General features: G+C 67.3%; 46 protein-coding genes. 39 read left to right on the forward strand and 7 right to left on the reverse strand.

All coding sequences use genetic code 11. The annotated features are described in order from the left end of the window. Window positions 1-93 precede the first annotated feature (93 nt). The 7 genes from AC1PPL_RS18605 to AC1PPL_RS18635 all read left to right on the forward strand — a co-directional run bounded on the left by AC1PPL_RS18605 (window position 94) and on the right by AC1PPL_RS18635 (window position 7,547). Window positions 94-504, forward strand: coding sequence for a MerR family transcriptional regulator (locus AC1PPL_RS18605; RefSeq protein ID WP_011806870.1), 411 nt, complete (start codon window positions 94-96; stop codon window positions 502-504). Between the two features lie 129 nt (window positions 505-633). Further along, window positions 634-1,824 carry an isovaleryl-CoA dehydrogenase gene (locus AC1PPL_RS18610; RefSeq protein WP_011806869.1) on the forward strand — a complete coding sequence of 397 codons (1,191 nt, stop codon included), beginning with the start codon at window positions 634-636 and terminating at the stop codon, window positions 1,822-1,824. 55 nt (window positions 1,825-1,879) lie between these two features. After that, window positions 1,880-2,542, forward strand: a complete 663-nt coding sequence (gene can, locus AC1PPL_RS18615) for a carbonate dehydratase (RefSeq protein ID WP_015914330.1) — start codon at window positions 1,880-1,882, stop codon at window positions 2,540-2,542. Window positions 2,543-2,579: 37 nt separating this feature from the next. After that, window positions 2,580-4,409, forward strand: a complete 1,830-nt coding sequence (gene aceK / locus AC1PPL_RS18620) for a bifunctional isocitrate dehydrogenase kinase/phosphatase (protein ID WP_479973906.1) — start codon at window positions 2,580-2,582, stop codon at window positions 4,407-4,409. Next, window positions 4,406-5,596, forward strand: a complete 1,191-nt coding sequence (locus tag AC1PPL_RS18625) for an acetyl-CoA C-acyltransferase (protein ID WP_103738677.1) — start codon at window positions 4,406-4,408, stop codon at window positions 5,594-5,596. Before aceK ends, AC1PPL_RS18625 begins: the two co-directional genes overlap by 4 nt. Window positions 5,597-5,698: 102 nt before the next feature. Further along, window positions 5,699-6,367 carry an SDR family oxidoreductase gene (locus tag AC1PPL_RS18630; protein ID WP_479973907.1) on the forward strand — a complete coding sequence of 223 codons (669 nt, stop codon included), beginning with the start codon at window positions 5,699-5,701 and terminating at the stop codon, window positions 6,365-6,367. 49 nt (window positions 6,368-6,416) lie between these two features. Next, window positions 6,417-7,547: an acyl-CoA dehydrogenase family protein gene (locus AC1PPL_RS18635; protein WP_011806864.1), complete on the forward strand. Its 1,131-nt coding sequence runs from the start codon at window positions 6,417-6,419 to the stop codon at window positions 7,545-7,547. A 70-nt stretch (window positions 7,548-7,617) separates the two neighbouring features. Here the strand turns inward: AC1PPL_RS18635 and AC1PPL_RS18640 are convergent, their stop codons facing one another. Next, window positions 7,618-8,085 (reverse strand): DUF421 domain-containing protein, encoded by a 468-nt coding sequence (locus AC1PPL_RS18640; protein WP_015914325.1) that lies wholly within the window; start codon window positions 8,083-8,085, stop codon window positions 7,618-7,620. Between the two features lie 55 nt (window positions 8,086-8,140). Here AC1PPL_RS18640 and AC1PPL_RS18645 point away from each other — a divergent pair, with 55 nt between their 5' ends. Beyond that, window positions 8,141-8,539: a YchJ family protein gene (locus tag AC1PPL_RS18645; RefSeq protein WP_479973908.1), complete on the forward strand. Its 399-nt coding sequence runs from the start codon at window positions 8,141-8,143 to the stop codon at window positions 8,537-8,539. Window positions 8,540-8,624: 85 nt separating this feature from the next. On the opposite strand, the gene AC1PPL_RS18650 is transcribed toward AC1PPL_RS18645, so the two are convergent. Continuing rightward, the gene (locus tag AC1PPL_RS18650) at window positions 8,625-10,136 is read right to left on the reverse strand and encodes an ABC transporter substrate-binding protein (RefSeq protein WP_479973909.1); all 1,512 of its coding nucleotides are present in this window, start codon (window positions 10,134-10,136) and stop codon (window positions 8,625-8,627) included. A 124-nt stretch (window positions 10,137-10,260) separates the two neighbouring features. Here AC1PPL_RS18650 and AC1PPL_RS18655 point away from each other — a divergent pair, with 124 nt between their 5' ends. Together AC1PPL_RS18655 and AC1PPL_RS18660 are read left to right on the forward strand one after the other, a co-directional pair. Beyond that, window positions 10,261-12,312, forward strand: coding sequence for a diguanylate cyclase domain-containing protein (locus tag AC1PPL_RS18655; RefSeq protein ID WP_479973910.1), 2,052 nt, complete (start codon window positions 10,261-10,263; stop codon window positions 12,310-12,312). Then, entirely contained in the window at window positions 12,302-12,982 is a 681-nt protein-coding gene (locus tag AC1PPL_RS18660) for an HAD family hydrolase (RefSeq protein ID WP_479973911.1), read from the forward strand. Before AC1PPL_RS18655 ends, AC1PPL_RS18660 begins: the two co-directional genes overlap by 11 nt. A gap of 59 nt (window positions 12,983-13,041) precedes the next feature. On the opposite strand, the gene AC1PPL_RS18665 is transcribed toward AC1PPL_RS18660, so the two are convergent. Further along, the gene (locus tag AC1PPL_RS18665) at window positions 13,042-14,112 is read right to left on the reverse strand and encodes an AraC family transcriptional regulator (protein ID WP_312792657.1); all 1,071 of its coding nucleotides are present in this window, start codon (window positions 14,110-14,112) and stop codon (window positions 13,042-13,044) included. Between the two features lie 145 nt (window positions 14,113-14,257). On the opposite strand from AC1PPL_RS18665, the gene AC1PPL_RS18670 reads away from it, so the two are divergent. From AC1PPL_RS18670 to AC1PPL_RS18705, 8 genes are read left to right on the forward strand one after another with little or no spacing between them, the layout of a single operon-like run. Continuing rightward, a complete protein-coding gene (locus AC1PPL_RS18670; RefSeq protein WP_479973912.1) occupies window positions 14,258-15,994 on the forward strand; it encodes an AMP-binding protein in 1,737 nt (578 codons plus the stop codon). A gap of 14 nt (window positions 15,995-16,008) precedes the next feature. Continuing rightward, complete coding sequence (locus tag AC1PPL_RS18675; RefSeq protein ID WP_479973913.1) at window positions 16,009-17,613, forward strand: carboxyl transferase domain-containing protein; 1,605 nt, start codon at window positions 16,009-16,011, stop codon at window positions 17,611-17,613. Between the two features lie 9 nt (window positions 17,614-17,622). Next, the gene (locus tag AC1PPL_RS18680) at window positions 17,623-18,132 is read left to right on the forward strand and encodes a DinB family protein (protein ID WP_088888300.1); all 510 of its coding nucleotides are present in this window, start codon (window positions 17,623-17,625) and stop codon (window positions 18,130-18,132) included. After that, window positions 18,129-18,911 (forward strand): enoyl-CoA hydratase/isomerase family protein, encoded by a 783-nt coding sequence (locus tag AC1PPL_RS18685; RefSeq protein WP_103738668.1) that lies wholly within the window; start codon window positions 18,129-18,131, stop codon window positions 18,909-18,911. The genes AC1PPL_RS18680 and AC1PPL_RS18685 overlap by 4 nt, the downstream gene beginning before the upstream one ends. Before the next feature lie 6 nt (window positions 18,912-18,917). After that, window positions 18,918-19,637: a DUF4126 domain-containing protein gene (locus tag AC1PPL_RS18690; RefSeq protein WP_287965888.1), complete on the forward strand. Its 720-nt coding sequence runs from the start codon at window positions 18,918-18,920 to the stop codon at window positions 19,635-19,637. After that, on the forward strand, window positions 19,638-21,656 hold the full coding sequence (locus AC1PPL_RS18695; RefSeq protein ID WP_479973914.1) for an acetyl/propionyl/methylcrotonyl-CoA carboxylase subunit alpha: 2,019 nt from the start codon (window positions 19,638-19,640) through the stop codon (window positions 21,654-21,656). A 38-nt stretch (window positions 21,657-21,694) separates the two neighbouring features. Next, window positions 21,695-22,615 (forward strand): 2-hydroxyacid dehydrogenase, encoded by a 921-nt coding sequence (locus AC1PPL_RS18700; protein WP_015914313.1) that lies wholly within the window; start codon window positions 21,695-21,697, stop codon window positions 22,613-22,615. A gap of 28 nt (window positions 22,616-22,643) precedes the next feature. After that, window positions 22,644-23,558 carry a hydroxymethylglutaryl-CoA lyase gene (locus AC1PPL_RS18705; protein ID WP_287803308.1) on the forward strand — a complete coding sequence of 305 codons (915 nt, stop codon included), beginning with the start codon at window positions 22,644-22,646 and terminating at the stop codon, window positions 23,556-23,558. Window positions 23,559-23,572: 14 nt separating this feature from the next. Here the strand turns inward: AC1PPL_RS18705 and AC1PPL_RS18710 are convergent, their stop codons facing one another. Next, complete coding sequence (locus AC1PPL_RS18710) at window positions 23,573-25,306, reverse strand: diguanylate cyclase (protein ID WP_479973915.1); 1,734 nt, start codon at window positions 25,304-25,306, stop codon at window positions 23,573-23,575. Between the two features lie 113 nt (window positions 25,307-25,419). Here AC1PPL_RS18710 and AC1PPL_RS18715 point away from each other — a divergent pair, with 113 nt between their 5' ends. The 6 genes from AC1PPL_RS18715 (at window position 25,420) to AC1PPL_RS18740 (ending at window position 30,538) form a co-directional block, all read left to right on the forward strand. Then, the gene (locus tag AC1PPL_RS18715) at window positions 25,420-25,908 is read left to right on the forward strand and encodes a YbaK/EbsC family protein (RefSeq protein WP_015914310.1); all 489 of its coding nucleotides are present in this window, start codon (window positions 25,420-25,422) and stop codon (window positions 25,906-25,908) included. Next, the gene (locus AC1PPL_RS18720; RefSeq protein ID WP_287923183.1) at window positions 25,905-26,189 is read left to right on the forward strand and encodes a DUF1289 domain-containing protein; all 285 of its coding nucleotides are present in this window, start codon (window positions 25,905-25,907) and stop codon (window positions 26,187-26,189) included. The genes AC1PPL_RS18715 and AC1PPL_RS18720 overlap by 4 nt, the downstream gene beginning before the upstream one ends. Next, window positions 26,186-26,839 carry a 2-hydroxychromene-2-carboxylate isomerase gene (locus AC1PPL_RS18725; protein WP_015914308.1) on the forward strand — a complete coding sequence of 218 codons (654 nt, stop codon included), beginning with the start codon at window positions 26,186-26,188 and terminating at the stop codon, window positions 26,837-26,839. Before AC1PPL_RS18720 ends, AC1PPL_RS18725 begins: the two co-directional genes overlap by 4 nt. Before the next feature lie 445 nt (window positions 26,840-27,284). Then, window positions 27,285-28,979 (forward strand): MFS transporter, encoded by a 1,695-nt coding sequence (locus AC1PPL_RS18730; RefSeq protein WP_015914307.1) that lies wholly within the window; start codon window positions 27,285-27,287, stop codon window positions 28,977-28,979. A gap of 238 nt (window positions 28,980-29,217) precedes the next feature. Continuing rightward, complete coding sequence (locus AC1PPL_RS18735; protein ID WP_196994932.1) at window positions 29,218-30,228, forward strand: porin; 1,011 nt, start codon at window positions 29,218-29,220, stop codon at window positions 30,226-30,228. Between the two features lie 142 nt (window positions 30,229-30,370). Next, window positions 30,371-30,538 carry a hypothetical protein gene (locus AC1PPL_RS18740; RefSeq protein WP_172734575.1) on the forward strand — a complete coding sequence of 56 codons (168 nt, stop codon included), beginning with the start codon at window positions 30,371-30,373 and terminating at the stop codon, window positions 30,536-30,538. An 86-nt stretch (window positions 30,539-30,624) separates the two neighbouring features. Here the strand turns inward: AC1PPL_RS18740 and AC1PPL_RS18745 are convergent, their stop codons facing one another. Together AC1PPL_RS18745 and AC1PPL_RS18750 are read right to left on the reverse strand one after the other, a co-directional pair. Beyond that, complete coding sequence (locus AC1PPL_RS18745; RefSeq protein ID WP_479973916.1) at window positions 30,625-31,749, reverse strand: ABC transporter substrate-binding protein; 1,125 nt, start codon at window positions 31,747-31,749, stop codon at window positions 30,625-30,627. A 134-nt stretch (window positions 31,750-31,883) separates the two neighbouring features. Continuing rightward, window positions 31,884-32,996 (reverse strand): ABC transporter substrate-binding protein, encoded by a 1,113-nt coding sequence (locus AC1PPL_RS18750; RefSeq protein WP_047350705.1) that lies wholly within the window; start codon window positions 32,994-32,996, stop codon window positions 31,884-31,886. Between the two features lie 158 nt (window positions 32,997-33,154). Between AC1PPL_RS18750 and uvrA the strand changes: the two genes are divergently transcribed. The 7 genes from uvrA (at window position 33,155) to AC1PPL_RS18785 (ending at window position 43,932) form a co-directional block, all read left to right on the forward strand. Next, complete coding sequence (gene uvrA / locus AC1PPL_RS18755) at window positions 33,155-38,980, forward strand: excinuclease ABC subunit UvrA (RefSeq protein WP_479973917.1); 5,826 nt, start codon at window positions 33,155-33,157, stop codon at window positions 38,978-38,980. A gap of 137 nt (window positions 38,981-39,117) precedes the next feature. Next, entirely contained in the window at window positions 39,118-39,627 is a 510-nt protein-coding gene (locus AC1PPL_RS18760) for a hypothetical protein (protein WP_088888312.1), read from the forward strand. Window positions 39,628-39,765: 138 nt separating this feature from the next. Then, on the forward strand, window positions 39,766-40,809 hold the full coding sequence (pyrC, locus tag AC1PPL_RS18765; RefSeq protein WP_479973918.1) for a dihydroorotase: 1,044 nt from the start codon (window positions 39,766-39,768) through the stop codon (window positions 40,807-40,809). A 33-nt stretch (window positions 40,810-40,842) separates the two neighbouring features. Further along, the gene (locus AC1PPL_RS18770; protein WP_479973919.1) at window positions 40,843-41,700 is read left to right on the forward strand and encodes an NYN domain-containing protein; all 858 of its coding nucleotides are present in this window, start codon (window positions 40,843-40,845) and stop codon (window positions 41,698-41,700) included. Further along, entirely contained in the window at window positions 41,697-42,470 is a 774-nt protein-coding gene (locus tag AC1PPL_RS18775) for a DUF3025 domain-containing protein (protein ID WP_479973920.1), read from the forward strand. The genes AC1PPL_RS18770 and AC1PPL_RS18775 overlap by 4 nt, the downstream gene beginning before the upstream one ends. 127 nt (window positions 42,471-42,597) lie before the next feature. After that, on the forward strand, window positions 42,598-43,476 hold the full coding sequence (gene htpX, locus AC1PPL_RS18780) for a protease HtpX (protein WP_015914297.1): 879 nt from the start codon (window positions 42,598-42,600) through the stop codon (window positions 43,474-43,476). Between the two features lie 93 nt (window positions 43,477-43,569). Continuing rightward, the gene (locus AC1PPL_RS18785) at window positions 43,570-43,932 is read left to right on the forward strand and encodes a YXWGXW repeat-containing protein (RefSeq protein WP_011806832.1); all 363 of its coding nucleotides are present in this window, start codon (window positions 43,570-43,572) and stop codon (window positions 43,930-43,932) included. Between the two features lie 13 nt (window positions 43,933-43,945). On the opposite strand, the gene AC1PPL_RS18790 is transcribed toward AC1PPL_RS18785, so the two are convergent. Next, a complete protein-coding gene (locus AC1PPL_RS18790) occupies window positions 43,946-44,884 on the reverse strand; it encodes a LysR family transcriptional regulator (protein ID WP_287966200.1) in 939 nt (312 codons plus the stop codon). Between the two features lie 132 nt (window positions 44,885-45,016). Here AC1PPL_RS18790 and AC1PPL_RS18795 point away from each other — a divergent pair, with 132 nt between their 5' ends. From AC1PPL_RS18795 to AC1PPL_RS18830, 8 genes are all read left to right on the forward strand, one after another. After that, window positions 45,017-47,134: a 3-hydroxyacyl-CoA dehydrogenase NAD-binding domain-containing protein gene (locus AC1PPL_RS18795; protein ID WP_479973921.1), complete on the forward strand. Its 2,118-nt coding sequence runs from the start codon at window positions 45,017-45,019 to the stop codon at window positions 47,132-47,134. 142 nt (window positions 47,135-47,276) lie between these two features. Continuing rightward, entirely contained in the window at window positions 47,277-48,476 is a 1,200-nt protein-coding gene (locus tag AC1PPL_RS18800) for an acetyl-CoA C-acyltransferase (RefSeq protein ID WP_011806829.1), read from the forward strand. A gap of 10 nt (window positions 48,477-48,486) precedes the next feature. Continuing rightward, on the forward strand, window positions 48,487-49,686 hold the full coding sequence (locus tag AC1PPL_RS18805) for an acyl-CoA dehydrogenase family protein (RefSeq protein WP_479973922.1): 1,200 nt from the start codon (window positions 48,487-48,489) through the stop codon (window positions 49,684-49,686). A 25-nt stretch (window positions 49,687-49,711) separates the two neighbouring features. Continuing rightward, window positions 49,712-50,842 (forward strand): acyl-CoA dehydrogenase family protein, encoded by a 1,131-nt coding sequence (locus AC1PPL_RS18810; RefSeq protein ID WP_270174320.1) that lies wholly within the window; start codon window positions 49,712-49,714, stop codon window positions 50,840-50,842. A 109-nt stretch (window positions 50,843-50,951) separates the two neighbouring features. Then, window positions 50,952-51,782 (forward strand): oxepin-CoA hydrolase, alternative type, encoded by an 831-nt coding sequence (locus AC1PPL_RS18815; RefSeq protein ID WP_287985615.1) that lies wholly within the window; start codon window positions 50,952-50,954, stop codon window positions 51,780-51,782. 35 nt (window positions 51,783-51,817) lie between these two features. Beyond that, entirely contained in the window at window positions 51,818-53,053 is a 1,236-nt protein-coding gene (locus tag AC1PPL_RS18820; RefSeq protein WP_047350714.1) for a CaiB/BaiF CoA transferase family protein, read from the forward strand. 70 nt (window positions 53,054-53,123) lie between these two features. Further along, complete coding sequence (locus tag AC1PPL_RS18825) at window positions 53,124-54,119, forward strand: Bug family tripartite tricarboxylate transporter substrate binding protein (RefSeq protein WP_011806824.1); 996 nt, start codon at window positions 53,124-53,126, stop codon at window positions 54,117-54,119. 11 nt (window positions 54,120-54,130) lie between these two features. Further along, complete coding sequence (locus AC1PPL_RS18830) at window positions 54,131-55,105, forward strand: NAD(P)H-dependent flavin oxidoreductase (RefSeq protein WP_479973923.1); 975 nt, start codon at window positions 54,131-54,133, stop codon at window positions 55,103-55,105. The last annotated feature ends 33 nt before the right edge of the window (window positions 55,106-55,138 follow it).

A 55,138-nucleotide genomic window follows, 5' to 3' on the forward strand; every position in this document is an offset into this window, starting at 1 on the left:
GCTTGGTGTGTTGACGGGGATGTATCTGCTGTAGCATTGACGTTCACGTCAACTAATACGCTACATTGGAGCAGATCTCCCGGTCTGCAATGCATGGCTACCTACACCATCAGTGACCTTGCCAAAGAATTCGATCTCACGACTCGCGCCATGCGGTTCTACGAGGACATGGGCTTGCTGCGTCCGGAACGGGCAGGTCCCGGGGGACGGAATCGGATTTACAGCGCACGCGATCGCACACGGCTCAAATTGACACTGCGGGCAAAGCGCCTGGGTCTATCGCTCACCGAAGCCAAAGAAATCATCGACCTCTACGACAGCCCTCGTGACACGGGGGTGCAACTGCGCAAGTTCCTAGAGGTTCTCGCGGTTCATCGCAGGCAGTTGGAGTCCCAGATGACGGATCTGCAAGCCAATCTGGACGAGGTGCGGGAGCATGAGCGCGAGGCTCAGGAACTGCTTCAAAAAATTGAAGCCCCAACACCTAAAGTCGTGGATAATTGACGTTTACGTAAACGTCATATTTGCGCGTCCTGGCTTTGTCCGGCCTGTAGCGTCGTCGTCTTGGGCGTATCGCAGTGGGGACACATCGAGCCAACGACCCGTGAGAGATCATCTTCCGAGGAGACACCCATGAGCACCGCTACCCAGTTGCCAGGCCTGAACTTTCAGTTGGGCGAAGACATTGACGCCCTGCGCGACGCGGTGCGCGAATTCGCGCAAGCCGAGATTGCGCCTCGCGCTGCCGAGATCGACCGCAACGACCAGTTCCCCATGGACCTGTGGCGCAAGTTCGGTGATCTGGGCGTGTTGGGTATCACCGTGCCGGAGCAATACGGTGGTGCCGACATGGGCTACCTCGCGCACATGGTGGCCATGGAGGAGATTTCTCGCGCCAGCGCATCGGTGGGTTTGAGCTACGGCGCGCACAGCAACCTGTGCGTGAACCAGATCAACCGCAATGGCAACGAAGCACAGCGTAAGAAATACCTGCCCAAGCTGATCAGCGGGGAACACGTTGGCGCCCTTGCCATGAGCGAGCCCGGTGCCGGCTCCGACGTGATCAGCATGAAGCTGCGTGCGGAGGACAAGGGCGGCTACTACTTGCTCAACGGTTCCAAGATGTGGATCACCAATGGTCCGGATGCCGACACGCTGGTGGTGTACGCCAAGACCGAGCCTGAACTGGGTGCGCGTGGCGTGACCGCCTTCCTTATCGAAAAAGGCATGCAAGGCTTCAGCATTGCGCAGAAGCTCGACAAACTCGGCATGCGCGGCAGTCATACCGGGGAACTGGTGTTCCAGAACGTCGAGGTACCGGCTGAGAACGTGCTGGGCGGCGTGAACAATGGCGCCAAAGTGCTGATGAGCGGCCTGGACTACGAGCGCGCCGTACTGACGGGTGGGCCGCTGGGCATCATGCAGAGCGTGATGGACAACGTGGTGCCCTATATCCACGACCGCAAGCAGTTCGGCCAGAGCATTGGCGAGTTCCAGCTCATCCAGGGCAAGGTGGCCGACATGTACACCGTGCTGCAGGCGGGCCGCTCGTTCGCCTACACCGTGGCCAAGAACCTGGACATGCTGGGTTCCGACCACGTGCGCCAGGTGCGCAAGGATTGCGCCAGCGTCATCCTCTGGTGCGCCGAGAAAGCCACTTGGATGGCCGGCGAAGGTGTGCAGATCTACGGTGGCAACGGCTATATCAACGAATATCCGCTCGGTCGCCTGTGGCGGGATGCGAAACTCTACGAAATCGGCGCCGGTACCAGCGAGATCCGCCGCATGCTGATCGGCCGGGAGCTGTTTGCCGAAACCTGCTGATGGCCCGCGCCGACGCCGCTCATTCATTCACAGCAAGAAGAAAAGGATTGCCTTTATGACCACCGCCTCCATCGACGAGCTGTTTGCCCACAACCGCGAGTGGGCGGAACGGATGGAGCGTGACCGGCCAGGGTTCTTCACCGGCTTGTTGGCGCAGCAGAAACCGCGCTACATGTGGATCGGTTGCTCCGACAGCCGCGTACCGGCCAACCAGATCACGGGGCTGGAGCCGGGCGAGGTGTTCGTCCACCGCAACATCGCCAACGTGGTCGTGCCCACCGACCTCAACTGCCTGTCGACCATCCAGTACGCGGTCGACCAGCTCAAGGTCGAGCACCTGATGGTCGTGGGCCACTACGGCTGCGGTGGTGTATTGGCGGCGCTGCAGGACGCACGCATTGGTTTGGCGGACAACTGGATCCGCCATGTGAAGGACGTGCGCGACAAGCACGCTGCCCTGCTTGAAGGCATGGACGTGCAATGGCGCCACGACGCGCTGTGCGAACTCAACGCGATCGAGCAGGTGATGAACATCGCCCACTCCACGGTGATGCAGGATGCCTGGGCGCGTGGTCAGAAGGTGCAGCTGCACGGATGGTGCTACAGCCTGAACAACGGCTTGATCACCAATCTGCAGATGTCCGTACCTGACGTGGCGGGGCTCGGCGAGGCGCACCGCCAGGCGGTGGCCCTGGTGGCCAGCCGCGTGCGCCAATAGGGCGCACCGCACTGCGCGCGGTTCTGCAGGCACGGTCATGTTTCCCGAGCGACTCGATGCCCCGCAGGCCTACGACATCGCCAAGGCGATGATGGATGGCTTCAACCGCCACTACCGCCTGTTTCGCGCCGAGTCTGCGCGCGCCAAGCACCGCTTCGAGACCGCCGACTGGCATGGCCAGCAACGCGCCCAGCGCGAGCGCATCGAGTTCTACGACCTGCGCGTCAAGGAGTGCGTGCGCCGCCTCGACAAGGAGTTCCACGCGGGCGACCAGTCCATGGAGGTGTGGCACCAGATCAAGCTGCACTACATCGGGCTCATGGTGAACCACCTGCAGCCCGAGCTGGCCGAGACCTTCTTCAATTCGGTCACCACCAAGATCCTGCACCGCACGCACTTCCATAACGACTTCATCTTCGTGCGACCCGCGGTGAGCACGGAGTACATCGAAAGCGACGACCCCGGGGCGCGGCCCACCTATCGCGCCTACTACCCGTCGCGCGACAACCTGCACGAGACCGTCGTGCGGATCGTCGAGCACTGCGCGCTGCAGCGGGACTTCGAGGACCTGCCGCGCGATGCGGGCTACGTGGTGCAGGCCCTGCAGCAGCGCCTCGGCGCGGTCAAGCTGCGCACCAACTTTCAGGTCCAGGTGCTGTCCAGCCTGTTCTTTCGCAACAAGGGTGCGTACCTGGTCGGCAAGGTCATAAACGGCTATAACGAACTGCCGTTTGCGTTGCCCATCCTGCATGGCGAGGGTGGTCGCCTGCTGATCGACGCCGTGCTATTCGGCGAGAACGATCTGCAGATGCTGTTCTCCTTTGCGCGGGCCTACTTCATGGTGGACATGGAGATCCCCAGTGCCTACGTGCAGTTCTTGCGCAGCCTCATGCCGCGCAAGCCCCGTGCCGAGCTCTACACCGCGCTGGGCTTGGCCAAGCAGGGCAAAACGCTGTTCTACCGCGATTTCCTGCACCACCTGCGTTATTCCACCGACAAATTCCGCATCGCCCCCGGCATCAAGGGCATGGTGATGCTGGTGTTCGACCTGCCGAGCTTTCCCTACGTCTTCAAGCTCATCAAGGATCAGTTCCCAGCACCGAAGGACACCACGCGTGAACAGGTGCAGGGCAAGTACCTGCTGGTCAAGCAGCACGACCGCGTGGGACGGATGGCCGACACGCTGGAATACAGCCTGGTTGCCTTTCCCCGCGAGCGTTTTTCCGACGAACTCATCGAGGAGATCCGCAGGCATGCGCCGAGCCAGATGGAGATCAGCGACCGCGACGGCGATGGCCGCCAGGAGGTCATCATTGCGCACCTGTACATCGAGCGGCGCATGATCCCGCTGAACATCCACCTGCAGGAATGTTTCGATACCGGGCTCGACAAGCCCGAGGCACGCAGCGCGCTGGAGCATGCCGTCACCGAATACGGCAACGCCATCAAGGACATGGTCGCGGCCAACATCTTCCCCGGGGACATGCTCTGGAAGAACTTCGGCATCACCCGCAATGGCAAGGTCGTGTTCTACGACTACGACGAGATTGAATACCTCACCGACTGCAACTTCCGCCGCGTGCCGCCGCCGCGTTGTGAGGAGGACGAAGTGTCTGGCGAGGTCTGGTGGCCCGTGGGGCCGCACGATGTGTTCCCCGAGACCTTCGGCCCGTTCCTGCTGGGTAACGACGCCGTGCGCGAGGCGTTCATGCGCCACCACGCCGACCTGCTGGACGTGGAGTTCTGGCAGTCGCACAAGGAACGCATCCAGGCCGGCCACGTGTACGACGTGTTTCCCTATGACAGCGCGCGGCGCTTTCGCTGCGCAAGCCCTTCTTCATTTCAAACCCAAGGAGATTCCACATGAGCCAACACCACGACCCCGTCGTCATCGTCAGCGCCGCGCGCACGCCCATGGGCGCTTTCATGAGCGACTTTGCCGACCTCGCGGCGCATGACCTGGGCGGCGCTGCTATCAAGGCCGCCGTCGAGCGTGCCGGCATTGCCCCCGAGAAGGTGGACGAGGTACTGTTCGGCAACTGCCTGATGGCCGGCCAGGGCCAGGCGCCTGCGCGCCAGGCGGGCTTCAAGGGTGGGTTGCCGCAGAGCACCGGCGCGGTGACGTTGTCCAAGATGTGCGGCGCGGGCATGGAGGCCACCATCCTGGCCCACGACCAGCTGATCGCCGGCAGCCGCGACGTGATGGTCTCCGGCGGCATGGAGAGCATGACCAACGCCCCCTACCTGCTCAAGAAGGGGCGCGGCGGCTACCGCATGGGCCATGACAAGGTGTACGACCACATGATGCTCGACGGCCTGGAAGACGCCTACGAGGCTGGCCGCTCCATGGGCACCTTTGGTGAGGACTGCGCCGCCAAGTACAGCTTCACGCGCGAGCAGCAGGACGCCTTTGCCATCGAAAGCGTCAAGCGCGCGCAGCAGGCGACGCAAAGCGGCGCCTTCGCAACCGAGATCACACCCGTCACGGTCAAGACCCGCAAGGGCGATGTGACGGTGAGCATCGACGAAGGCCCGGCCAAGGCCAAGCTGGACAAGATCGCCGGCCTCAAGCCCGCGTTCAAGAAGGACGGCACCATCACCGCCGCCTCCAGCTCCAGCATCAACGACGGCGCCGCCGCCCTGGTGCTGATGCGCCAGTCCACCGCCCAGCAACTGGGCTGCAAGCCCCTGGCCAAGATCGTGGCGCACGCTACGCATTCGCAAGCGCCCGAGTGGTTCACCACCGCCCCCGTGGGTGCAACCCAGAAGGCACTGAAGAAGGCCGGCTGGACGGTGCAGGACGTGGACCTGTGGGAGGTGAACGAGGCCTTCGCCGTCGTCCCCATGGCGCTGATGGCCGAGCTGAACGTGCCGCACGACAAGGTCAACGTGCATGGCGGCGCCTGCGCTCTGGGCCACCCCATCGGCGCCAGCGGCGCGCGCATCATCGTCACATTGATCCACGCGCTGCAGCGCCATGGCAAGAAGAAGGGCCTGGCCACGCTGTGCATCGGCGGCGGCGAAGGCACGGCCATGGCCATCGAACTGGTCTGACCCGCCAGCCATGGGCGCCCCTGCACACGCAGTGGCGCTCTTTTTTTAATAGCTGCTAGCGCTTGATGAATAAGCGCTTGCGGCCTATTTGGCTTATCACTTATGTCCACAGTCCTGGTGATTGGAGCGTCGCGCGGCATCGGTCTGGAGCTGGTGCGCCAGTACGCGGCCGACGGCTGGCGCGTGCTGGCCACGGTGCGTGACGAAGCCGGCCGCGCGCGGGTGCAGGCGCTGGGCGCGCAGGCCCTCACCGTGGACGTGGCCCAGCCCGCCAGCGTAAGCGGACTGGCCTGGATGCTGGACGGCGAAAAGCCCGACCTGGCGTTGTATGTTGCAGGCGTGATGCGCCGCCCCGGTGCGCGCACCCCGCCCACGCGCGAGGACTTCGACGCCGTCATGCACACCAACGTGCTGGGCGCCATGCAGGTCATTCCGCAGGTGGCGCCGCTGGTGGAGGCCGCGGTCGGCGTGTTTGCCTTCGTGTCCTCGTCCATGTCGCTGATCGGCGGCGTGCCGGACAGCAACGCCTGGCTGTACCGCACCAGCAAGGCGGCGCTGAACATGGCCGTGGCAGCGGCGCAGCACGATTACCCGGCCGCGACGCTCGTCACCATCGACCCCGGCTGGGTGCAGACCGACATGGGCGGCGAGGCCGCTCCGCTCACCGTGGCCGACAGCGTGCGCGGCATGCGCGCGGTGCTGGCGCAGGTCACACCCGCGGACCGCGCACGCCTGCTGCACCACGACGGCCGGCGCGCCACGCACTGGTAAGCCCGCGCAACGCGCCACTTCAAGAACCACTGAACCCTACGGAGACACGATGCTGCTGACCCAAGACCAGGAAATGATCCGCGACGCCGTGCGCGACTTCGCCCAGCAGGAGCTGTGGCCGAATGCCGCGCGCTGGGACAAGGAACACCACTTTCCACGCGAGGCGCACCAGGGCCTGGCCGCCTTGGGTGCCTACGGCATCTGCGTGCCCGAGGAGCTGGGCGGTGCGGGCCTGGACTACCTGACGCTGGCCCTGGTGCTGGAGGAAATCGCCGCCGGCGACGGTGGCACGAGCACCGCGATCAGCGTGACCAACTGCCCGGTCAACGCCATCCTCATGCGCTACGGCAACGCGCAGCAGCAGCGCGACTGGCTCACGCCCCTGGCGCGCGGCGAGATGCTGGGCGCGTTCTGCCTGACCGAGCCGCATGTGGGCTCCGACGCTTCGGCCTTGCGCACGACGGCCGTCAAAGAAGGCAACGAGTACGTCATCAACGGCGTCAAGCAGTTCATCACCAGTGGCAAGAACGGGCATGTGGCCATCGTGATTGCCGTGACCGACAAGGGCGCGGGCAAGAAAGGCATGAGCGCGTTCCTGGTGCCCACGAATACGCCCGGCTACGTGGTCGCGCGCCTGGAGGACAAGCTGGGCCAGCACAGCAGCGACACGGCGCAGATCAACTTCGACCACTGCCGCATCCCGGCCGAGAACCTCATTGGCGCGGAGGGCGAGGGCTACAAGATCGCGCTGGGCGCGCTCGAAGGTGGCCGCATCGGTATCGCCGCGCAAAGCGTGGGCATGGCACGCAGCGCGTTTGATGCGGCGCTGGCGTACTCGAAAGAGCGCGAGAGCTTCGGCCAGCCCATCTTCAACCACCAGGCCGTGGGATTTCGCCTGGCCGACTGCGCCACGCAGATCGAGGCCGCGCGCCAGCTCATCTGGCACGCCGCCGCGCTGCGCGATGCGGGGCGCCCCTGCCTGAAGGAAGCTGCCATGGCCAAGCTCTTCGCCAGCGAGATGGCCGAGCGCGTGTGCAGCGCCGCCATTCAGACATTGGGCGGCTATGGTGTGGTGAACGACTTCCCGGTGGAGCGCATCTACCGCGACGTGCGCGTGTGCCAGATCTACGAAGGCACGAGCGACGTGCAGAAGATCATCATCCAGCGTGCGCTGGCGTGATGGTGCTATTGATTGAATAGCTACTCGCGCCCGCCAGACGGGCGCGATAGGCCATTTTGATGTAAAATCGTCAGCGCTTCTTGAGCACCACGGTGATGGTGCCGTTGGTCTCCAGCGTGGCGCGCTCCACCTCGTGGGTGTGCAGGCAGCCGCCCATGCGCAGCGCGGCAGCCAGGTCGCTGGGAGAGATCAGCTCGCGCCGCAACAGCGCCTCGTCCACCTGTCCGTCCTGCACGACCACCTGCGCGTGGCCGTCGATCAGGCGTTCCAGCCACCGCATGCGGAACGTGAGCTGCGCCAGCGCCACATGGCACAGGATCAATGTGGAGGCCGAGATCAGCCCGCCGATGAGCGAGTTGTCACCCGCGTTCATTGAGTTCTGCACCGCGTTCGAGAGGATCAGGAGCAACACCAGATCGAACGGTGCGTACTGCCCCGTCTGGCGCTTGCCCGTCAGGCGCAGAAACACCAGCAAAAAGACATACACCACCACGCCGCGCAGCACGAATTCCCACCACGGAACACCCATAGACCACATGCAAGGCTCCCCATCTGCAACGTGAGGGGGGCAGTCTACGTTCAATAATCGCCGCATGACCTTGCAGCCCTGCCCCTGCGGCGCCACCCACCGGCGCCGGCCCCTGGCCTATGCCGACTGCTGCGGCCGCTACGTGGAGCAGTTCGACGCCGAGCCCGCGCCCAGCGCCGAGGCGCTCATGCGCTCGCGCTACAGCGCCTTCGTGCGCGAGAACGCCGCCTATTTGTTGGCCACCTGGCACGCCAGCACCCGCCCGGCGCAACTCGACTTCGAACCCGGTGCCAAGTGGCTGGGCCTGGAGGTGCGCGCCGGCGCGCAGACCGGCGAGCACAGCGCCGAGGTCGAGTTCGTCGCCCGCTACCGCGTGGGCGGACGTGGCGTTCGCCTGCATGAACGCAGCCGCTTCGTGCGCGAGCAGGGGCGCTGGTATTACGTGGACGGCGACCTGAAGTGACACCAGGCTGCGGTCCTGGTGTTATCGCGCCAGAGGCCTTTGCTGGTGAGCGCGAGAAGCTATTAAATTTGTAGTAATTCAGCCGTCATTCCCACCACATGCCGGCGACGTTGTGCGCAAAGATGGGGTAGTTCATCCACGTGCCGCGCAACCCCTTGCGCACCACGGTGCCGATTTGCGGCGCGAAGATCCAGGCGTTGACGGCGTCCTGCGCCAGATGCCGCTGCATCTGGGAGAACAGCATCTGGCGCTCGCGCGCGTTGGTGGCGCTGGCGTGGCGCTCCACCAGGGCGCGAAAGGCCGGGCTGTCGTAGCCGAAGTAGTAGCCCGGGTCGGTGTAGATGCGGTAGTCCAGTGGCTCCACATGATTGATGAGGGTCATGTCGAACTGGCCCTTGAACGGGCCCTGCAGCCACTGTTGCCAGCTCAGCTGCTGGATGTTGGCCTCGATGCCCACCTGGGCCAGGTCGCGGGCGATCAATGGCCCACCCACGTGTGCGTACGGTGCGGGCGGCAGGGCCAGTTCCAGCCGCAGCGGCGTCTGCACCCCGGCCTGTTTCAGCAGGGCGCGTGCGCGGGCGGGGTCGTAGGGGTGTAGGCTGGCCAGGTGCACGTAACCCGCGTCCGTGGGACTGAAGTGGCTGCCGATCACCACGCCGCGCCCATCCAGCGCGGTGCGGATAAAGCCCTCGCGGTCGATGGCGTGGGTGATGGCGCGGCGCACGCGCACGTCGTCCAGGGGTTTGCTGCGGTGGTTCAACGCCAGCATCCCCTTGCCGCCGGAGGCCCCGATCAACACCTGGTAATGGCTGTTGTCCTGAAAGCGCCGCACCGTCTGCGTGGCGAAGTTGAACAGCACGTCGATCTCGCCCGCGCGCAGGGCGTTGTCCTGCGCCTCCAGGTCGTGCAGAAAGCGGTACACGGCACGCTCCATGCGCACCTGGGCTGCGTGGCGGTGGGACTCGGCCTTGACCAGCGTGATGCGTTGGCCGCGCTCCCAGCGCTGTACGCGGTAGGGGCCCGTGCCCACCGGGGCGCTGGCCGCCCGTGCGGCCGTGTCCGGGTGCAGGATCACGGCCGGCCCCTCGCCCAGGCGGAAGAGCAGGTGCGGATCGGGGTGGTGCAGCGTGAGCGTGACGGTGTGCGCATCGGGCGTGACCACCGTGGCGATGTTGTCGAAGAGCGCCTTGCGGGACTTGTTGGTGGAGCCGGGCGCGACGGCACGCTCGAAGCTGAAACGCACGGCCGCCGCGTTGAGCGCGCTGCCGTCGTGAAAGCGCACCCCCTGGCGCAGCCGGAAGGTGCACGCGAGGCCGTTCGGGTCGGTGTTCCAGGACTCGGCCAGCAGTGGCTGTACCGCGCCGTTTTCCGTGATCTGCGTCAGCCCCTCCAGCACGTTGTAGTGCGTCACCTCGCCCACGGCGGCGGCAGCGGCCATGGTGGGGTCCAGGCTGTCGGGCTCCAGGGAGAGGTTGATCACCACGGAGCGTTCCGCGGCACGCGGTGAGACCTGCGCGGCGGCCGGCGCAGCGCACAGCGCGAGGGCCTGGGCCAGGCAGGCACGGCGGGTGAGGGAAGTGGGAGGCTGCGCAGGCATGGGCTACACCATCAGGGATGGGGCCTGTGGCCCCGGTGCTCAAATGCTACAGACTGTGACATAGTAGGGGCACATTGGCTATTCCTATCGTCCCCTGCGGGTTCAACCCGCGCCGTTTTCACCCATGACTTCGCCTGTGGCCTCGCTCCGCCTACCGGCGCCTGCCCGCGCGTGGTGGGCGCTCGGGTTGCTTGTCGCCCTGCTGTTTGCGGCGATTGGCTGGGGGGTGCATGCCATCTACCAGGCGCGTGAGCAACGCTACCGCCATCAGATCGAAGGCGGCCTGCAGGCCGTGAACCACATGCAGGTGCGGGGGGTGACGGACTGGCGGCGCCGGCGCTTGCGGGAGGCGGCGGCACTCACCGACGACCGCCTTCTGGCACAGGCCGTGGCCCGCTGGCGCGCAACGGCGGCGCCTGACGCCGAACAGGCGGTGCGTGAGCGGTTGCGCATCCTGGTCGAGCATGTGCGCTATACCGCTGCCTATTTCGTCGATCCGCAGGGCCGGCTGATCCTGGATGCCGGCGGGCCGGCCACGGGCACGCTGCAGCCACCCGAGATGCGCGCGCTGGAGGGCGCGCTGGCGCGGGCCGAGCCCGGCATTGTCGAGCTGCGCCGCGACCCGGCCTTCGCCTTTCCGTTCTTCGGATTGCTGGCGCCGCTGTACGACGGAACCGCGTCGCTGGGGGCCATCTGGCTGGTGATGGATGCGCGCACCACGCTCTACCCATTGCTGGAGACCTGGCCCACCAGCAGCCGCACCGCCGAATCGGTGCTGGTGGAGCGGCAGGACGACACGGCCTTGTTCCTCAGCCCCTTGCGCCATCGCAGCGATGAACCACTGGCGCTGCGCCTTCCGGCGGAGCCGGGCAGCCGCGATCCCATGGTGCTGGCCGTCGCGGGCGTGCGGGGCGCCTTCTACGGCAGCGACTATCGCAACCAGCCGGTGCTGGCGGTGGCCAGCGCGGTGCCGGACTCGCCCTGGCTGCTGGTGTCCAAGGTGGACGTGGCCGACGCCTTCACCGCTGCCCAGCGGCGCGAATGGCTGGCCCTGAGCCTGTTCGTCAGCCTGGGGCTGCTGTCGCTGGGCTGCGTCGTGGTGCTGTGGCAGGGGCGGGCCTGGCGGCGCGAACGGGCGTTGAAGGCGGAGCTGGAGCGCAACCTGCGCTGGCTGGACAACGCGCAGAAGGCGGCCTCGGTGGGCTACTTCGTCTACGAGGGTCAGAGCGAGGCATTCATCATGTCGCGCATGGCCAGCGCCATCTTCGGCCTGCCGTCCGACGGGCGCATGACGCTGCGCCAGTGGGTGGGGATGCTGCACCCCGACGAGCGCGCGCAGACCCTGGAGATCCACGGCCGTGCCATGAGCGAGCGCATTCCGCTGCGCACCCAGTACCGCATCCAACGCAACGGCGACGGCCAGGTGCGCTGGATCGAGGTGTGGGGCGAGTACGGCGACTCCGCCGGCAACGGCGAGCCGCTGCTGATGACCGGCACCGTGCAGGACATCACCGACCGCAAGCACACCGAGGACGAACTCGCGCGTTACCGCAACGCGCTGGAGTCGCAGGTGCGCATGGACCCGCTCACCCAGGTGGCCAACCGCCTGGCGCTGGACGAGGCCGTGGCGCGCGCCTGGAGCCAGGCGCTGCGCGAGGGTTCGTCGCTGGCGCTGCTGATGATCGACGTGGACCATTTCAAGGCCTACAACGACTATTACGGCCACGTGGCGGGCGACCTCTGCCTGCAGCGCGTAGCGTCGGCGCTGGCGTCGGCCTTGGGGCGGCCGGGTGACCTGCTGGCGCGCTATGGGGGCGAGGAATTCGCCGTGCTGCTGCCGGGCGCGGACGCCGATGCCGCCCTGGCCGTGGCGCACCGCCTGCAGGAGGTGCTGCGCGCCCTGTCGCTGGAGCACCGCGCCAACCCGGGCGGATTCACCGTCACCGCAAGCATGGGCCTGGCCCACCTGCGTCCGGCCGACGTCGTGTCCGCAGGCACCGAAACGCGCGCCGGCGTGGACGCGGCCCAGCCCCTGTTCCAGCAGGCAGACGCCGCGCTGTACCGCGCCAAACAGCTGGGCCGCGACCGCGTGGTGAGCTACGACGCGCAGTGCGCGGCCACCCTGTACGAGGCCGGGCAGCCCGCGCCTGCGATCATGCTGACCTATGACATTTGAAGCGATATTGTTCGATTGCGACGGCGTGCTGGTGGACAGCGAGCCCATTACCAACGGCGTGCTGTGCGAGATGCTCAATGAAGCCGGCTGGCTGCTGGCGCCCGAGGAGTGCATGCGCCTGTTCATCGGCAAGACCGTGCGCAGCGAGGCTGCGCGCATCGAGGCCGAGACCGGCCGCCCGCTCACCGACGTGTGGATGGCCGAGTTCTACGCGCGCCGCAACGCACGCCTGCAGGCCGAGCTGGTGGCCATCCCCAACGCGCCCCAAGCCGTGCGCGCCGTGCACGGGCTGCTGCACGGGCGCATCGCCTGTGCCTCCGGCGCCGACCGGCAGAAGGTGGAGATGCAACTGGCGCAGGTGGGCCTGGCGCCGCTGTTCGCGGGACGCGTTTTCAGCGGCCACGAGATGCCCGCCACCAAGCCTGCACCCGACGTGTACCTGGCAGCGGCGGCAGCCGTGGGCGTGCCGCCCCTGCGCTGCCTGGTGGTGGAAGACACGGTGACGGGCGTCACGGCCGGCGTGGCCGCGGGCGCCACGGTGCTGGGCTACAGCCCGTCGCCCGTGGGCCATGGCTCTGCCGAGGCGCTGCGCGCCGCTGGCGCCGTGCAGGTCATGGCCGATATGGCAGAACTGCCCGCGCTGCTGCAGGCCATGCGGGTTGCGGTTTAAGCCAAATTGGGCTCTAGCGCTTGCTGGGTAAGCGCTAGCAGCTACTAATAAATGAGCGTCTATACCGCTACGGAGCGCGCGCCGCGGCGGAACTCCGCGGGCGACTGGCCTGTCCAGCCGCGAAACGCGCGGATGAAGCTCTTCTCGCTGGCAAAGCCCGTGGCCTGCGCCACCTGCTTGATGGGGCGGTCGCTGCGGTGCAGCAGCTCGATCGCGCGGCTGCGGCGCACCTCGTCTTTCAGCGACTGCAGCGACGCGCCTTCCTCCTTGAGCTGGCGGTGCAGCGTGCGCGCCGAGACGTGCAGCTGCTCGGCCAGCGTGTGTGCGCTGTGGGTCGCGTCGGGCAGGGCGGCCAGCACCTGGCGCACGCGCTGCACCAGCAGCCGGTCGCGGCGGTACTGGCGCACGGTGAGGGGCAGTGCGTGCTGCAGCATCTGGCGCATGGCCGCCTCGTCGCGCGTGATCGGCAGCGCGAGGTAGCGCGCATCGAAATGCACCGCCGCGCGCGGTGCCTGAAAGCGCGTCGGGCCGCTGAAGAGCACGCCATAGGCCTGCGCATGGGGCGGTGGCGCGAAGGGGAACTCGGCCGCCAGCACCGGCAGGCGCGAGTCGATGAACCAGCTGGCCAGCCCGAGCGCGTTGCGCAGCGTGGAAACCAGGCAGAACTCGCGCAGCGTGCCCAGGTCGCGCTGCTCGGCGATGGTGAGCGTGGCCTGCTCGCCCTCGGCGTGCAGGTGCAGCGTGATGTCGTCCGTCAGCAGGGCGTGGTGGCGGCACCAGCGCGCCAGCGCCAGGCCCAGTGTGGGCGCACTCAGCGAGGCGCGCGCCAGCAGGCCGTAGCTGCCCCAGGGCAGGCGGCGGGAGAACCAGCCCAGGGCTTCGTCGTCCAGCTCGCGCATCGCACCGGCGGACAGCACCTCCATCTGCTGCGCCGTGATGCGGCCCGCAGAGTTGCCAACCTGCTCTGGCGGGATTTGTGCCAGCGCCAGCACCTGCGCCGCGTCCATTCCGCGCGCTGCGTAGGCCTGCACGATGGCCTGCACAAACGCCATGGGCGTGGCGGCCGTGGGCGTGGCGAGGAGTGCGGTGGGTGCGGGCGGGGGCGGCGCAGGGTCAGGGTGGTCGGGCATGCGTGGAGTCTGCAACTCCGTGGCGCAATTTGCAACCTTTCTGACCCATCTCGGTCACCGCGCGTGCGGGGGTGCGGCGTATGCTGTGCAGCCTGTTGCCGGGCCCCGCGCGGGCGCTGGCCCACCCCGACCAGGAGACAAGCCCATGGAACCCGCATCCACCCTATCGGCCGCGTTGAGCCATGCGCGTGGCAGTGCCGCCACCCCCCTCATCGAGCAGACGCTGGGCGACTTCTTCGCCGGCATGGCGCAGCGCCAGCCCACGCACGAGGCACTGGTCAGTCGCCACCAGGGCCTGCGCTACACCTACGCCGAGCTGCACCAGGCGGCCCGCCAACTGGCCAGCGCGCTGCTGGGCCTGGGGCTCGCCAAGGGCGACCGCATCGGCATCTGGTCGCACAACAACGCCGAATGGGTGCTGATGCAACTGGCCACGGCGCAGGTGGGCCTCATCCTGGTGAACATCAACCCGGCTTACCGCACGGCCGAGGTGGAGTACGCGCTGAACAAGGTCGGCTGCAAGGCACTGGTGGCCATGCCGCAGTTCAAGACCAGCGACTATCTGGGCATGCTGCGCGAGCTGGCACCCGAGTTGGCCGCGTCCCAGCCCGGCGCACTGCAGGCCGCGCGCCTGCCCACGCTGCGCACGGTGGTGTGGATCGACGCGGCCGGCTCAGGCGTGGCGGGCCAAGGCGACGAACAGCCGGGCATGCTGCGGTTTTCCACGCTGATGGCGCGGGGCGACGCGCAGGACGCGCGCATCGACGCCATTGCCGCCCAGCTGCACAACACCGACCCCATCAACATCCAGTTCACCAGCGGCACCACCGGGTTCCCGAAGGGCGCCACGCTCACGCACCGCAACATCCTGAACAACGGTTTCTTCATCGGCGAGTGCATGCGCCTCACGCCCGAGGACCGGCTGTGCATTCCCGTGCCGCTGTACCACTGCTTCGGCATGGTGCTGGGTAACCTGGCCTGCCTCACGCACGGCAGCACCATCGTGTACCCCAACGACGGGTTCGACGCCCTGACCGTGCTGGAGACCGTGCAGGCCGAGCGTTGCACCGGCCTGCACGGCGTGCCCACCATGTTCATCGCCGAGCTGGACCACCCGCGCTTTGCCGAGTTCGACCTGCGCACCCTGCGTACCGGCATCATGGCCGGCAGCCCGTGCCCGATCGAGGTGATGAAGCGCGTGGTGGGCGACATGCACCTGTCGGAGATCACCATCGCCTATGGCATGACCGAGACCAGCCCCGTGAGCTGCCAGAGCGACGCCGAAACGCCGCTGGCCAAGCGCGTGTCCACCGTGGGCCGCGTGCAGCCGCACCTGGAGGTGAAGATCATCGACCCCGAGACTGGCGCCGTGGTGCCGCGCGGCGAGCGCGGCGAACTGTGCACCCAGGGCTACTCCGTCATGCACGGCTACTGGGGCGATGAGGCCAAGACCCGCGAGGCGATCGACGAAGGCGGCTGGATGCACACGGGCGACCTGGCCACCATGGACGACGAGGGCTACGTGAATATCGTCGGCCGCATCAAGGACATGGTGATCCGCGGCGGAGAGAACGTGTACCCGCGCGAGATCGAGGAATTCCTCTACCGCCATCCCATGGTGCAGGACGTGCAGGTGGTGGGCGTGCCCGATCAGCGCTTCGGCGAGGAGCTGTGCGCCTGGATCATCGCCAAGCCCGGAACGCGCCCCAGCGAGGACGACATCCGTGCCTTCTGCAAGGGCCAGATCGCGCACTACAAGGTGCCGCGCTACATCCGCTTCGTTACCAGCTTCCCGATGACGGTGACGGGCAAGATCCAGAAGTTCAAGATCCGCGACGTCATGAAAGACGAGCTGGGCCTTGCCGAAGACAAAACCGCTTGAAACGAGCCACCGCCATGATTCTTGAATCCCAACTCAACCCGCGCTCGGCCGACTTTCAGGCCAACGCCGCCGCCATGCGCGCCGTGGTGGAGGACCTGCGCGCCCAGATCGAGCGCGTGTCCCAGGGCGGCGGCGAGGCCGCCCGCGCCAAGCACGTGGCGCGCGGCAAGCTGCTGCCGCGCGAGCGCGTGGAGATGCTGCTGGACCCCGGCACGCCGTTCCTGGAGATCGCCCCGCTGGCGGCCCTCAACATGTACGGCAACGACGCGCCCGGCGCGGGCCTGATCGCGGGCATCGGCAGCGTGGCCGGCATCGCCTGCATGATTGTGTGCAACGACGCCACGGTGAAGGGCGGCACCTATTACCCCATGACGGTGAAGAAGCACCTGCGCGCGCAAGAGATCGCGCAGCAGAACTGCCTGCCGTGCATCTACCTGGTGGACTCGGGCGGCGCCAACCTGCCCAACCAGGACGAGGTCTTCCCCGACCGCGACCACTTCGGCCGCATCTTCTACAACCAGGCCAACATGAGCGCGCAGGGCCTGGCGCAGATCGCCGTGGTCATGGGTTCGTGCACGGCCGGCGGCGCCTACGTGCCGGCCATGAGCGACGAGACCATCATCGTCAAGAACCAGGGCACCATCTTCCTGGGTGGCCCGCCGCTGGTGAAGGCCGCCACGGGCGAGGTCGTCAGCAGCGAAGACCTGGGCGGCGGCGACGTGCACACGCGCCTGTCCGGCGTGGCCGACCACCTGGCACAGAATGACCTGCATGCGCTCTCGCTGGCGCGCGGGGCTGTTAAAAATTTGAATAGAAATCAGCCTGTAGCACCCACGGATCAAGCGCCAGTAGCTCCTAAATATGCAGCAGAAGAGCTGTATGGCGTCATCCCCGTGGACACGCGCAAGCCCTTCGACGTGCGCGAGATCATCGCCCGCATCGTGGACGGCAGTGCGTTCGACGAGTTCAAGGCGCGCTACGGCAACACCCTGGTGTGCGGCTTCGCGCGCATCGAGGGCATGGCCGTGGGCATCGTGGCCAACAACGGCATCCTGTTCAGCGAGAGCGCGCAGAAGGGCGCGCACTTCATCGAGCTGTGCTGCCAGCGCAAGATTCCGCTCGTCTTCCTGCAGAACATCACCGGCTTCATGGTCGGGCGCAAGTACGAGAACGAGGGCATCGCCCGCCACGGCGCCAAGATGGTCACGGCGGTGGCCACGGCCAACGTGCCCAAGTTCACGGTGATCATCGGCGGCAGCTTCGGCGCGGGCAACTACGGCATGTGCGGCCGCGCGTACTCGCCGCGCTTTCTGTGGATGTGGCCCAACGCGCGCATCAGCGTGATGGGCGGCGAGCAGGCCGCCAGCGTGCTGGCCACCGTCAAGCGCGACGGTATCGAGGGCAAGGGCGGCAGCTGGAGCATGGAGGAAGAAGAGGCCTTCAAGACGCCCATCCGCCGCCAGTACGAGGAACAGGGCCACCCCTACTACGCCACCGCCCGCCTGTGGGACGACGGCATCATCGACCCCGCCGACACGCGCCGCGTGCTGGCGCTGGCGCTGGCGGCTTCGCGCCATGCGCCGATCGGAGACATGAAGTTCGGCGTGTTCCGCATGTAAGGCGCGTCCATGGATGCCGTTACCCATTTCAGCCTGCTCGCGCGCTACAACGTGTGGGCCACGGCGCGCCTGCTGGCAGCCGTGCAGGTGCTGCCCGAGGCGGACTACCGGCGCGACATGGGCCTGTTCTTTCGCAGCATCCATGGCACGCTCAACCATCTGCTGGTGGGCGAGCACCTGCTGTGGTTCGCGCGCTTTGCCGAAGGCGCGTCGCCCCGCATGGCGCTGGATGCCGAGGTGGAGAGCGATCGCGCGCGCCTGGCCGAGCGGCTGCGGGAAGGCGCCGCGCGCTGGGAGCCGCTGATCGCCGGCTTTGCGCCAGCGCGCTGGGAGGGTGCGCTGTCTTACACCACCATGCGCGGTACGCCCGCCGTGCTGCCGTTTGCCGCCACGCTGGCGCATGTGTTCAACCACGGTACGCACCACCGCGGACAGATCACGGCGGCACTCACCGCGCTGGGCCAGCCGTGCCCGACGCTCGACCTTGTCTACTTCCTGCAGAACCCGGATACGCCATGAGCCAGAACCTTTCCATCACCCAGTTGGGCGCGGTGGCGCGCATCACGCTGACGCAGCCCGAAATCCGCAATGCTTTCAGCGACGAAGTGATCGCAGAGATCACCGCGGCCTTCACGGAAGTCGGGGGCCGCGCGGACGTGCGCGCCGTGGTGCTGGCCGCTGAGGGGCCGGCCTTCTGCGCGGGTGCCAATCTGAACTGGATGCGCCGCATGGCCGACTACACGCGGCAAGAGAACCTTGCCGACGCCGCCAAGCTGGCCGAGATGCTGCGCGTGATCTACGAATGCCCCAAGCCCACCGTGGCGCGCGTGCAGGGTGACGTGTACGCCGGCGGCATGGGGCTGGTCGCGGCCTGCGACATGGCGGTGGCGGTCGATACCGCGGGCTTTTGCCTGTCCGAGGTGAAGATCGGCCTGATCCCCGCCACCATCAGCCCCTACGTGATCCGCGCCATGGGCGCGCGCGCCGCGCACCGCTACTTCCTCACCGCGGAACGCTTCAGCGCGGCCGAGGCCTTGCGCATCGGCTTCGTGCACCAAGTGGTCGGCGCAGAGCAGCTCGACGCCCAGGTGGACGAGCTGCTCAAGGCACTGACGGCCGCGAGCCCTAACGCCGTGCGCGCCTGCAAGACGCTGGTGCGCGACGTGGCCGGGCGCGAGATCGACGCCGCACTCATCGCCGCCACGGTGGAGGGCATTGCCGACATCCGCGCGAGCAGCGAGGGCCGCGAGGGCGTGCAGTCGTTCCTGCAAAAGCGCAAGCCCTCCTGGCTGGGCTGATCCGCCATGGACGCGCTCTGGCTCCAGATCGTGCAGTGGCTCCACAGCGTGGGGCTGCATGTCGATGCGGGTACCGCCCAGGCGGTAGCCGAAGGGGCTGCGCGCGCCACGCAGCAGCTGGACATGCCCGCACTGCTGGCGCTGGCCGCCGCACTGGGCTGGGCCAGCGGCTTTCGCCTGTACGCCGTGGTGTTCCTGGTGGGCATGATGGGCGTGGCCGGCTGGCTGGCGCTGCCGCCGGGGCTGGCGCTGCTGCAGCACCCGCTGGTGCTGATGGCCAGCGGCTTCATGCTGCTGGTGGAGTTCTTCGCCGACAAGGTGCCCTGGTTCGACAGCGCCTGGGATGCCATCCACGCCTTCATCCGCGTGCCCGCCGGTGCGCTGCTGGCAGCTGGCGTGTTCGGTGCCGACAACGCCACCATGGCGCTGGCCGCGGGGCTGCTGGGTGGCTCGCTCTCGGCCACGGCGCTGGCCACCAAGATGACCACGCGGGCGGCGGCCAACACCTCGCCCGAGCCGTTTTCCAACTGGGGCCTGTCGTTCTTTGAGGACGGCCTGGTCGTCGGCGTGGTCTGGCTGGCTACGCAGTATCCGCTGGCCTTCGGCATTGCGCTGGTGGTGATGCTGGCGCTGTCGGCGCTGCTGCTGGTGGTGCTGTTCAAGTTCCTGCGCGCCGTGCTGCGGCGCATTTCCTCTTTCTTTTCCGATTCCGCCAAGGTGGCCTGAATGTTCCAAAAAATCCTGATTGCCAATCGTGGGGAGATCGCCTGCCGCGTGGCCGCAACCGCCCGCCGCATGGGCGTGAAGACCGTGGCCGTGTACTCCGACGCCGATGCCCAGGCCAAGCACGTGGCCGCCTGCGACGAGGCCGTGCATATCGGCGGCAGCGCCCCCAAGGACAGCTACCTGCGCTGGGAGCGCATCATCGAGGCCGCCCAGGCCACGGGTGCGCAAGCCATCCACCCAGGCTACGGCTTCCTGAGCGAGAACGAAGACTTCGCCCAGGCCTGTGCCAATGCGGGGCTGGTGTTCATCGGCCCGCCGCCTTCGGCCATCAAGGACATGGGTTTGAAGGCCGAGTCCAAGCAGCTGATGGAGAAGGCGGGCGTGCCGCTGGTGCCTGGCTACCACGGCAAGGACCAGGACCCGCAACTGCTGCAGCGCGAGGCCGACCGTATCGGCTACCCCGTGCTCATCAAGGCCAGCGCCGGTGGCGGCGGCAAGGGCATGCGCCTGGTGGAAAAGAGCGAGGACTTTGCCGCGGCGCTGGCCAGCTGCCAGCGCGAGGCCATCAACAGCTTTGGCGATGATGCCGTGCTGGTGGAGAAGTACGTGCTGCGCCCGCGCCACATCGAGATCCAGGTGTTCGGCGACACGCAGGGCAACTGCGTCTATCTGTTCGAGCGCGATTGCTCCGTGCAGCGCCGCCACCAGAAGGTGCTGGAAGAAGCCCCCGCCCCCGGCATGACCGAGGCCCTGCGTCGCCAGATGGGCGAGGCTGCCGTGGCAGCCGCCATGGCCGTGGGCTACGTGGGCGCGGGTACAGTGGAGTTCATCGTGGAACAGCCCGGCGGCTACGACGCGTCCGAGCAGATGAAGTTCTACTTCATGGAGATGAACACCCGCCTGCAGGTGGAGCACCCCGTGACCGAGGCCATCACCGGCGAAGACCTGGTGGAGTGGCAGCTGTGCGTGGCCAGCGGGCAGCCTTTGCCCAAGCGCCAGGACGAGCTGAAGATCATCGGCCACGCCATCGAGGCGCGCATCTGCGCCGAGAACCCTGACAACAACTTCTTGCCCGCCACCGGCCAGCTGCACGTGTACCGCAAGCCGGCATGCACCAGCTTCGAACGGGGCAGTGTGCGCGTGGATGACGGCGTGCGCGAGGGCGACGCCATCAGCCCCTTCTACGACAGCATGATCGCCAAGCTCATCGTGCACGGCGACACGCGCGCGCAGGCCCTGGCGCGGCTGGACGATGCGCTGGCGCAGACCCACATCGTGGGCCTGGCAACCAACGTGCAGTTCCTGCGCCATGTGGTGAAGAGCGATTCGTTCGCCCAGGCGCGGCTGGACACCGCGCTGATCCCGCGCGAAGAGGCCGTGTTGTTCGGCCAAGAGCCCGTGGGCCTGCCTTTGGCCGCGGCAGCCGCCGTGGCCAGCCAGTTGCAGCGTGAGCAGGCGCAGGAAGGCGCCAATCCGTTCAGCCGCCGCGACGGCTGGCGTTCGCTCGTAGCGTGCCGCCGGCGTTTCGAGTTCGACTTCAATGGCACACATGCCAAGGCCTGGCTGACCTATGAACGCGATGGCGGCTACCAACTGACCGTGGGAGAAGGCGAGGGAGCCGCGCGGGGTCCGCTGGCTTTCACGCCCTGGGCGGGCGGCCTGGACCTGCAATACGCCGGCCAGCGCACCCGCGCAACGGTCTATGCCCAGGGCGAGACCGACCACATCTTCACCCCCCGTGGCGCCACGCGCATCGAGGCATTGGACCTGCTGGCCCATGCGGGCGAAGCCGCCAGCGAGGGCGGGCGTCTCACCGCGCCCATGCCGGGCAAGGTGGTGTCGTTTGCCGTGCAGGCCGGCGACAAGGTGACCAAGGGCCAGCCCCTGGCGGTGATGGAGGCCATGAAGATGGAGCACACCATCGCCGCCCCCGCCGATGGCGTGGTGCAGGAGCTGCTCTACGCGCCAGGCGACCAGGTGGCCGAAGGCGCAGAACTGCTGCGGCTTTCCGCCGAGTGACGGCGGGGGCTTGCCCAGCCGCGGTACGCTCGTTGGCCATGAAGATTACCTTTTGCTGTACCGATACCAAGGCCGAACCCTGGCTGCAGGGGCTGGCCGCCGCCCTGCCGGGAGCCGACATTACCGTCTGGCAGCCCGGAGCCCCGCAGGCCGACTACGCCGTGGTCTGGGCACCGCCCCAGCAGTTCATCGACGAACAGCCCGCTTTGCGGGCGCTGTTCAACATCGGTGCGGGGGTGGATGCGCTGCTCAAGCTGCGCCTGCCGCCGTCCGTGCGCGTCGTGCGTCTGGATGACGCCGGCATGGCCGTGCAGATGGCCGAATACGTGTGCCACGCGCTGATCCGGCATTTCCGCGAGTTTGACCAGTACGAGGCCGCCATGCAGGCGGGCCAGTGGAGCTACCGCAAGCCGCGCCTGCGCCAGGACTTTCCTGTGGGCGTGATGGGCCTGGGCGTACTGGGCGAGCGCGTGGCGCGCGCGGTGGCGCAGTTCGACTTTCCCGTGCTCGGCTGGAGCCGCAGTCCGAAGCAGATGGCGGGCGTGCGCTGTTTCAGTGGGCAGGAGGGCTTCAACGAGTTCCTGGCCGCTACCCGCGTGTTGGTCAATCTGCTCCCGCTCACGCCCGAGACGCAGGGCATCATGAACCGCGACACGCTGGCCCGCCTCCTGCCCGGCGCCTACGTGATCAATGTGGCGCGTGGCGCGCACCTGGTCGAGGAGGACCTGCTCGCGCTGATCGACGCAGGCCATGTGGCGGGCGCCACGCTGGACGTGTTCCGCACCGAGCCGTTGCCTGCCGGGCATCCCTTCTGGGGACATCCCAAGATCACCCTCACACCCCACACTTCGGCACGCACGCTGCGCGACGAGAGCATCGCCCAGATCGCCGGCAAGATCGCGGCGCTCGCGCGCGGCGAGGCCGTGGCCGGCGTGGTGGATGCCGGACGCGGCTACTGACGAATCCCTCACCCAAGGACACCCACCGATGAACCCGAACATCCCCTCCCGCGTCAAGCTTGTGGACGTGGGCCCGCGCGACGGGCTGCAAAATGAGAAGCAGCCGGTGCCGGCGGCCGTCAAGATCGAATTGGTGCACCGCCTGCAGCAGGCGGGCCTCAAGGAAATCGAGGTCACCAGCTACGTTTCTCCGAAGTGGGTGCCGCAGATGGCCGACAACCATGAGGTCATGCAAGGCATTACACGCGTGCCCGGCGTGCGTTATTCGGTACTGACGCCCAACCTGAAAGGCTGGGAGGCGGCCGTGCTCGACAAGCCTGACGAGATCGTGGTCTTCGGCGCCGCCAGCGAGGCCTTCAGCCAGAAGAACATCAACTGCAGCATTGCCGAGAGCATCGAGCGCTTCGCTCCCGTGGTCGAAGCCGCGCGCGCCGCTGGCGTGTATGTGCGTGGCGCCATGAGCTGCACCGTGGGCTGCCCCTACGAGGGCGAGATTGCACCCGAGCGCGTGGAATACCTGGCCGGGCTCATGAAGGGCATCGGCGTGCAGCACATTGGGGTGGCCGACACCATTGGCGTGGGTACGCCGCGCAAGGTGCAACGCGCCATCGAGGCAACGCTCAAGCACTACGACCTGAACGACGTGTCCGGCCACTTTCACGACACCTACGGCCAGGCGCTGGCCAACACGCTGGCGGCGCTGGAGCTGGGCGTGTGGCAGTTCGACACGTCTGTGGCCGGCCTGGGCGGCTGTCCCTATGCCAAGGGCGCCACGGGTAACGTGGCCACCGAGGACGTGGTCTACATGCTGCACGGCATGGGCATCGAGACCGGTATCGATCTGGACCAGCTGATCGACGCCGGCGCCTACATCAGCGACTTCCTGGGCCGCAAGCCGCAGTCGCGCGTGGCCGTGGCGGTGCTCACCAAGCGCAAGGGCTGAGCGGCCACCCGGCGTCAGGCCAACGGCAGAGCCGGCGCTGCCGGGTGCTGCGCCGCGTCCTTGTGCGCCTGCTTGGCCTGGTACATGCGCTGGTCGGCGCAGCGCATCAGCTCCGTCAGCGTGGGGCCGTCCTGCGGGCTGTGCGCAACGCCCGTGCTGACGCCCACGCACAGTTCCTGGTGCTGGAAGTACACCGGCTGGCAGATAGCCAACTCCAGATGCTTGACCAGCGCCGTCAGGTCGTCGCCCGCGGGCGCGTGGGCCAGCATGACCACGAACTCGTCACCGCCCAGCCGGGCCACGATGTCGCCGGACCGCGTGTGCGTCTGCAGCCGTGTGGCAACGGCGCGCAGCACCTCGTCGCCGGCGTCATGGCCATAGGTGTCGTTGATGGGTTTGAAGCGGTCCAGGTCGAGCAGCAGCAGGGCGTGCGTGCCCCCTTCCGACAGCAGTTGCGTTGCGCCCTGGGTCAGCCCCATGCGGTTGGTCAGGCCCGTGAGAGGGTCGGTGGTCGCGGCCTTGGCCAGATGGTCCGCGCGCAGCCGCAGGGCGATCTGGGAGGCGTTCAGGCTGTCGATGCGGGTGCTCAACGCAACGGCGAACGCCACCATCTCGGCCGCCACGCCGATCTGCAGGCCGTTGGCCAGCATGAAAGGCGCGTCGATCACCTTCCAGTTGCTCAGCACCACGCCGGCCACCGTGACGAACAGCAGCGCCTGCGCGCCCAGGTACCAGCGCGCGGGCGTGAAGCCTCGGCGCAGCACCAGAATGGCCGCGAGCGACGCGGCCGCGATGCCGGCGCTGGCCAGCAGTTCGTTCTGCGTCTGGGCGATGGCAAATTGCCCGAGCCCGCCGAGCACGGCGGTGAGCGCCGCCAGCAGGCCGATTGCCACCAGCACTCCGTCCATCAAGGGCGTCTGCCGGGTGTCCAGGAAACTGCGCGTGAACAGCGCGCCGAAGAACAGCCACAGGCTGGGCAATACGAAATAGCTGCGCTCCTGCCACCACGGCGCGTCGCCCCACAGGTAATGGGCCGTGTGGCCGTTGAAGGTGGCCAGCGTCAACAGCGCGAAGATGCACTGGCCGACGTAGAAGGTGTACGTGGTGTCCCGGAAGATGCCCACGAGCGTGAGGTTGTAGACCAGCAGTGCGATCAGGATGCCGTAGCAGATGCCGTCGAACAGCCGCTTGTGCTGGCGCCATTGCAGGTATTCGGCCGTGTCCCAGACGGACAGGTCGAAGGACGGCGCCGTCTCGCTGTACAGCCGGGCGTAGACCGTGTAGGTGCCCGAGCCCGGGGGCTGCAGGCGCGTGAGGTAGCGCTCGCTGCCCAGGGGCCGCGTGGCGAAGGGCTGCGCCAGGCCCGTATGCACTGGCGGCGCAAGCGCCGTACCCGACGCATCGAACGGGCCGTAGAACCGCACGTCCTGCAAAGACGTGGTCTGGGTGGCCAGCACCCAGTCGCCGCTGGCCGCGCGCTGCTCCAGGACCACTTTGAACCAGTGGTAGGCCGGTGTGGCCCCGCGCAGCGGCATGCGGGGGGGCGGGCCGAAGCGCGCATCGGTAGCCGCTGCGCGCACATCGTCGATGGTGAGGGTGCCCAGGTCGTCCACGAGCCACAAAAGCTGGCCGGTGCTTCCCAGCGATAGGCCCTTGCGGTGATCGTCCAGCACCGCAGGGGCGCCACCGGCCCAGGCCAGTTTGCCGACGAGAAGCCACAAGAGCAGGCAGGCGCGAAGCAGGTTCATGGACAATGGATGGCAGCTATCACACTGTAACCCCGCCTGGGGCTTGTGGCTGCGCCGAGGCACTCCGCATCCGTGCGTGCGCTTCGCCGTCCCAGGCCCCGCATTGCCCTGTTATGCACGCATTACCTGAAAGCACCCAGCGGGTGGCTGCCGAGTTGCAGCGCCTGCGCCACCCCCACGCGCCGCGCATGCTTGACGACGCCGCGCGCACCGCGCAGCAGGCGGCTGACGGGCTGGGCGTGGCGCTGGGGCAGATCGCCAAGAGCATCATCTTCCGGCGCAAGAGCGATGATGCAGCCGTGCTGGTCGTTACCTCCGGCGACCGGCGCGTGGACGAGAAGAAGGTCGACGCCCTCGTGGGCAAGACGGGCCGCGCCGACGCGGAATTCGTCAAGGCCAAGACCGGCTTCGCCATCGGCGGCGTCTCGCCCGTGGCCCATTCCACCGCGCCTGTCACCCTCATCGACCGCGAGCTGTTCCGCTTCGATGTGATTTGGGCTGCCGCCGGCCATCCCCACGGCGTGTTCCAGTTGAGCCCGCACGATCTGCAGCGGCTCACCGGTGCCCCGGTGGCCGACGTGGTGCAGGAGATCAGCGCATGAGCTACGCCGCAGTGAATGCTTCTGAATTGATAGCTGCTCGCGCTGGTGAAATAAGCGCTAGAGGCCAATTTGGCTTAAATTCCCAGGAGCCGGTTCCGTCGCCCTGTGTGTCGGTCTGCCGCATGACGGCCGACCGCAGCCATTGCGAGGGGTGCTTCCGTACGATCGACGAGATCCGCGCCTGGTCGCAAGCCGATGGCGCCGCGCGCCGCGCGATCTGGACCGCCGCATTGCAACGCGCGGGGGTGGACCTTCCCGAAGAGCTGGAGCCACTGGCATGAAGCACATCACGTTCTACCTGGATTTCGTCTCGCCGTACGCGTGGCTGGCCTTCGAGCGGCTGCCGCAGGTACTGGAGGGGCTGAGCTACCACCTGCACTACAAGCCGGTGTTGTTGGGCGCGCTGCTGCAGCAGCATGCCAACCCCGGGCCGGCCGGCGTGCCGCCCAAGCGCGACTGGACGTACCGGCACGCCACCTGGCTGGGCCATGCGCTGGGCTGCGGTCTGGACATGCCGGCGCGCCACCCCTTCAATCCGCTGCCGTTGCTGCGCCAGGCGCTGGCGTGCAGCGACGATGGCACGGTCAACCGCTATGTCGCCGGCACCGTGCTGCGGCATGTCTGGCTGGGTGGGCAGGATGCGCTGGACCCCGCGCGCCTGGACGTGCTGGCGCAGGCCCTGGCAGAGCAGTTGCGGCCCGACGCCGAAGGCGCGGGCGCCCTGCCCAAGGCCCTGCTGCGCGCCAACACGGACGAGGCGTCGGCCCGTGGCGTGTTTGGCGTGCCGGCCTTTGAGGTGGAGGGGCGCCTGTTCTGGGGGCTCGACAGCCTGCCTATGTTGCGCGCCTACCTGGACGGCGACGCGTGGTTTGACGGGCCGGCATGGGATGCGGCCCCCGCGGTGCCATCGGGCCTGCCTTCCGTGCGCTGAAGCGCATTCCTCGGCGGCGGCCGACGGGGCCGCGGCAGGCGTTCCAAGGCGCCGCAGACAGCGTTCTGCGGCGCCTTTTTGCATGGGGCCGTGCCCAGCACTGTGCGGCGGGTATGGGTTTGTCATGCGTCAAGGGTTTGTCCTAGGGAGGGCAAACCCTGGCGAAAAACTGCGGGGTTACCCGTGTCTGGTGCCGTGCGCGGGACTCACCGCAGCCTCGCGCAGTTCAATTTTTCGCATCAAGAAAAACGATCTGCGGGTTGCCACGGAGTTTGTCAGATGGCCGTAAGACTGGGGGGCGGCAGCGTTTGGCGCATGTCAGCTTTCGGTCAGATGGCGGCCCGATATTGCGTCGCAAGCACCGCAGAGTGCTTCAGATCGTCGGTTTTTCGCGCTTTCTTACGCGCATTTTCGATTCCATCCCAATAAGCAGGAGACAGCATTCATGGCTACCAGCACTGCATACGCCGGCCGCCCCGGCGCTGCCGCCCGACCGATGTCGGCGGAAGAAAAGAAGGTGATCTTCGCCTCGTCCCTCGGCACCGTGTTCGAGTGGTACGACTTCTACCTCTACGGCTCGCTCGCGGCCATCATTGCCAAGCAGTTCTTCAGCGGGCTGGATGCTGGCGCGGCGTTCATCTTCGCGCTGCTGGCCTTCGCGGCCGGCTTCCTGGTGCGCCCGTTCGGCGCGCTGGTGTTCGGCCGCCTGGGCGACATGATCGGGCGCAAGTACACCTTCCTGGTGACCATCCTGATCATGGGCATCTCGACCTTCATCGTCGGCGTGCTGCCCAGCTACGCCAGCATCGGCATCGCGGCACCGGTCATCCTGATCGCGCTGCGCATGCTGCAAGGCCTGGCGCTGGGCGGTGAATACGGCGGTGCGGCCACCTACGTGGCCGAGCACGCGCCCCATGGCCGCCGCGGTGCCTACACCTCGTGGATCCAGACCACGGCCACGCTGGGCCTGTTCCTGTCGCTGCTGGTGATTCTGGGCACCCGCACCATACTGGGCGAGCCCGTGTTCAACGACTGGGGCTGGCGCATTCCGTTCCTGGTGTCCATTCTGCTGCTGGGCATCTCGGTGTGGATTCGCCTGTCGCTGTCCGAGTCGCCGGCCTTCCAGAAGATGAAGGCCGAGGGCAAGACGTCGAAGGCGCCGCTGTCCGAGTCGTTCGGCGAATGGAAGAACCTGAAGATCGTGATCCTGGCGCTGGTGGGCCTGACCGCCGGCCAGGCAGTGGTGTGGTACACGGGCCAGTTCTATGCGCTGTTCTTCCTGATGCAGCAGCTCAAGGTGGATGCCGTCACGGCCAACCTGATGATCGCTGCCGCGCTGCTGATCGGCACCCCGTTCTTCGTGGTGTTCGGCTCGCTGTCCGACAAGATCGGCCGCAAGCCCATCATCATGCTGGGTTGCGTGCTGGCCGTGCTGACCTACTTCCCGGCCTTCAAGATGCTGACGGAAGCCGCCAACCCCGACCTGGCAAAGGCCCAGGCAACGGCGGGTGTCGTGGTGACTGCCGATCCCGCCACCTGCTCGTTCCAGGGCAACCCCGTGGCACGCGAGATCGACTTCAAGAGCTCCTGCGACATCGCCAAGCGCTACCTGGTGCAGAATTCGGTGAGCTATGACAACGCCGCAGGCGCACCCGGCTCCCAGGCCGTGGTGAAGATCGGCGACAAGGTCGTTACGGCACCCAGCGGCACCGTGGTCAACCACAAGTTCGACGAGGCAAGCGTGAAGGCCATCGCCGCCTTCAAGAAGGAGATGGCGGAAGACCTGAAGCTCGCCGGCTACCCCTCCAAGGCCGATCCCGCCAAGATGAACAAGGTGATGATGATCGTCATCCTGACGTATCTGGTGATCCTGGTGACCATGGTCTACGGCCCCATCGCGGCCATGCTGGTGGAACTGTTCCCCACGCGCATCCGCTATACCTCCATGAGCCTGCCGTACCACATCGGCAATGGCTGGTTCGGCGGCCTGCTGCCCACGACATCGTTCGCCATCGTGGCGTCCACCGGCAATATGTATAACGGCTTGTGGTACCCCATCATCATCGCCGGCATGACGGCAGTGATCGGCACGCTGTTCATCCGCGAAACCAAGGACGTGGACATCTACGCCAACGACTGACGTCGTTCCGCTCTTTTGTCAGGGTTTTCCCTGACTAAACCCTGCCGCCACACCTTTGCCTGTGCGAAAGTGTGGCGGCAATACGTCAGGGGTATTACAGGCGGGACTTTCCCCTGCGTTGGCCCAGATGGTTACACCTAGAATTTGCGCCGTAGCTGCACATTGTGCTAACCGGCTCCCTGCGGGCGGCGAGCTGTGCCTACCACAACTGATGGACACAAGCATTCAAGGAACTCAAATGCAAAAACCAAGTCGTTTGCTGCTCGCTACCCTGGCTCTGCTGGGTACTTCCGCTGTTTTCGCGCAAAGCAGCGTGACCCTGTACGGCCGCGTGAACACGTCGGTGGAACGCCAGAAGGTCGGCGGTACCAGCAACACCGTCATGCAGAACAACTCCTCGCGCTTCGGCTTCAAGGGCACTGAGGACCTGGGCGGCGGCCTGAAGGCCGGCTTCCAGCTGGAAAGCGGCTTCAACTCCGATACCGGCACGGGCTCGGGCTGGACCCACCCCACCACCGGCATGACCTTCGCCCGCCAGAGCGAAGTGAACCTGTCCGGCGGCTTCGGCATGATCCGCCTGGGCAACTTCATGCCCGAGTCGTACTACGCTACGGCCGACTACGTGAGCATGCACAACCATGACACGGGCACGTCTTCGGACGCTCTGTACTACGATCCCGTGTGGTTCGGCGGCCTGAGCACCACCAACAAGATCGGCTATCGCACGCCCAGCTTCGGTGGGCTGACGGTGGACGCTTCCGTCTCGTTGCATGAGAAAAACGCTGCCATTCCGCAAAAGAATGGCTATGACCTGGCTGCCAACTACAACATCGGCGCGCTGAACCTGGGCGCCGGCTACAGCCAAGTGGACAGCAATCGCCAGCTGGGCCTGCGCGCGTTGTACACCTTCGGCCAGTTCGTCGTGGGTGGCTACTACCAGCGTAACAAGGACGACAACCAGCTCCTCGCCACGGGCGCAGGCAACCGCAACAACTTCCGCCTGGCGGGCGCCTACATGATGGGTGCTTCCGAGTTCCACGTGAACGTGGGCCGCGCCGGCAAGTGGAGCGACATTGCCGACAGCTCCGCTACGCAGTGGACCCTGGGCTACAACTACAACTTCAGCAAGCGCACCAAGGTGTACGCTTTCTACACGAAGGTGGACAACAAGGCAGGTGCTACCTACATGACGGGCGCCGCTGGCCAGGACTTCAGCTCGCTGGCGCTGGGCGTTCGCCACAACTTCTGATGCACCGGCAGCGTAAGCTGCCTGCAATGCAAGCCTGATTCAATGGAGTCGGGCTTGCGATCAGACAGGCCTCACACGATGGTGTGAGGCTTTTTTATTGGTGCCGCCCTTTTCCGTCGACAACAATTTTCAGGAGATGAGCATGTGGAAGATCGTGGTGGGTTTCGTGGTGTTCGCAGTGATCATGCTGTTCGTGATCATGAAGGCAGGAGACCAGGTGGACATGAGCGGTGAAAAGCATGGGGTGGAAGCGACGCACGTGCCCGAGTCCGCAGCCGCTCCCGCGTCCGGCGCCAGCGCAGCGCAGTGAACTGGCCCCACCCATCCAAAACGCGGAGCCAGGCTCCGCGTTTTGGATGGGGCGGTGGACTCCGCCGCCGTGGCGTTACGGCCCGCTCAGCGCTGGAACCGGCCGTCCGCTCCGATGATGGACAGGTCGGCGAAGTCCAGCCCCGAGTGTTCCTTTGCGCTGTAGGAAAGCTCCAGGCCCCCCAGGTCGAATTTGCTCAGGCTTTCCAGGGCCGCGTGCAGCCGTGCACGGTCCGGCTTGGGGCCGGCGCGGCGCAGGCCCTCGGCCAGCACCTTGGCGTTCACGAAGCCCTCGACCATGGCCGGAGTGAGTTCCTTCAGCCCTTGCGCCTTCGCCAATTCCAGGGCTTCCTTGATCACCGGGTAGTTCAGCGACCGCTCGGACGGAAAGACCTGCGTGACGATGACGCCGCGGGCCTGGTCGCCCAGCGCCTTGGTGAAGCCCCCCGACGCATTGTTTGACAGCGTGACGATCTGCCCGCCCACGCCGGCCGCGCGCAGTGCCTTGATGCCGTCCACGACCGCCGCGCCGGTGCCGATGAAGATGACGGCCTGGGGATCCTGCGCACGCACGCGCGGGGCGATGGCTGAGAAATCTGGCTTCGCCCGGTCGAACTTCTCCACGAACAAGGCGGGCAGCTTGTTGTTCTGCAGGCCCTTTTGCGCACCTGCCAGGCCGTCCTGGCCGAAGGCGTCGTCCACATGCACGATGCCGATGCGCTGAACTCCCAGCAGCGCAAGGTGGGCGATGGCTTTCTGCACCTCGCGCTGGTAGGGCGCGCGGACGTTGAAGATATTGCGGGAAACGGGCTGGTGTAGCGCCATGGCGCCCGTGGAGGGCCCCACCAGCGGCACGCCGTACTTGTCCAGCAGCGCAACGATGCCCTGGGTGTGGGGCGTGCCGCGCGTCATGAACAGTGCCAGCACACCCTTGTCCTCGATGAGCGTGCGGGCGTTGTCCTGCGTTAGCTTGGGATCGAATTTGTCGTCGAGTGCGACGAGCTCGATCTTCTGCCCGTTCACGCCGCCGCGGGCGTTGACATGGTCCAGGTACAGCGACGCGCCCAGCATCGATTCCTTGACGGTTGCCGCCGCGGACCCGGTGATGCCGACGGTCTGACCCACGAGCAACTGCGCGTGGGCCAATGATGAGGCCGCACTGACCACCGCAAGGGCGCACGCTGCGCCCCACTTTTTCCAATGTGTCTTCATGAGGTGTCTCTTCCCTGTGTATTTGCGCGTGAGTGCGAGCAGGGGCGAGTGTATCGGCGGCAGCCTACGCTGGAATGACGTGCCGCAGACGCCGCGCGATCACCCAGGCGGCGTCTGACCTCATGAAAGGGGTTTCAGCGGCGGAACTTGCCGTCCGTGCCGATGATGGAAAGATCGGCGAAATCCAGGCCCGTGTGATCGTCGGGGCCGTAGGAGATGTCCAGCCCGCCCAGATCGAACTTCTGGATGGATTCCAGGGCCGTCTGAATCTTCTCGCGCGACGGCTTCGGGCCGGCGCGGCGCAGGCCTTCGACCAGCACCTTGGCGGCGGCAAAACCTTCGAGCATGGCCGGGCTGACCTCGGTCATTCCCTTGGCCTTGGCCAGGTCGATGGCTTCCTTGACCAGCGGGAAGGTCAGGCTGCGCTCGTTCGGGTAGACCTGCGTGACGATCACGCCGCGGGCATTTTCGCCCAGGCTCTTGATGAAGCCGCCCGAGGCATTGTTGGACAGCGTGACCACCTGTGCCGTGGAGCCCGCCTGGCGCAGCGCGTTGTAGCCATCCACCACCGACGTGCCCGAGGCGACCATCAGGACGGCCTGGGCCTGCGCCTGGGAGATCTTGGCCACCAGCGGGGTGAAGTCCGGCTTGGCGCGATTGAACTTCTCCAGCACCACGGGCTGCAGCTTGGCCTGGGTCAGGCCTTTCTGCGCGCCCGTGACGCCATCGGCGCCGAAGCTGTCGTCCGCATACAGCACGGCGATGCGCGTGATGCCCATCGAGGCCAGGTGGGTCATGGCCTTCTCGGCCTCGCGCTGGTAGGTGGCGCGCACGTTGAAGATGTGCTTGCGCACCGGCTGGTGCAGCACCATGGCGCCCGTGGACGGGCCCACCAGGGCCACGCCATGCTTGTCCAGGTGCGGGATCATGGATTCGGTGTGGGGCGTGCCGCGCGTGAGGAACATGACATGCACGTTCTTGTCCTCGATCAGCGTGCGCGCGTTCTCGCCGGCGGTCTTGGGGTCGAACTTGTCGTCCATCGAGATCAGTTCGATCTTCTGCCCGTGCACGCCGCCCTTGCCATTGACCGCGTCCAGGAACAGCTTGGCGCCCTGCGTGGTCTCCTGCACCCCTGCGGCCACCTGGCCGGAAAACCCGGCCGTCTGCCCCACCAGGATCTGTGCATGGCTTGCGCCCAGCGTTGCGCCCAGGACCAGGGCGGCCCCCCATTTATGCCATGGCTGCATGGCGTCTCCTCTCTTTGGTTGTTGGTGCGGCGCAGTCTAACGGATAGGGCCGGATGCGCCATCACCTGCGTGACCGGCTGTGGTGTGGTGTCCACCCGGTCGATGCGGAATCCGGCTCGTCCCTAGAATGTTCCGCCTCATTGCAGAAAGACCCGCTCATGACCCAGGGACTGATCCGTATCCACGGCGCGCGCCAGCACAACCTCAAGAACATCGACCTGGACATCCGCACGGGCGAGCTCACCGTGGTCACCGGTCCCAGCGGCTCCGGCAAGTCCAGCCTGGTGTTCGACACGCTGTATGCCGAGGGCCAGCGCCGCTACGTGGAGACCTTCAGCGCCTACGCGCGCCAGTTCCTGGACCGCATGGACAAGCCCGCCGTGGACAAGGTGGAGGGCGTGCCCCCGGCAATCGCCATCGACCAGACCAACCCGGTGCGCTCTTCGCGCTCCACCGTGGGCACGATGACCGAGCTGAACGACCACCTCAAGCTGCTGTTCGCGCGCGCCGGCCAGCTCTTCGACCGCGAGACGGCGCTGCCCGTGCGCCACGATTCGCCGGACACCATCCATGCCGAGTTGCAGCGGCGCTGCGCCGCCGAGGACGACCCGCGCATCGTGCTCACCTTTCCCGTGGAACTGCCCGCGGGCACCACCGCGGAACAGTTGGAGCAATGGCTGTCGGCGAGCGGCTTCACCAAGGTGCAGGCCGAGCGCGAGGTGGCCACGCCCACCGGCCCGCGCAAGCTGCTGGACGTGGTGGCCGACCGCTTCCGCATGGGCAACGTGGAGCGCGCGCGCGCGGTCGAGGCGATCGAGGTCGCGCTCAAGCGCGGCGGGGGGCGGCTCAATGTCTATCGCCTGCGGGACGATGGCGAAGCGGACCTGTGGAGCTTCTCCACCGGCCTGCATTGCCCCGAGAGCGACCTGCGCTACGCCGAACCCATCGCGTCCATGTTCTCGTTCAACTCCGCCGTGGGCGCCTGCGACACCTGCCGGGGCTTCGGCCGCGTGATCGGCGTGGACTACGGCCTGGTCATTCCCAACGACAAGCTCACGCTGCGCGCCGGTGCGATCAAGACCATCCAGACCCCCGCCTGGAAAGAAGCGCAGGACGACCTCATGCGCCACGCCGAGGCCGCCGGTATCCCGCGCGACACACCCTGGTACAAGCTCACCGCGGAGCAAAAGCACTGGGTGATCGAAGGCACACCCGGCTTCAAGAACGGCAACTGGAACAAGCAGTGGTACGGCATCCGCCGCTTCTTCGAGTACCTAGAGAGCAAGGCCTACAAGATGCATATCCGCGTGCTGCTGTCCAAGTACCGCAGCTACACGCCATGCCCGGTGTGCGCCGGCGCGCGACTGAAGACCGAGAGCCTGCTGTGGCGGCTGGGCAGCAAGGAGGACGCCGACGCCGTGCTCGACCCCGCGCAGCGCTTCCTGCCGCAGGGCGTGGCCTGGACGCGCGCGCAGCTGGAGGCGCTGCCCGGCCTGTGCCTGCACGACCTGATGTTGCTGCCCATCGACCGCCTGCGGCGCTTCTTCGCGCGCATGGCGGGTGTGCAGAATGCTCCTGTTTCAATAGCTGGTGGCGCTCTCCAGATAAGCGCTACAGGCCAAAACGACTCTCAGGCTGGCGATCGCCAGGCGCTGCAGTTGCTGCACGACGAGATCGCCACGCGCCTCAAGTACCTGTGCGACGTGGGCATTGGCTACCTCACGCTGGACCGGCAAAGCCGCACGCTGTCGGGCGGCGAGGTGCAGCGCATCAACCTGACCACGGCGTTGGGCACCTCGCTGGTGAACACGCTGTTCGTGCTGGACGAGCCCAGCATCGGCCTGCACCCGCGCGACATGCACCGCATCACCGAGGCCATGCTGCGCCTGCGCGACGCGGGCAACACGCTGGTGGTGGTGGAGCACGACCCCGCCGTGATGCTCGCGGCCGACCGCGTCCTCGACTTCGGCCCGGGTCCCGGCGAGCGCGGCGGGCAGATCGTGTTCGACGGCACGGTGGGCGAACTGCGCCGCGCGCCCACGCTGACCGGCCAGTACCTCGGCGGGCACAAACAGATCGGCACCGGGCTCAAGCGCCTGGTGACGGATGCCACGCCGCGCCTGGTGCTGGAGGGTGCGCGCGAGCACAACCTGCGCGATGTGAACGTGGAGTTCCCGCTGCAGCGCCTGGTCACCATCACCGGCGTGTCGGGCTCGGGCAAGTCCACGCTGATCCAGGACGTGCTGGCGCCCGCGCTCATGCGCTACTTCGGCAAGGCCACGGAGACGCCCGGCGCGCATGAGCGCCTGCTGGGTGCCGATCTTTTAAGCGACGTGGTGTTCGTGGACCAGTCGCCCATCGGCAAGACGGCGCGCTCCAACCCCGTGAGCTATGTGGGTGCGTGGGATGCCATCCGCGAGCTGTTCGCCGTGGCGCCGCTGGCCCGGGAGCGCAGCTACACCGCGGCCAAGTTCAGCTTCAACTCGGGCGACGGGCGCTGCCCCACCTGCGGCGGCTCGGGTTTCGAGCATGTGGAGATGCAGTTTCTGTCGGACGTGTACCTGCGCTGCCCCGACTGCGACGGCAAGCGCTACCGGTCCGAGATCCTGGAGGTGCGCATCGAACGCGGTGGCAGGCTGTTCAACGTGGCGGACGTACTGGATCTCACCGTGCACGAGGCGGCAGAGCTGTTTGCGAAAGACCGCGAGGTGATCCGCGCGCTGCAGCCCATCGTGGACGTGGGGCTGGAGTACGTGAAGCTGGGCCAGCCTGTGCCCACGCTGTCGGGCGGCGAGGCGCAGCGCTTGAAGCTGGCGGGCTTCCTGGCCGAGGCGGCCCGGAGCCAGGCCAAGTCGCGCCAGCCGCTGGCCCGCAAGGGCACGCTGTTCCTGTTCGACGAGCCCACCACCGGCCTGCACTTCGACGACATCGCCAAGCTCATGCGCGCGCTGCGCAAGCTGCTGGACGCGGGGCATTCGCTCATCGTCATCGAGCACAACCTGGACGTGATCCGCGCCAGCGACTGGCTCATCGACCTGGGGCCCGAAGGCGGCGACGCCGGCGGCCAGGTGGTGGCCGAGGGCGCACCCGAGGAGGTGCGTCAGCACCCCACGTCGCACACCGCGCAGGCGCTGCGCGAGTACGAACTGGCGCTGGGCGAGGGCGGCCATTCGGTGCACGAGCAGCAGGCGGTGCTACGAAAAGATAAGCTGCTCGCGCTGGATGGAAAAGCGCCAGAGGCCAAAAACGCCATAGAGATCGTGAACGCGCGTGAGCACAACCTGCGGCACCTCACGCTGGACATTCCGCGCGGCCGGTTCAACGTGATCACCGGCGTGAGCGGCTCGGGCAAGTCCACGCTGGCGTTCGACATCCTGTTCAACGAAGGCCAGCGCCGCTACCTGGAGAGCCTGAACGCCTACGCCCGCAGCATCGTGCAGCCGGCCGGCCGGCCCGAGGTGGACGCGGTGTACGGCATTCCGCCCACCGTGGCCATCGAGCAGCGTCTGTCGCGCGGCGGGCGCAAGAGCACCGTGGGCACGACCACCGAGGTGTGGCACTTCCTGCGTCTGCTGTATGTGAAGCTGGGCGTGCAGCACTGCGTGCACGACGGCGCGGCGGTGCAGCCACAGACCAGCGAGAGCATTGCCGCGCAGCTGCTGCGCGACTACCGCGGCCAGCACATTGGGCTGCTCGCGCCGCTGGTCGTGAACCGCAAGGGCGTCTATACCGAACTGGCCGACTGGGCGCGCCCGCGTGGCTACACCCACCTGCGCGTGGACGGCCACTTCCTGCCGACCGCGGGCTTTCCGCGCATCGACCGCTTCAAGGAGCACACCATCGAGCTGCCCGTGGCCAGCGTGGACGTGTCGCCGGAGCATGAAGACACGCTGCGCACGCAACTGTCCAAGGCGCTGGAGCTGGGCAAGGGCGTGGTGCATGTGCTGAGCGGCCTGGACGGCCTGCAGCAGGCGCTGCAGGACGGAGCGCCCACGGCGCACATCGGGCGGCTGCAGGTGTTTTCCACCAAGCGCGCCTGCCCCGTGTGCGCCACCAGCTATGCCGAGCTGGACCCGCGCCTGTTCTCCTACAACAGCAAGCATGGCTGGTGCCCCGACTGCGTGGGCACGGGCGTCAAGCTGACATCGGCGCAGCGCAAGGTGTTGGACGACTCCGTGCAGTCGGAGGACAACCGCGGCCGCGAGCAAACCTTTGCCGAGCCCGAGATGGAGGACGTGGCCGACGCCGCCTGTCCCACCTGCCAGGGCACGCGCCTGAACCCGGTGGCGCGCGCCGTGCAGTTCGCCGGCACGCCGATCACCGAGGTGGCGCGCCTGTCGGTGGCCGAAGTGCGGCAGTGGATCGCCGGGCTGCAGCTGTCGGGGCGCGAGGCGGAGATTGCGCGCGACCTTGTGCCCGAGATCCAGAGCCGGCTGGAATTCCTGGAGGAAGTCGGGCTGTCCTACCTCACGCTGGACCGCGGCGCGCCCACGCTCAGCGGCGGCGAGGCGCAGCGCATCCGCCTGGCGGCGCAGCTGGGCAGCAACCTGCAGGGCGTGTGCTATGTGCTGGACGAGCCGACCATCGGCCTGCACGCGCGCGACAACCAGATCCTGCTGAACGCCCTGCACAAGCTCGGCGACAAGGGCAACACCCTGGTGGTGGTGGAGCACGACGAGGACACCATCCGCCGCGCGGACCACATCATCGACATCGGCCCCAGCGCCGGCAAGCGCGGCGGGCGCCTGGTGGCCCAGGGCACGGTGGCCGACGTGCAGGCGGCCCCGGACTCGCAGACCGGCCGCTACCTGCTGCACGCCATGCGCCACCCGCTGCAGGCGCGTCGTCCGGTAGATGCTATTGAAAAAGTAGCTGATGGCGCCCATCTGGCGGGCTCTGGAGGCCAAAACGATGCGGAACCCCTGCGCTGGCTCACCGTGCACGGCGCGCACCTGCACAACCTGCAGCAGGTCACTGCACGCGTGCCGCTGCAGCGGCTGGTGGCCGTCACGGGCGTAAGCGGCTCGGGCAAGTCCACGCTGGCGCGCGACGTGTTGCTGGCCAACGTGGCCGCCTGGGTGGGCCAGCGCGCCACCAAGGCCGGGCGCGACGCCATGGATGCGGGCAAGGCGCCGCCGCTGGCCGGCTGCACCGGCCTGTCGGGCTTCGAGACCATCGACCGCGTGCTGGAGGTGGACCAGACGCCCATCGGCAAGACGCCGCGCAGCTGCCCCGCCACCTACATCGGCTTCTGGGACACCATCCGCAAGCTGTTCGCCGAGACCCTGGAGGCCAAGGCGCGCGGCTATGCGCCCGGGCGCTTCAGCTTCAACACCGGCGAGGGGCGCTGCCCGGCCTGCGAAGGGCAGGGCGTGCGCACCATCGAGATGAGCTTCCTGCCCGATGTGAAGGTGCCCTGCGAGGTCTGCCACGGCGCGCGCTTCAACCCCGAGACGCTGGCCGTCACCTGGCGCGGCAAGAGCATCGGCGATGTGCTGCAGATGGAGGTGGACGAGGCCGTGGAGTTCTTCGCCAGCATGCCCGGCATTGCCCACCCGCTGCAGCTCCTGAAGGACGTGGGCCTGGGCTACCTCACACTGGGCCAGCCCAGCCCCACGCTCAGCGGCGGCGAGGCACAGCGCATCAAGCTGGTGACCGAGCTCACCAAGGTGCGCGACGACGTAGGCCGGCGCGGGCAGAAAAGCCCGCACACGCTCTACGTGCTGGATGAGCCCACTGTGGGCCTGCACATGGCCGACGTGCACAAGCTCATCCAGGTGCTGCACCGCCTGGTGAACGGCGGCCACAGCGTGGTCGTGATCGAGCACGATCTGGACGTGATTGCCGAGGCCGACTGGATCATTGACCTGGGCCCCGAAGGCGGCAAGGACGGCGGGCGCATCGTGGCGGCAGCCACGCCCGAGGACGTGGTGCGCCAGGGCACGCACACCGGCAAGGCGCTGGCACCGGTGTTGGCGCGCTGACCGGGCCGCGGGGGCTTTTCCTACAGGGTGCGGCGTGCGTGGCTCACACGCCGCCCCTGGGCGCGCTTTCTAGGATCGAACCCATGTTGCCAGCACGCGTTGCTGGCGGTGTTCAACCTCCAACAGCACACAGCGCCATGAATACCTTTGTCAGAACCTCCTGCGCCGCGGCGGTGGCCGCCACTGCCCTTCTTCTCAGCGCCTGCGGCGGAGGCAACGACGACGATCCCACGCCCAGCGACCAACTGGGCGTGTTGACCGTCACCGGCTCCACCGTGGACGGCCTCAACGGGGTGTATGGCGACGGCAACATCAACCTTACCGATGTGGACAAGAAGAACCCCATCGGCTCCTACCCCGAGGTGTGCACCTTCCGCTTCGACGGTGCCAACCGCGTGGGCGGCAGCGGCCAGGCGTTTGGCGACATCCGCTACCAGCCCGATGCCACATCGGTGTACGAGGCCTTCTTCACCTTCATGGACCGCGAGTTCCGCGCCGACGACGGCTGGAGCGACGTGGCCGTGGTGCGCGACACCGATCGCATCCGCCTGGTCAACAAGACGCTGACGGCCACCGACGGCTCGGGCGCCCGGGTGACGGTTTCGGGCGTGATCCCCATGCGGCCCAACCGCCCGTCGGGCTGCTGAGCACCGCTTCCTCCCGCTCTTTTACGGCTCTCTTTTGCTTACCCCTCGCCCCTACTACGGGGTTTGCCCCGGCCCGCTACGGCGCCGGGGCTCTTTTTTGCGCGTGTTGCGCACGTAGTGGATGGGACAATGCGGTCCATGACCGCCACCACCGACACCCTCACGATCACCCGCCCCGACGACTGGCACCTGCACGTGCGCGACGGGGAGCCGCTGCGCACCGTGGTGCCGCACACGGCCGCGCAGTTCGGCCGCGCCATCATCATGCCCAACTTGCGACCGCCGGTGACCACAGCGCAGCAGGCCGCTGAGTACAAGCAGCGCATCCTCGCCGCCGTCCCCGAGGGGGTGGCCTTCGAGCCGTTGATGACGCTCTACCTCACCGACAACCTGCCGCCCGACGAGATCGCGCGTGCCAAGGATGCGGGCGTGGTCGCCGCCAAGCTCTACCCCGCAGGCGCCACCACCAACAGCGACGCGGGCGTGACCGATCTGCGCAAGACCTACAAGACGCTGGAGGCCATGCAGAAGGCGGGTCTGCTGCTGCTGGTGCATGGCGAGGTGACCAGCAGCGACATCGACCTGTTTGACCGCGAGGCGGTGTTCATCGAGAAGCAACTCATTCCGCTGCGCCGCGACTTCCCCGAACTGAAGATCGTCTTCGAGCACATCACCACGAAAGAGGCGGCGCAGTACGTGCAGGAGGCCGGCCGCTTCACGGCCGCCACCATCACCGCGCACCACCTGCTGTACAACCGCAACGCCATCTTCACCGGCGGCATCCGCCCGCACTACTACTGCCTGCCCGTGCTCAAGCGCGAGGTGCACCGCCAGGCGCTGGTGCAAGCGGCCACCAGCGGCAGCGACAAGTTCTTCCTGGGCACTGACAGCGCGCCGCACCCCGCGCACCTGAAGGAACATGCCACCGGCTGCGCGGGCTGCTATACCGCGCACGCCGCCATCGAGATGTACGCCGAGGCCTTCGACAACGCGGGCGCGCTGGACAAGTTGGAAGGCTTTACCAGCTTCCACGGCCCGGCGTTCTACGGTCTGCCGCGCAACACGGGCACGGTCACGCTGCGCCGCGAGAGCTGGACGCCGCCCGACAGCTTCGCCTTCGGCGAAGCCGCGCTCAAGCCGCTGCGCGCGGGCGAGGCGCTGCCCTGGCGCCTGGTGGCATAAAGGCGTCACAACCCACACAGGGGGAGGTCACCCATGGCGGAACGCCAATTGCGCATTGCGCTGCTGATCGACGCCGACAACGCGCCGGCCGACAAGATCGACGAGATCCTTACCGAACTGTCCACGCTGGGCGAGATCAACGTGCGCCGCGCCTACGGCAACTGGACCAAGTCCGGCCTGGGCGGCTGGCAGCAGCGGCTGCTGGAGTTCGCCATCCGGCCGATCCAGCAGTTCGACTACTCCAAGCGCAAGAACGCCACCGACATGGCGATGACGGTGGACGCGATGGAACTGCTCTATTCAGAGCGGCCCGACGCGTTCGGCATCGTGTCGTCCGACGCCGACTTCACCCCCTTGGTCATGCACCTGCGGGCCAAGGGCTCGGCGGTGTACGGCTTTGGCGCCGCGCAGACGCCCAAGCCTTTCGTGAACGCCTGCTCGCGTTTCCTGTACCTAGAGTCGCTGGTCAGCGAGGAAGACGCCGAGGGCGCAGCCCTGCCGGCCCGGCCCGAGGCCACGGCCGCGCCCGCGCAACCCGCCCCCGCCAAGACCGAGGACGTGCCCGCCCCCGGCGTGCCGCTGTGCCCCGCCACGCTGCGCGTGCCCACGGCCCAACTGCGCCAGGAAACGCGCCTCATGAACCTGCTGCGTGATGCCGTGCAGGCGTGCGCGGACGAAACCGGCTGGGCCCGCGTGGGTGCGGTGGGCACACAGATTGGCAACAAGACCTCGTTCGATGCCCGCAACTACGGCTATGCTTCGCTGTCCAAGCTGCTGGCGGCCACGCAGGCCTTCGAGTTCCGCGACGAGGGCACCTCGCGCGTGGCCGTGCGCGACAAGCGCGCGGCGCGTGCTCCGGCCCCGCCCGCCGGTGGGCCGGCCAGCACGTGAGCGAACCCTCCGCCGCGCAGGCGTTGGCGGCCATCGACTGGCAACGCCCCTGGCTTGCGCCGCTGGCGGTCCTGGGGCCACAGGTGGCGGCACGCGTGCAGGCCGGCGCCTGCGTGGCCGACGCGCTCAACGCTGCCATGGACTGCGCGGGGCTGGCGCCGGGTATTCGCTTCGCGCCGCAGCAGGCACTCCCAGCGGGCGAGGCCTATGAGCAGTTCGTCCATGGCCAGCGCCGCGTGCCCACGCGCGACAACCTGCATGACTTCTTCAACGGCCTGATCTGGCTGCACTACCCGGCTACCAAGCGGCGTCTCAACGACTTGCAGGCCCGCGCCATCGCTGCGCAGGGCGTGGGCGCGGTGCGCGGGCCGCTGCGTGACGCGGTCACGGTGTTCGACGAGAACGGCGCCGTGCTGCTGGCGCCGCAACCTCTGCACGAAGCCCTGGCCGCGCGCGAGTGGCGCCGGCTGTGCGTGGAACTGCGCCCGCTGTGGCGGCAGGCGCGGCTGCTGGTCCTGGGCCATGCCCTGCTGGAAAAGCTGGTGTCACCCCGAAAATCGATCACAGCGCACGTCTATCAAGCGCAGGCAGCTATCAAAAGCGAAGCAATGGCGGACCAGGCGCTGGCGCGAGACCTCAGCGCGCCATGGCTCGCGGCCAAGCCGTTCAATCCCCTGCCGGTTCTGGGTGTGCCGGGCTGGTGGCCCGAGAACGAGAACTTTTGCTTCTATGATGACTCCCTCGTTTTCCGCAGCGCGCGCGTCGCATAACGCAACCACAACAGGCGCACCCTTCGCTGCCCGCGCGGCTTGAAGCGCCGCGCTCCATCCCCAACTTGTTTTCTGCCCGCCGCGCCTGTCCGCGGCCTTACCGTCGCTTTCCACGGAGAAGCCATCGATGAAACGCATTGCGCTCTTTTTGCTGACCAACGTCGCCGTCGTGGTGGTGCTGGGCATCGTTGCCAGCCTGCTGGGCGTGAACCGCTACCTGACGGCCAACGGCCTGAACCTGGGCGCCCTGCTGGGCTTTGCCTTCATCATGGGTTTTGGCGGCGCCATCATCTCGCTCCTGATGAGCAAGCCCATCGCCAAGATGAGCATGGGCGTCACGATCATCAACGCGCCGCGCAACGGGGATGAGGCCTGGATCGTGGAGACCGTGCGGGCCTTCTCCGAAAAAGCCGGCATCCAGATGCCCGAGGTCGGCATCTACGAGGGCGAGCCCAATGCCTTCGCCACGGGCGCGTTCAAGAACTCGGCCCTGGTCGCCGTCTCCACGGGTCTCTTGCAGGGCATGACGCGCGAGGAGGTCGAGGCCGTGATCGGTCACGAGGTCGCGCACGTGGCCAATGGCGACATGGTCACCATGGCGCTGATCCAGGGCGTGATGAACACCTTCGTGGTGTTCCTGTCGCGCGTGATCGGCTACGCGGTGGACAGCTTCCTGCGCAGGAACGACGAGAACAGCTCGGGCCCCGGCATCGGCTACATGATCACCACCATCGTGCTGGACATCGTGCTGGGCTTCCTGGCTGCCATCATCGTGGCCTGGTTCTCGCGCCAGCGCGAGTTCCGCGCCGACGCCGGCGCCGCCCAGCTCATGGGGCGCAAGCAGCCCATGATCAACGCGCTGCACCGTCTGGGCGGCATGCGCCCGGGCGCCATGCCCCAGAGCCTGCAGGCCATGGGCATCACGGGCAACATCGGCAAGCTGTTCAGCTCGCACCCGCCCATCGAGGAGCGCGTGGCCGCACTGCAAAACAGCCAGAGCGCCTGATCCAGCGCGCGGTCTTTACCTTCGCTTCACAAGCCCCTGTCAACATCCGGCAGGGGCTTTTGCGTGTAAAGGCATGACTGCCAGGAATGCGCCATGACGATGAACTTCCCTGTTTCTCTGGGCATGCGCCGCGTGCTGCCAGCCGTGGCGCTGGCCAGCGCCATCGCGGCACTGACCGGCTGCGTGGTGGCGCCGGCGTATCCCGTCGTGCCGCAGGGCGAGGTGGTGTATGCGCCGGCGCCCCCGCCGCCGCTGCGCACCGAGGTGATTCCTGTCGCGCCCTCGCCGGTGCATGTGTGGATCAACGGTTACTGGGGCTGGGGTGGCGGGCGCTATGCATGGACGCCGGGCTACTGGGCCGTGCCGCCGCACCGCGGCCACGTGTGGCACCCCTACCGCTGGCAACAGGGCCCGCAGGGCTGGTACCGCGGCGGCGGGCGCTGGGGGCCGCGCTGAACCCGACCGGCGATCAACCGCCGGTCGCGGCTGCCTCTGGCGCCGCCTGCGGGGCGGGCGGCAGCGCACTGCGGCCGGCCTTGGCCAACAGGAAGTCGATGCAGGTGCGCACCGCGCGCGTCTGGTGCCGGTTGGGCATGTACAGCAAGTACATGTGGGTGCCGAAGATGCTCAGGCGGTATTCCTGCAGCGCGGTCAGCACCTCGCCGCTGGCGATCTTGTCCTGCACCACATAGTCCGGCACCACGCCCACGCCCAAGCCCGCCAACACACCCTGGCGCAGGAAGGGAAAGTGCTCGGAGATCAGTGTGGGCTCCAGCATCACCTCTTGCCGCTCCAGCCCCTGGTAGGCCGCCAGGCGCAATTGGCGCCCCATCACGCCGGCCGTGATCACCGGGGCATTGCGCAGCTCCAGCAGCGTGCGCGGCAGGCCGTGGCGCGCGGCGTAGTCCAGTGACGCGCAGGCCACATAGCGCACATCGCCCAGGCTGCGCGCCACCACCGACAGCGGCGGCTCCTGGATCACGCGGATGGCGATGTCCACCTCGTCGCGCAGGTTGTCGGCGCGGTTCTCGAACAGCACGTCCAGCACGATGCCTGGGTACAGCTGCTTGAACTCGATCAGCCAGTCGCTCATCACCATCTGGCCGTAGCCGCTGGGCACGCTGATGCCCACGCGCCCGCGCAGCTCCTGGCCCAGGCTGGTGATGGTCTCCTGTGCGGCGGCCAACTCGTTGCGCACATTGCGGCCATGTTCATACAGGCGCAGCCCCACCTCGGTGGGCTCCACGCGGCGCGTGGTGCGCTTGACCAACTGCACGCCCAGCGACTTCTCCAGCTGCGCCAGGTGGTAGCTGACGTTGGCGCGGGTCATCTTCAGCTTGCGCGCGGCCTGGCTCAGGTTGCCGCTGTCCACGATCTCCACCAGCAGGGTCAGGGCATTCAGATCCATGTCAAGCTCCGGTGGAAGGTAGGTATTTGTTCAAAAAGATTTGACGCTCTGTCAATTTGACTGTGGATTGTAAAGAACCATTATCAGAACAAGAATGCGACTTTTCCGTTACGAGACACCGGAGACGTACGCATGAGCCCTGCCGCCCAGGCCCCTGAAGTCCAGACCCGCCGCGAAGGTGCGGTGCTGGTGGTCAGCATCAACAACCCGCCCGTCAATGCCCTGGGGCAGGCGGTGCGCGCCGGCCTGCTGGCCGCGGTGGAGCAGGCCGAGGGCGATGCCGCCGTGCGCGCCCTGCTGATCGTGGGCGAGGGCAAGGCCTTCATCGCCGGTGCCGACATCCGCGAGTTCGGCAAGCCCCCGGTGCCGCCATCGCTGCCCGAGGTGTGCAACCGCCTGGAGTCCTGCGGCAAGCTGGTGGTCGCCGCCATCCACGGCGCCGCGCTGGGCGGCGGGCTGGAAGTGGCGCTGTCCGCGCACTACCGCCTGGTCTTGCCCGCGGCCAGCCTGGGCCTGCCCGAGGTGAACCTGGGCCTGCTGCCGGGCGCCGGCGGCACCCAGCGCGCGCCGCGCCTGATGGGCGTGAAGGCGGCAGCCGAGCTGATGCTCAGCGGCAAGCATTTGAGCGCCAAGGCCGCCGCCGCGGCGGGCCTGGTGGACCGACTGGTCGAAGGCACCGACCCCGTGGCCGCCGGCCTGGCCTACGCCAACGAGCTGCTGGCCCAGGGCGCGCAGCCGCGCCGCACGCGGGACCTGAAGATTGCCGACCAGGCCGCCGCGCTGGCCGAGCTGGACGCGCTGGCGCTTGAGACCGCCAAGAAGACCCGCGGCCTGTTCTCGCCCGGCAAGATCGTGGAATGCGTGCGCGCCGCTGTGGAGCTGCCGTTCGACGAGGGCATCGCCAAGGAGCGCGCGCTGTTCGTCGAATGCCTGAACAGCCCGCAGCGCCAGGGCCTGGTGCACGCGTTCTTCGCCGAGCGCGAGACCGCCAAGATCCCCGAGGCGCAGGCCGCCGCGCCGCGCCACTTCGCCAAGATCGCCATCATCGGCGGCGGCACCATGGGCGCGGGCATCACCGTGTCCGCGCTGGACGCCGGCCTCACCGTGACCATGATCGAGCGCGACGCCGAGTCCATCGCGCGCGGCCAGAAGAACGTCGAGAAGGTCTACGACGGCCTGATCGCCAAGCGCCGCATGACCGCGGAAGGCAAGGTCGCCATCCTGGCGCGCTATACGCCCAGCACCCGCTACGACGACATCGCCGATGTGGACTTGGTGATCGAGGCCGTGTTCGAGGACCTGGAGGTCAAGAAGGCCGTGTTCAAGGAACTAGACCGCGTCTGCAAGCCGGGCGCGGTGCTAGCCACCAACACCTCGTACCTGGACATCGACGCGATTGCCGCCGCCACCTCGCGCCCGCAGGACGTGATCGGCCTGCATTTCTTCAGCCCGGCGAACATCATGAAGCTGCTGGAGATCGTGGTGCCCGCCAAGGTGGCGCCCGACGTGGTGACCACCGCCTTCGCGCTGGCCAAGAAGATGAAGAAGGTGCCCGTGCGCGCCGGCGTGTGCGACGGCTTCATCGGCAACCGCATCCTGGCCGTGTACAAGCAGGCGGCTGACTACCTGATGGAAGACGGCGCCAGCCCCTACGAGATCGACGAGGCCGTGCGCGGCTTCGGCTTTGCGATGGGCCCGTTCCAGGTGACCGACCTGGCCGGTGGCGACATCGGCTGGGCCACGCGCAAGCGGCGCGCCGCCACGCGCGACCCTCAGGCCCGCTACGTCGAGGTGGCCGACCGCGTCTGCGAGCGCGGCTGGTTCGGCCAGAAGACCGGCCGGGGCTTTTACCTCTACCCGCAGGGCGCCCGCGTGGGCCAGCCCGACCCCGAGGTGCTGGCCATCGTGGACGCCGAGCGCGCCAAGAAGGGCATCACGCCGCGCCAATTCACGGCCGACGAGATCATGCGCCGCTACATGGCTGCCATGGTCAACGAAGGCGCCAAGGTGGTGCAAGAGGGCATTGCCCTGCGCCCGCTGGATGTGGACGTGACCTTCCTGTCCGGCTACGGTTTTCCGCGCTGGCGCGGTGGCCCGATGAAATGGGCCGACATGACGGGCCTGGACAAGGTGCTGGCCGACATCCGCGCCTTCGAGAAGGAAGACCCGCTGTTCTGGAAGCCCGCGCCGCTGCTGGAAAAGCTGGTGGCCGAGGGCCGCAACTTCGACAGCCTGAACAAGGCAGCTTGATTCTCTGGCCGATTATCAAAAACAGGAGCTGCCAGCGCTTGTCATTCAAAGGTTTCAATGGGTTTTCATGCTTAAAGACCCGTTGAACAAGCGCTAGCAGCTATCAAAAACACAGCATCCCGAGACACCCAGGAGACCCGCCATGCGCGAAGCCGTCATCGTTTCCACCGCCCGCACGCCGCTCACCAAGTCGCACCGCGGCGAATTCAACCAAACCCCGGGCGCCCAGCTGGGGGCCTTCTCGGTGCAGGCTGCCGTGCAGCGCGCCGGCATCGACCCCGGCCTGATCGAAGACCTGGTCTGGGGCTGTGGCTACCCCGAGGGCACCACCGGCCGCAACATCGGCCGCCAGACTGCGCTGCGCGCCGGCCTGCCGGTGACGGTGGGCGGCACGGTGATCAACCGCTTCTGCTCCTCAGGCCTGCAGGCGATCGCCGTGGCCGCAGGCCGCATCGTGCTGGAGGGCGTGCCCGCCATGGTCGCCGGCGGCGTGGAGAGCATCTCGCTCATGAACCCCGCCGGCCGCAGCGGCGCCTCGCACCTGGACCCCTGGCTGGTGGAGCACAAGCCCGCGCTGTTCATGGAGATGATCGACACCGCCGACGTGGTGGCCCAGCGCTATGGCATCACGCGCGAGGACCAGGACGCGTTTTCGCTGCAAAGCCAGCAGCGCACGGCGGCCGCGCAGGCCAGTGGCGTGTTCGACAACGAGATCGTGCCCTGCGCCACCACCATGGCCGAGAAGAACAAGGAAACCGGCGAGGTGACCTACCGCGAGGTGGTCGCCACCATGGACAACTGCAACCGCCCCGGCACCACGCTCGAAGGCCTGGCCAAGCTGGAGCCCGTGAAGGGCGCGGGCAAGTTCGTCACCGCGGGCAATGCCTCGCAGCTGTCCGACGGCTCGGCCGCCTGCGTGATGATGGAAGCCAAAGAGGCCGAGCGCCGCGGCCTGCAGGCCCTGGGCGCCTTCCGCGGATTTGCGGTGGCGGGCTGCGAGCCCGACGAGATGGGCATCGGCCCCGTGTTCGCCGTGCCGCGCCTGCTGGAGCGCGCGGGCCTGAAGGTCGAAGACATCGCCCTGTGGGAGCTGAACGAGGCCTTTGCCTCGCAGGCCCTGTACTGCCAGCGGCAACTGGGCATTCCCATGGAGCGGCTGAACGTCAACGGCGGCGCGATTTCCATCGGCCACCCGTTCGGTATGACGGGCGCGCGGCTGGCCGGCCACGTCTTGCTGGAAGGCCAGCGCCGCAAGGCCAAGGACCCGTCCGTGAAGTGGGCCGTGGTGACCATGTGCATCGGCGGCGGCCAGGGCGCGGCCGGGCTGTTTGAAATTTTCTGAAGAGACTCCCATGGATCTGCAATTCACCCCCGAGGAGCAGGCATTTCGCGACGAAGTGCGTGCGTTCCTGAAAGACAAGCTGCCCGCGCGCATCGCCGCCAAGGTCAAGGCCGGCCAGCGCCTGACCAAGGAAGACCAGGAGGAATGGCACGCCATCCTCAACGAGCGTGGCTGGCTGGCCAACCATTGGCCCCAGGAGCACGGCGGCCCCGGCTGGGGCGCGGTGCAGAAGTTCATCTTCGACACCGAATGCGCGCTGGCCGGCGGCCCGCGCATCGTGCCGTTTGGCGTGAACATGCTCGGCCCGGTGCTGATCAAGTACGGCAACGATCAGCAAAAGAAGTACTGGCTGCCCCGCATCCTGAACGGCGATGACTGGTGGTGCCAGGGCTATTCGGAGCCCGGTGCGGGCTCCGATCTGGCCTCGGTCAAGACCACGGCCGTGCGCGACGGCGACCACTACATCGTCAACGGCCAAAAGACCTGGACCACCCAGGGCCAGCACGCCAACATGATCTTCTGCCTGGTGCGCACCAACAAGGAAGCCAAGGCGCAGGCCGGTATCAGCTTCCTGCTGGTGGACATGACGGCGCCCGGCGTGGAGCTGCGCCCCATCCGCACGCTGGACGGCGACAAGGAAGTCAACGAAGTCTTCTTCACCGATGTGAAGGTGCCCGTGGAAAACCTGGTCGGCGAAGAGAACAAGGGCTGGACCTACGCCAAGTACCTGCTGACGTATGAGCGCACCGGCATCGCCGGCGTGGGCTTTTGCATCTCGGCGCTGGCCAAGCTCAAGGTCATCGCCGCCAAGGTGCACAAGAACGGCAAGCCTTTGAGCCAGGACCCGCTGTTCGCCGCGCGCATGGCGCGCGTGGAGATCGACCTGGAAAACATGAAGACCACCAACCTGCGCGTGATCGCCGCCGTGGCCGGCGGCGGCGTGCCCGGTGCGGAAAGCTCCATGCTCAAGATCCGCGGCACCGAGATCCGCCAGGAAATCCTGTCGCTGATCCGCCGCGCCATGGGACCGTATGCCGTGCCCTACATCGACGAGGCCCAGTACGAGGGCTGGAACGAGGCGCCCGTGGGCGGCATCGACGAGGCGGCCACCGCTGCGGCCAGCTACTTCAACTACCGCAAGCTGTCGATCTTCGGCGGCTCCAACGAAATCCAGAAGAACATCATCTCCAAGATGATCCTGGGCCTGTGACCTGATCGCGCGGGAAGAAAAGCACATGAACTTCGCACACACCGAAGACCGCCGCATGCTGGCGGACACGCTCGGCCGCTTCGTCTCCGAGCAGTACGCCATCGAGGCGCGCAACCGCATCGCCTATGGCGACGAGGGCCACAGCCCGCAGCTGTATGCGCAGCTGGCCGAACTGGGCGCCATCGGCGCGCTGTTTCCCGAGTCCGAAGGCGGCTTTGGCGGCGCGGGCTTTGACATCAGCGTGGTGTTCGAGAGCCTGGGCCGCGGCCTGGTGGCCGAACCCCTGCTGGGCGCGCTGGTGGTGGGCCAGGCGCTGATTGCCGCGGGCAGCGACGCGCAGAAGGCGCGGCTGGAAGACCTCGTGGCCGGCACCGCCATCGCCGCGCTGGCGCATGACGAGCCCGGCGGCCACTACGAGCTGAACCGCGTGACCACCACTGCCGCACGCACGGCCAGCGGCTGGGAGCTGAACGGCGCCAAGGGCGTGGTGGCCTTCGGCGAAAAGGCCGACCTGCTGCTGGTCTCGGCACGCACGGCCTGCGGGCCGCTGGACGAGGCGGGCATCAGCCTGTTCCTGGTCGATGGCAATGCGGCCGGCATCGCCAAGCGCGCCTACAACCGCTTCGAGGGCGGCCGTGCGGCCGAACTCACCTTCAACAATGTGCAACTGCCGGCCGATGCGCTGCTGGGCGCCGAGGGCGAGGGCCACGCCGTGCTGCAGCACATCGCGGGCTATGCGCTGCTGGCGCTGTCCGCCGAGTCGCTGGGCGCGATGGACGTGGCCAAGGACCAGACGCTGGAATACCTGCGCACGCGCAAGCAGTTCGGCGTGGCCATCGGCACCTTCCAGGCCCTGCAGCACCGCATGGCCGACCTGCTGCTGGAAGTCGAGCAGGCGCGCTCGGCCGTGATCAACGCCGCCGACGCCATCGACAACGCCCAGGGGGCCGCGCGCGACCGGGCGCTGTCCGCCGCCAAGTACACCGTGGGCTACGTGGGCACGCAGGTGGCCGAGGAGAGCATCCAGCTGCACGGCGGCATCGGCATGACCTGGGAACTGCCGCTGGCGCACTACGCCAAGCGCCTGGTGATGATCGACCACCAGTTTGGCGACGAGGACCACCACCTGCAGCGCTTCATGGCCCTGGCGGCCTGAGGCGGTTCTCTGGAGCCCCTTCTTCGTTGGAAGAGGGGGTTAAGCATAAAAATAGCCACGAGCCATTGCGCATCAAGCGCGGATAGCTACAAAATAAATAGCATAGGAGATGCCCGTGACCGACAAAGCCCTGGATGGCGCGCCAGACGGCGTCCTGCTCACCCGCCGCGAAGGCGCCGTGCTCGTGTTGTCCCACAACAATGTGGCGGCGCGCAATGCGTTGTCGCCCGCGTTCTATGCCGCCGTCACCCAGGCCCTGGTGGACGCGGTGGCAGACCCCGCCATCGGCGCCGTGGTGCTGACCGGTGAGGGCGGGCACTTCTGCGCAGGCGGCGACCTGCGGCAGTTGGCCAAGCGCCGCGAGCTGCCCATCGCGGAGCGCCGCGCCAAGCTGGAAGGCCTGCACGACCTGATCCGCGCCGTGCGCGACTGCCCCAAGCCCGTGATCGCAGCGGTGGAGGGCGCGGCCGCGGGCGCCGGCCTGTCGCTGGCGCTGGCCTGCGACATGCTGGTGGCGGCAAAGAACGCGGTGTTCTCCGTGGCCTACGTCAAGGTGGGCCTCACGCCCGACGGCGGCGCCACGGCTTTCCTGGCCGAGTTCGTCTCCCGCCAGGTGCTCACCGAGCTGTGCCTGACGGGTGAGCGCATCAGCGGCGAGCGCATGCACCAGCTCGGCCCGGTGAACAGGCTGTCCGAGCCCGGCCAGGCACTGGCCGATGCGGTGGCGCTGGCCGCGCAGGTGGCCAGCGGCCCCGCGTGGACCATGGCCCGCATCAAGGAGCTGTGCCGCGCCGCGCCGCGCACCACGCTGGAGCAGCAGCTGGAGCTGGAGGCGCAGTGCATGGTGCGCGCGCAGGAGACCGCCGAATCGCGCGAGGGCATCGGGGCCTTTCTGGAAAAGCGCGCACCCGACTACACGAAACTGCGCGGCGCGCACTGATTTTCGTATTGGCCGATATCCAAGGAGACAAGCCCATGGCATCCAACGCACCGACCCACGACATCGACTTTCCGCTCGACGGCGTGAGGGTGCTTGATCTTTCCCGCGTGTTCGCCGGGCCGCTGTGCGGCCAGGTACTGGCGGACCTGGGGGCCGAGGTCATCAAGGTGGAGCACCCGGGCCGCGGCGACGATACCCGCGACTGGGGCATGCGCATCGGCAAGACCGAGACCACCTACTACAACAGCATGAACCGCAACAAGCGGTCCATCACCCTCGACCTGCAAAGCCCCGAGGGGCTGAAGATCGTCCACGAGCTGCTGCCGCAGTGCGACGTGGTGATCCACAACTTCAAGACCGGTGGCGCCGAGAAGCTGGGCCTGGGCTACGAGCAGCTCAAGGCCCTCAAGCCCGACCTCATCTACTGCGCCGTGGCCGGCTACGACACCAGCGGCCCCGAGGCCAAGCGCCCCGGCTACGACCTGGTGATCCAGGGCGAGACCGGCCTCATGGCGCTCAACGGCGAGGCGGGCACGCCGCCGCTGAAGTTCGGTGTCGCCGTGGTGGACCTGATGACCGGCATGTACGCCGGCCAGGCCGTGCTGGCGGCGCTGTTCCAGCGCAGCAGAACGGGGCGCGGGCGCCTGATCGAGATGGCGCTGTACGACTGCGGCCTCACCATCACCGGCTACTACGGCCTGGACGCGCTCAAGCTCGGCCACGACCCCGAGCGCTACGGCAACGCCCACCCGTCCATCGTGCCGTACGGCATGTACGAGTCCGCTGACGGCCCGCTGATCATTGCGGTGGGCAACAACGCGCAGTTCGACAAGTTCTGCCGCCAGGTGATCGAGCGGCCCGACATCGTCGAGGACCCGCGCTTTGCCACCAACGTGAACCGCGCCAAGCACCGGCTGGAGCTGGGTCCCATGCTCAAGGAGCTGATCGCCACCTTCCCGCGCGACCTGCTGCTGCAGCGCCTGACCGCGGCCGGCATCCCCTGCGGCAAGGTGGCAGGCCTGCACGAAGCGCTGACCAGCGAGCGCACGCGCCGCGGCCGCCTGGTGCAGGACATGCCGCACCCCGTCGAGGGCACCACGCCGGTGTTCGCACCGCCGTACCGGCTGGACGGCCAGCGCCTGCCGATCCGCAATGCCCCGCCCACGCTGGGAGAGGGCACGCGTGAGGTCTTGCACCGGCTGCTGGCGCTCAGCGATGAGCAGCTGCAGGCCTTGCAGGCGCAGGGTGTGCTGACGCTGCCACCGCAGTGAGCTATCTAAAAGATAGCTGCCAGCGCTTGATGGGTCAGCGCTGGAACCATTTTTTATTCTAGGAGACGTCATGAAATTTTCTGCAATCACCCGCCGCACCGCACTGGCCCTGGCCGCCGCGCCCCTGCTCGCCAGTGTGGCTGGCGGAGCCATGGCGCAGGCCGCCTGGCCCGACAAGATGGTCAAGCTGATCGTCCCATTCCCGGCGGGCGGACCCACCGACACGGCCTCGCGCATCGTGGGCCAGAAGCTGGCCGACCGTCTCAAGCAGCCCGTGGTGGTGGAAAACCGCGCGGGTGCCTCCGGCTCGATCGCTGCCGCACAGGTCGCCAAGAGCCCGGCCGACGGCTACACGCTGATGATGCTGGCCACCCCCACGCTGCTGGCGCCGCATCTGTACAAGAAGGCGGGCTACGACACGGTGAAGGACTTCACCCCCGTGGCCATGGTGTACGACCTGCCCATCGTGGTCGTGGTGAACCCCACGCAGCTGCCCAACGTGACCGACCTGGGCTCGCTCATCCAGCATGCCAAGGCGCAGAAGGTGCCGATGAACTACACCAGCTCGGGCACGGGCAGCTTCGGCCACCTGAGCATGGAACTGCTCAAGCAGATGGGCGGCTTCGACATGCAGCACGTGCCCTACAAGGGCAGCGCCCCTGCCATCACCGACACCATCGGCGGCCAGGTGCCCGTGATGTACTCGGACCTCATCGCCGCGCTGCCGCACATCCAGGCCGGCAAGCTGCGCGCCATCGCCGTGGGCTCGCCCCAGCGCGTGGGCGTGGTGCCCGATGTGAAGACTATTGCCGAGCAAGGCTTCAAGGGCTACGAGGCCGTGTCCTGGGGCGGCTTGGTGGCGCCCTCGGGCACGCCCAAGGCCGTCGTGGACCGCGTGGCCCATGAGGTGCGCCAGATCCTGGCCGAGAAGGAAGTGCAGGACCGCCTGCTGGGCGCCGGGGCCATTGCCCATTTCATGGATCCCGCCCAGATGGGCCAGCGCGTGCAGCAGGACTACACCCGCTGGGGCCAGGTGATCCGCGACAAGGGCATCGCCAACGACTGAGCGAGCGCGCCATGAAGACCCGCATCACCGAGCTCTTCGGCATAGAGCACCCGATCCTCCAGGGCGGCATGCACCACGTGGGGTATGCCGAGCTGGCCGCAGCCGTCTCCAATGCCGGCGGGCTGGGCATCATCACCGGCCTGACGCAGAAGACGCCCGAGCTGCTGGCGCAGGAGATCGCACGCTGCCGCACGATGACCGACAAGCCGTTCGGCGTGAACCTCACGTTCCTGCCGTCGGTGAATCCGCCCGACTACCCGGGCTATGTGAAGGCGATCATTGAGGGCGGCGTGAAGATCGTCGAGACGGCAGGCAACAACCCGCAGAAGTGGATGCCCGCGCTGAAAGAGGCCGGCATCAAGGTCATCCACAAGTGCACCTCGGTGCGCCACGCGCTCAAGGCCGAGTCCATCGGCTGCGACGCGATCAGCGTGGACGGCTTTGAATGCGGCGGCCACCCGGGCGAGGACGACATTCCCAACTTCATCCTGCTGCCGCGCGCGGCCGAAGAACTCAAGATCCCCTTCGTCGCCTCGGGCGGCATGGCCGATGGGCGCAGCCTGGTGGCCGCGCTGGCGCTTGGCGCTGACGGCATCAACATGGGCACGCGCTTCATCGCCACCCAGGAAGCGCCGGTGCACGAGAACGTGAAGCAGGCGATCGTTGCGGCCTCCGAACTGGATACGCGGCTCATCATGCGCCCGCTGCGCAACACCGAGCGCGTGCTCACCAACAGCGCCACCGAGCGCGTGCTGGACAAGGAGCGCGCACTGGGCGCCGCCATCACCTTCGCGGACATTGCGCCCGAGGTGGCCGGCGTCTACCCGCGCATCATGCAGCAGGGCGACATGCAGGCCGGCGTGTGGTCCTGCGGCATGGTTGCCGGGCTGATCCATGACGTGCCCACCGTGCAGCAGCTCATCGACTCCATCCTGTCCCAGGCCGAAGCGCTGATCTCCCAGCGCCTGGCGGGCATGCTCCGATAACCCAGCAGAAAGAGACTTGTTATGAAAATCCTC

It is taken from the genome of Diaphorobacter sp. B2A2W2 (assembly GCF_056730635.1).

What these genes read in the sequence shown, in the direction of transcription:
- AC1PPL_RS18700 (WP_015914313.1), top strand. Translation starts at nt 21,695, where the DNA reads ATGAAGATTACCTTTTGCTGTACCGATACCAAGGCCGAACCCTGGCTG.
- AC1PPL_RS18815 (WP_287985615.1), top strand. Translation starts at nt 50,952, where the DNA reads ATGCCCGTGACCGACAAAGCCCTGGATGGCGCGCCAGACGGCGTCCTG.
- AC1PPL_RS18725 (WP_015914308.1), top strand. Translation starts at nt 26,186, where the DNA reads ATGAAGCACATCACGTTCTACCTGGATTTCGTCTCGCCGTACGCGTGG.
- can (WP_015914330.1), top strand. Translation starts at nt 1,880, where the DNA reads ATGACCACCGCCTCCATCGACGAGCTGTTTGCCCACAACCGCGAGTGG.
- AC1PPL_RS18655 (WP_479973910.1), top strand. Translation starts at nt 10,261, where the DNA reads ATGACTTCGCCTGTGGCCTCGCTCCGCCTACCGGCGCCTGCCCGCGCG.
- AC1PPL_RS18630 (WP_479973907.1), top strand. Translation starts at nt 5,699, where the DNA reads ATGTCCACAGTCCTGGTGATTGGAGCGTCGCGCGGCATCGGTCTGGAG.
- AC1PPL_RS18670 (WP_479973912.1), top strand. Translation starts at nt 14,258, where the DNA reads ATGGAACCCGCATCCACCCTATCGGCCGCGTTGAGCCATGCGCGTGGC.
- AC1PPL_RS18770 (WP_479973919.1), top strand. Translation starts at nt 40,843, where the DNA reads ATGGCGGAACGCCAATTGCGCATTGCGCTGCTGATCGACGCCGACAAC.
- AC1PPL_RS18810 (WP_270174320.1), top strand. Translation starts at nt 49,712, where the DNA reads ATGAACTTCGCACACACCGAAGACCGCCGCATGCTGGCGGACACGCTC.
- AC1PPL_RS18730 (WP_015914307.1), top strand. Translation starts at nt 27,285, where the DNA reads ATGGCTACCAGCACTGCATACGCCGGCCGCCCCGGCGCTGCCGCCCGA.
- AC1PPL_RS18640 (WP_015914325.1), bottom strand. Translation starts at nt 8,085, where the DNA reads ATGTGGTCTATGGGTGTTCCGTGGTGGGAATTCGTGCTGCGCGGCGTG.
- AC1PPL_RS18800 (WP_011806829.1), top strand. Translation starts at nt 47,277, where the DNA reads ATGCGCGAAGCCGTCATCGTTTCCACCGCCCGCACGCCGCTCACCAAG.
- AC1PPL_RS18665 (WP_312792657.1), bottom strand. Translation starts at nt 14,112, where the DNA reads ATGCCCGACCACCCTGACCCTGCGCCGCCCCCGCCCGCACCCACCGCA.
- AC1PPL_RS18685 (WP_103738668.1), top strand. Translation starts at nt 18,129, where the DNA reads ATGAGCCAGAACCTTTCCATCACCCAGTTGGGCGCGGTGGCGCGCATC.
- AC1PPL_RS18735 (WP_196994932.1), top strand. Translation starts at nt 29,218, where the DNA reads ATGCAAAAACCAAGTCGTTTGCTGCTCGCTACCCTGGCTCTGCTGGGT.
- AC1PPL_RS18790 (WP_287966200.1), bottom strand. Translation starts at nt 44,884, where the DNA reads ATGGATCTGAATGCCCTGACCCTGCTGGTGGAGATCGTGGACAGCGGC.
- htpX (WP_015914297.1), top strand. Translation starts at nt 42,598, where the DNA reads ATGAAACGCATTGCGCTCTTTTTGCTGACCAACGTCGCCGTCGTGGTG.
- AC1PPL_RS18795 (WP_479973921.1), top strand. Translation starts at nt 45,017, where the DNA reads ATGAGCCCTGCCGCCCAGGCCCCTGAAGTCCAGACCCGCCGCGAAGGT.
- AC1PPL_RS18645 (WP_479973908.1), top strand. Translation starts at nt 8,141, where the DNA reads ATGACCTTGCAGCCCTGCCCCTGCGGCGCCACCCACCGGCGCCGGCCC.
- AC1PPL_RS18745 (WP_479973916.1), bottom strand. Translation starts at nt 31,749, where the DNA reads ATGAAGACACATTGGAAAAAGTGGGGCGCAGCGTGCGCCCTTGCGGTG.
- AC1PPL_RS18660 (WP_479973911.1), top strand. Translation starts at nt 12,302, where the DNA reads ATGACATTTGAAGCGATATTGTTCGATTGCGACGGCGTGCTGGTGGAC.
- AC1PPL_RS18695 (WP_479973914.1), top strand. Translation starts at nt 19,638, where the DNA reads ATGTTCCAAAAAATCCTGATTGCCAATCGTGGGGAGATCGCCTGCCGC.
- AC1PPL_RS18710 (WP_479973915.1), bottom strand. Translation starts at nt 25,306, where the DNA reads ATGAACCTGCTTCGCGCCTGCCTGCTCTTGTGGCTTCTCGTCGGCAAA.
- uvrA (WP_479973917.1), top strand. Translation starts at nt 33,155, where the DNA reads ATGACCCAGGGACTGATCCGTATCCACGGCGCGCGCCAGCACAACCTC.
- aceK (WP_479973906.1), top strand. Translation starts at nt 2,580, where the DNA reads ATGTTTCCCGAGCGACTCGATGCCCCGCAGGCCTACGACATCGCCAAG.
- AC1PPL_RS18675 (WP_479973913.1), top strand. Translation starts at nt 16,009, where the DNA reads ATGATTCTTGAATCCCAACTCAACCCGCGCTCGGCCGACTTTCAGGCC.
- AC1PPL_RS18830 (WP_479973923.1), top strand. Translation starts at nt 54,131, where the DNA reads ATGAAGACCCGCATCACCGAGCTCTTCGGCATAGAGCACCCGATCCTC.
- AC1PPL_RS18690 (WP_287965888.1), top strand. Translation starts at nt 18,918, where the DNA reads ATGGACGCGCTCTGGCTCCAGATCGTGCAGTGGCTCCACAGCGTGGGG.
- AC1PPL_RS18680 (WP_088888300.1), top strand. Translation starts at nt 17,623, where the DNA reads ATGGATGCCGTTACCCATTTCAGCCTGCTCGCGCGCTACAACGTGTGG.
- AC1PPL_RS18750 (WP_047350705.1), bottom strand. Translation starts at nt 32,996, where the DNA reads ATGCAGCCATGGCATAAATGGGGGGCCGCCCTGGTCCTGGGCGCAACG.
- AC1PPL_RS18720 (WP_287923183.1), top strand. Translation starts at nt 25,905, where the DNA reads ATGAGCTACGCCGCAGTGAATGCTTCTGAATTGATAGCTGCTCGCGCT.
- AC1PPL_RS18605 (WP_011806870.1), top strand. Translation starts at nt 94, where the DNA reads ATGGCTACCTACACCATCAGTGACCTTGCCAAAGAATTCGATCTCACG.
- AC1PPL_RS18625 (WP_103738677.1), top strand. Translation starts at nt 4,406, where the DNA reads ATGAGCCAACACCACGACCCCGTCGTCATCGTCAGCGCCGCGCGCACG.
- AC1PPL_RS18650 (WP_479973909.1), bottom strand. Translation starts at nt 10,136, where the DNA reads ATGCCTGCGCAGCCTCCCACTTCCCTCACCCGCCGTGCCTGCCTGGCC.
- AC1PPL_RS18635 (WP_011806864.1), top strand. Translation starts at nt 6,417, where the DNA reads ATGCTGCTGACCCAAGACCAGGAAATGATCCGCGACGCCGTGCGCGAC.
- AC1PPL_RS18785 (WP_011806832.1), top strand. Translation starts at nt 43,570, where the DNA reads ATGACGATGAACTTCCCTGTTTCTCTGGGCATGCGCCGCGTGCTGCCA.
- AC1PPL_RS18805 (WP_479973922.1), top strand. Translation starts at nt 48,487, where the DNA reads ATGGATCTGCAATTCACCCCCGAGGAGCAGGCATTTCGCGACGAAGTG.
- AC1PPL_RS18740 (WP_172734575.1), top strand. Translation starts at nt 30,371, where the DNA reads ATGTGGAAGATCGTGGTGGGTTTCGTGGTGTTCGCAGTGATCATGCTG.
- pyrC (WP_479973918.1), top strand. Translation starts at nt 39,766, where the DNA reads ATGACCGCCACCACCGACACCCTCACGATCACCCGCCCCGACGACTGG.
- AC1PPL_RS18820 (WP_047350714.1), top strand. Translation starts at nt 51,818, where the DNA reads ATGGCATCCAACGCACCGACCCACGACATCGACTTTCCGCTCGACGGC.
- AC1PPL_RS18610 (WP_011806869.1), top strand. Translation starts at nt 634, where the DNA reads ATGAGCACCGCTACCCAGTTGCCAGGCCTGAACTTTCAGTTGGGCGAA.
- AC1PPL_RS18760 (WP_088888312.1), top strand. Translation starts at nt 39,118, where the DNA reads ATGAATACCTTTGTCAGAACCTCCTGCGCCGCGGCGGTGGCCGCCACT.
- AC1PPL_RS18825 (WP_011806824.1), top strand. Translation starts at nt 53,124, where the DNA reads ATGAAATTTTCTGCAATCACCCGCCGCACCGCACTGGCCCTGGCCGCC.
- AC1PPL_RS18715 (WP_015914310.1), top strand. Translation starts at nt 25,420, where the DNA reads ATGCACGCATTACCTGAAAGCACCCAGCGGGTGGCTGCCGAGTTGCAG.
- AC1PPL_RS18705 (WP_287803308.1), top strand. Translation starts at nt 22,644, where the DNA reads ATGAACCCGAACATCCCCTCCCGCGTCAAGCTTGTGGACGTGGGCCCG.